The 57,671-nt window shown below is 63.5% G+C and carries 50 protein-coding genes and 2 tRNA genes (1 of these 52 running past the window's edge); 22 read left to right on the forward strand and 30 right to left on the reverse strand.

The features are described from left to right. Positions 1–170: 170 nt before the first annotated feature. The 3 genes from FQ746_RS17430 to FQ746_RS17440 all read right to left on the reverse strand — a co-directional run bounded on the left by FQ746_RS17430 (position 171) and on the right by FQ746_RS17440 (position 3,846). Entirely contained in the window at positions 171–1,799 is a 1,629-nt protein-coding gene (locus FQ746_RS17430) for an acyl-CoA synthetase (RefSeq protein WP_144110650.1), read from the reverse strand. 66 nt (positions 1,800–1,865) lie between these two features. After that, entirely contained in the window at positions 1,866–2,786 is a 921-nt protein-coding gene (locus FQ746_RS17435; protein ID WP_144110651.1) for an SDR family oxidoreductase, read from the reverse strand. A 103-nt stretch (positions 2,787–2,889) separates the two neighbouring features. Continuing rightward, entirely contained in the window at positions 2,890–3,846 is a 957-nt protein-coding gene (locus FQ746_RS17440) for a LysR family transcriptional regulator (protein ID WP_144110653.1), read from the reverse strand. A gap of 144 nt (positions 3,847–3,990) precedes the next feature. On the opposite strand from FQ746_RS17440, the gene FQ746_RS17445 reads away from it, so the two are divergent. The 3 genes from FQ746_RS17445 (at position 3,991) to FQ746_RS17455 (ending at position 8,575) form a co-directional block, all read left to right on the forward strand. Further along, on the forward strand, positions 3,991–6,111 hold the full coding sequence (locus tag FQ746_RS17445) for a 3-hydroxyacyl-CoA dehydrogenase NAD-binding domain-containing protein (protein ID WP_144110656.1): 2,121 nt from the start codon (positions 3,991–3,993) through the stop codon (positions 6,109–6,111). A gap of 87 nt (positions 6,112–6,198) precedes the next feature. Further along, the gene (locus FQ746_RS17450) at positions 6,199–7,410 is read left to right on the forward strand and encodes an acyl-CoA dehydrogenase family protein (RefSeq protein ID WP_144110658.1); all 1,212 of its coding nucleotides are present in this window, start codon (positions 6,199–6,201) and stop codon (positions 7,408–7,410) included. Positions 7,411–7,423: 13 nt separating this feature from the next. Continuing rightward, positions 7,424–8,575, forward strand: coding sequence for an acyl-CoA dehydrogenase family protein (locus FQ746_RS17455; RefSeq protein ID WP_144110660.1), 1,152 nt, complete (start codon positions 7,424–7,426; stop codon positions 8,573–8,575). A 22-nt stretch (positions 8,576–8,597) separates the two neighbouring features. Here the strand turns inward: FQ746_RS17455 and FQ746_RS17460 are convergent, their stop codons facing one another. Beyond that, complete coding sequence (locus FQ746_RS17460; protein WP_144110661.1) at positions 8,598–9,506, reverse strand: LysR family transcriptional regulator; 909 nt, start codon at positions 9,504–9,506, stop codon at positions 8,598–8,600. Positions 9,507–9,616: 110 nt separating this feature from the next. On the opposite strand from FQ746_RS17460, the gene FQ746_RS17465 reads away from it, so the two are divergent. The 5 genes from FQ746_RS17465 (at position 9,617) to FQ746_RS17485 (ending at position 16,652) form a co-directional block, all read left to right on the forward strand. Further along, entirely contained in the window at positions 9,617–12,988 is a 3,372-nt protein-coding gene (locus FQ746_RS17465) for a molybdopterin-dependent oxidoreductase (RefSeq protein ID WP_144110663.1), read from the forward strand. A gap of 7 nt (positions 12,989–12,995) precedes the next feature. Further along, on the forward strand, positions 12,996–13,931 hold the full coding sequence (locus tag FQ746_RS17470) for an ornithine cyclodeaminase family protein (RefSeq protein WP_144110665.1): 936 nt from the start codon (positions 12,996–12,998) through the stop codon (positions 13,929–13,931). Positions 13,932–13,984: 53 nt separating this feature from the next. Beyond that, complete coding sequence (locus FQ746_RS17475) at positions 13,985–15,430, forward strand: short-chain fatty acid transporter (protein ID WP_144110667.1); 1,446 nt, start codon at positions 13,985–13,987, stop codon at positions 15,428–15,430. A gap of 240 nt (positions 15,431–15,670) precedes the next feature. After that, a complete protein-coding gene (locus tag FQ746_RS17480; RefSeq protein ID WP_144110669.1) occupies positions 15,671–16,390 on the forward strand; it encodes a YrzE family protein in 720 nt (239 codons plus the stop codon). Positions 16,391–16,457: 67 nt separating this feature from the next. Continuing rightward, positions 16,458–16,652, forward strand: a complete 195-nt coding sequence (locus FQ746_RS17485) for a hypothetical protein (RefSeq protein WP_260854089.1) — start codon at positions 16,458–16,460, stop codon at positions 16,650–16,652. A gap of 27 nt (positions 16,653–16,679) precedes the next feature. On the opposite strand, the gene FQ746_RS17490 is transcribed toward FQ746_RS17485, so the two are convergent. From FQ746_RS17490 to FQ746_RS17565, 16 genes are all read right to left on the reverse strand, one after another. Next, entirely contained in the window at positions 16,680–16,991 is a 312-nt protein-coding gene (locus FQ746_RS17490) for a hypothetical protein (RefSeq protein ID WP_144110683.1), read from the reverse strand. Between the two features lie 184 nt (positions 16,992–17,175). Next, positions 17,176–17,252 (reverse strand) — tRNA-Pro (locus FQ746_RS17495). 68 nt (positions 17,253–17,320) lie between these two features. Next, entirely contained in the window at positions 17,321–17,752 is a 432-nt protein-coding gene (locus FQ746_RS17500; RefSeq protein WP_144110684.1) for a MerR family transcriptional regulator, read from the reverse strand. A 46-nt stretch (positions 17,753–17,798) separates the two neighbouring features. Next, positions 17,799–18,209: an integration host factor subunit alpha gene (locus tag FQ746_RS17505; protein ID WP_144110766.1), complete on the reverse strand. Its 411-nt coding sequence runs from the start codon at positions 18,207–18,209 to the stop codon at positions 17,799–17,801. Positions 18,210–18,278: 69 nt separating this feature from the next. Continuing rightward, entirely contained in the window at positions 18,279–20,714 is a 2,436-nt protein-coding gene (gene pheT, locus FQ746_RS17510) for a phenylalanine--tRNA ligase subunit beta (RefSeq protein ID WP_144110686.1), read from the reverse strand. 131 nt (positions 20,715–20,845) lie between these two features. Continuing rightward, positions 20,846–21,859 (reverse strand): phenylalanine--tRNA ligase subunit alpha, encoded by a 1,014-nt coding sequence (gene pheS, locus FQ746_RS17515; protein WP_186310765.1) that lies wholly within the window; start codon positions 21,857–21,859, stop codon positions 20,846–20,848. Between the two features lie 156 nt (positions 21,860–22,015). Then, positions 22,016–22,375 carry a 50S ribosomal protein L20 gene (rplT, locus tag FQ746_RS17520; protein WP_006052502.1) on the reverse strand — a complete coding sequence of 120 codons (360 nt, stop codon included), beginning with the start codon at positions 22,373–22,375 and terminating at the stop codon, positions 22,016–22,018. 29 nt (positions 22,376–22,404) lie between these two features. After that, positions 22,405–22,602, reverse strand: coding sequence for a 50S ribosomal protein L35 (rpmI, locus tag FQ746_RS17525; protein ID WP_006052501.1), 198 nt, complete (start codon positions 22,600–22,602; stop codon positions 22,405–22,407). A gap of 284 nt (positions 22,603–22,886) precedes the next feature. Next, the gene (infC, locus tag FQ746_RS17530; RefSeq protein ID WP_075643546.1) at positions 22,887–23,411 is read right to left on the reverse strand and encodes a translation initiation factor IF-3; all 525 of its coding nucleotides are present in this window, start codon (positions 23,409–23,411) and stop codon (positions 22,887–22,889) included. Between the two features lie 48 nt (positions 23,412–23,459). Further along, positions 23,460–25,367 carry a threonine--tRNA ligase gene (thrS, locus tag FQ746_RS17535; protein ID WP_186310766.1) on the reverse strand — a complete coding sequence of 636 codons (1,908 nt, stop codon included), beginning with the start codon at positions 25,365–25,367 and terminating at the stop codon, positions 23,460–23,462. A 383-nt stretch (positions 25,368–25,750) separates the two neighbouring features. Further along, positions 25,751–25,827 (reverse strand) — tRNA-Val (locus FQ746_RS17540). 99 nt (positions 25,828–25,926) lie between these two features. Further along, positions 25,927–28,170 carry a RelA/SpoT family protein gene (locus tag FQ746_RS17545; protein WP_144110690.1) on the reverse strand — a complete coding sequence of 748 codons (2,244 nt, stop codon included), beginning with the start codon at positions 28,168–28,170 and terminating at the stop codon, positions 25,927–25,929. Between the two features lie 69 nt (positions 28,171–28,239). Further along, positions 28,240–28,593, reverse strand: a complete 354-nt coding sequence (locus FQ746_RS17550; RefSeq protein WP_144110692.1) for a RidA family protein — start codon at positions 28,591–28,593, stop codon at positions 28,240–28,242. Positions 28,594–28,691: 98 nt separating this feature from the next. After that, the gene (locus FQ746_RS17555) at positions 28,692–29,603 is read right to left on the reverse strand and encodes an alpha/beta fold hydrolase (RefSeq protein ID WP_144110694.1); all 912 of its coding nucleotides are present in this window, start codon (positions 29,601–29,603) and stop codon (positions 28,692–28,694) included. A gap of 335 nt (positions 29,604–29,938) precedes the next feature. Continuing rightward, entirely contained in the window at positions 29,939–30,580 is a 642-nt protein-coding gene (locus tag FQ746_RS17560; RefSeq protein WP_144110696.1) for a CoA transferase subunit B, read from the reverse strand. Between the two features lie 2 nt (positions 30,581–30,582). Continuing rightward, entirely contained in the window at positions 30,583–31,287 is a 705-nt protein-coding gene (locus tag FQ746_RS17565; RefSeq protein ID WP_144110698.1) for a CoA transferase subunit A, read from the reverse strand. 274 nt (positions 31,288–31,561) lie between these two features. On the opposite strand from FQ746_RS17565, the gene FQ746_RS17570 reads away from it, so the two are divergent. Further along, entirely contained in the window at positions 31,562–32,107 is a 546-nt protein-coding gene (locus FQ746_RS17570; protein ID WP_144110700.1) for a LuxR C-terminal-related transcriptional regulator, read from the forward strand. A 22-nt stretch (positions 32,108–32,129) separates the two neighbouring features. Here FQ746_RS17570 and FQ746_RS17575 read toward each other — a convergent pair whose 3' ends face one another. After that, the gene (locus FQ746_RS17575) at positions 32,130–32,561 is read right to left on the reverse strand and encodes an acyl-CoA thioesterase (protein WP_144110702.1); all 432 of its coding nucleotides are present in this window, start codon (positions 32,559–32,561) and stop codon (positions 32,130–32,132) included. 43 nt (positions 32,562–32,604) lie between these two features. Beyond that, positions 32,605–33,381 carry an SDR family oxidoreductase gene (locus FQ746_RS17580; RefSeq protein WP_144110704.1) on the reverse strand — a complete coding sequence of 259 codons (777 nt, stop codon included), beginning with the start codon at positions 33,379–33,381 and terminating at the stop codon, positions 32,605–32,607. A 202-nt stretch (positions 33,382–33,583) separates the two neighbouring features. Here FQ746_RS17580 and FQ746_RS17585 point away from each other — a divergent pair, with 202 nt between their 5' ends. Next, complete coding sequence (locus FQ746_RS17585) at positions 33,584–35,257, forward strand: electron transfer flavoprotein-ubiquinone oxidoreductase (protein ID WP_144110706.1); 1,674 nt, start codon at positions 33,584–33,586, stop codon at positions 35,255–35,257. 62 nt (positions 35,258–35,319) lie between these two features. Here the strand turns inward: FQ746_RS17585 and FQ746_RS17590 are convergent, their stop codons facing one another. The 4 genes from FQ746_RS17590 to FQ746_RS17605 all read right to left on the reverse strand — a co-directional run bounded on the left by FQ746_RS17590 (position 35,320) and on the right by FQ746_RS17605 (position 40,701). Continuing rightward, positions 35,320–36,819, reverse strand: coding sequence for a glycosyltransferase family 9 protein (locus FQ746_RS17590; protein ID WP_144110708.1), 1,500 nt, complete (start codon positions 36,817–36,819; stop codon positions 35,320–35,322). Between the two features lie 57 nt (positions 36,820–36,876). Beyond that, entirely contained in the window at positions 36,877–37,977 is a 1,101-nt protein-coding gene (gene aroC, locus FQ746_RS17595) for a chorismate synthase (protein WP_144110710.1), read from the reverse strand. A 149-nt stretch (positions 37,978–38,126) separates the two neighbouring features. Beyond that, positions 38,127–40,064, reverse strand: coding sequence for an MFS transporter (locus FQ746_RS17600; protein WP_144110712.1), 1,938 nt, complete (start codon positions 40,062–40,064; stop codon positions 38,127–38,129). A gap of 163 nt (positions 40,065–40,227) precedes the next feature. Next, positions 40,228–40,701, reverse strand: coding sequence for a CBS domain-containing protein (locus tag FQ746_RS17605; protein WP_144110714.1), 474 nt, complete (start codon positions 40,699–40,701; stop codon positions 40,228–40,230). Positions 40,702–41,031: 330 nt separating this feature from the next. On the opposite strand from FQ746_RS17605, the gene FQ746_RS17610 reads away from it, so the two are divergent. The 3 genes from FQ746_RS17610 to FQ746_RS17620 all read left to right on the forward strand — a co-directional run bounded on the left by FQ746_RS17610 (position 41,032) and on the right by FQ746_RS17620 (position 43,713). After that, on the forward strand, positions 41,032–42,390 hold the full coding sequence (locus tag FQ746_RS17610; RefSeq protein WP_144110716.1) for an O-acetylhomoserine aminocarboxypropyltransferase: 1,359 nt from the start codon (positions 41,032–41,034) through the stop codon (positions 42,388–42,390). Beyond that, positions 42,387–43,232 carry an alpha/beta fold hydrolase gene (locus FQ746_RS17615; RefSeq protein WP_144110718.1) on the forward strand — a complete coding sequence of 282 codons (846 nt, stop codon included), beginning with the start codon at positions 42,387–42,389 and terminating at the stop codon, positions 43,230–43,232. The genes FQ746_RS17610 and FQ746_RS17615 overlap by 4 nt, the downstream gene beginning before the upstream one ends. Before the next feature lie 160 nt (positions 43,233–43,392). Beyond that, positions 43,393–43,713, forward strand: a complete 321-nt coding sequence (locus FQ746_RS17620) for an Mpo1-like protein (RefSeq protein WP_144110720.1) — start codon at positions 43,393–43,395, stop codon at positions 43,711–43,713. 40 nt (positions 43,714–43,753) lie between these two features. On the opposite strand, the gene FQ746_RS17625 is transcribed toward FQ746_RS17620, so the two are convergent. Beyond that, positions 43,754–45,067: a YihY family inner membrane protein gene (locus FQ746_RS17625; RefSeq protein ID WP_186310767.1), complete on the reverse strand. Its 1,314-nt coding sequence runs from the start codon at positions 45,065–45,067 to the stop codon at positions 43,754–43,756. 179 nt (positions 45,068–45,246) lie between these two features. On the opposite strand from FQ746_RS17625, the gene wrbA reads away from it, so the two are divergent. The 4 genes from wrbA to FQ746_RS17645 all read left to right on the forward strand — a co-directional run bounded on the left by wrbA (position 45,247) and on the right by FQ746_RS17645 (position 48,682). Beyond that, the gene (gene wrbA, locus FQ746_RS17630; RefSeq protein WP_144110724.1) at positions 45,247–45,849 is read left to right on the forward strand and encodes an NAD(P)H:quinone oxidoreductase; all 603 of its coding nucleotides are present in this window, start codon (positions 45,247–45,249) and stop codon (positions 45,847–45,849) included. Between the two features lie 66 nt (positions 45,850–45,915). After that, positions 45,916–46,353, forward strand: a complete 438-nt coding sequence (locus tag FQ746_RS17635) for a DUF2069 domain-containing protein (RefSeq protein ID WP_144110726.1) — start codon at positions 45,916–45,918, stop codon at positions 46,351–46,353. Positions 46,354–46,397: 44 nt separating this feature from the next. Then, positions 46,398–47,816, forward strand: a complete 1,419-nt coding sequence (locus tag FQ746_RS17640; protein ID WP_144110728.1) for an FAD-binding oxidoreductase — start codon at positions 46,398–46,400, stop codon at positions 47,814–47,816. 59 nt (positions 47,817–47,875) lie between these two features. After that, positions 47,876–48,682, forward strand: coding sequence for a metallophosphoesterase (locus FQ746_RS17645; RefSeq protein WP_144110730.1), 807 nt, complete (start codon positions 47,876–47,878; stop codon positions 48,680–48,682). 134 nt (positions 48,683–48,816) lie between these two features. On the opposite strand, the gene FQ746_RS34830 is transcribed toward FQ746_RS17645, so the two are convergent. After that, the gene (locus tag FQ746_RS34830; protein ID WP_186310768.1) at positions 48,817–48,978 is read right to left on the reverse strand and encodes a hypothetical protein; all 162 of its coding nucleotides are present in this window, start codon (positions 48,976–48,978) and stop codon (positions 48,817–48,819) included. A gap of 226 nt (positions 48,979–49,204) precedes the next feature. Further along, a complete protein-coding gene (locus tag FQ746_RS17650) occupies positions 49,205–50,143 on the reverse strand; it encodes a LysR family transcriptional regulator (RefSeq protein WP_144110732.1) in 939 nt (312 codons plus the stop codon). Between the two features lie 155 nt (positions 50,144–50,298). Between FQ746_RS17650 and FQ746_RS17655 the strand changes: the two genes are divergently transcribed. From FQ746_RS17655 to FQ746_RS17670, 4 genes are read left to right on the forward strand one after another with little or no spacing between them, the layout of a single operon-like run. Further along, positions 50,299–51,861, forward strand: coding sequence for an efflux transporter outer membrane subunit (locus FQ746_RS17655; protein WP_144110734.1), 1,563 nt, complete (start codon positions 50,299–50,301; stop codon positions 51,859–51,861). Positions 51,862–51,869: 8 nt separating this feature from the next. After that, positions 51,870–54,110: an FUSC family protein gene (locus FQ746_RS17660; RefSeq protein WP_144110736.1), complete on the forward strand. Its 2,241-nt coding sequence runs from the start codon at positions 51,870–51,872 to the stop codon at positions 54,108–54,110. Continuing rightward, positions 54,100–54,300 carry a DUF1656 domain-containing protein gene (locus FQ746_RS17665; protein WP_144110737.1) on the forward strand — a complete coding sequence of 67 codons (201 nt, stop codon included), beginning with the start codon at positions 54,100–54,102 and terminating at the stop codon, positions 54,298–54,300. The genes FQ746_RS17660 and FQ746_RS17665 overlap by 11 nt, the downstream gene beginning before the upstream one ends. Positions 54,301–54,313: 13 nt before the next feature. Beyond that, on the forward strand, positions 54,314–55,174 hold the full coding sequence (locus tag FQ746_RS17670) for an HlyD family secretion protein (RefSeq protein ID WP_144110740.1): 861 nt from the start codon (positions 54,314–54,316) through the stop codon (positions 55,172–55,174). Positions 55,175–55,235: 61 nt separating this feature from the next. On the opposite strand, the gene FQ746_RS17675 is transcribed toward FQ746_RS17670, so the two are convergent. Further along, complete coding sequence (locus FQ746_RS17675) at positions 55,236–56,909, reverse strand: methyl-accepting chemotaxis protein (protein WP_144110742.1); 1,674 nt, start codon at positions 56,907–56,909, stop codon at positions 55,236–55,238. Positions 56,910–57,372: 463 nt separating this feature from the next. Here FQ746_RS17675 and FQ746_RS17680 point away from each other — a divergent pair, with 463 nt between their 5' ends. Then, on the forward strand, positions 57,373–57,671 hold the 5' end (the start) of the coding sequence (locus FQ746_RS17680) for an MFS transporter (protein WP_144110744.1). It continues 937 nt past the right edge of the window; only the first 299 of its 1,236 coding nucleotides appear in the window; it begins with the start codon at positions 57,373–57,375; the stop codon falls past the right edge of the window.

Raw genomic sequence — 57,671 nt, forward strand, 5'->3', positions numbered from 1 at the left:
TTGCATTTCCGGAGTGTTACCCATGTCCCGGTACACCTGTTACCCATGTCTCCAGTCCATACACGGCGGCAAAGAAAAGTAGGTGCCCCCCCGCACAGGGGGAACGCTAATAGACCACTAACAAAACAAGGAAAGGCCAAAGACAAAAATCAAAGACCAAAGACAAAAAATCAAAACCCTTCCCGCAAAACCTTGCGAATAACCTTCCCAGTAGCCGTCATCGGCAAACTCTCCACAAACCGAATCTCCCTCGGATACTCATGCGCCGCGAGGCGCGTCTTAACGTGCATCTGTATCTCGCGCACCAGCTCCTCATCCCCCACGAACCCGGCCTTCAACACCACAAACGCCACGACAATCTCAGTCCGCGCCGCATCAGGCGCCCCCACCACCGCAGCCATCGACACCGCCGGATGCCGCAACAACGAATCCTCGATCGAGGCCGGCCCGATCCTATACCCCGCGCTCGTAATCACATCGTCGCCACGCCCCACGAAGCGGATAAAACCCTCCGCATCGCATACCCCCAGATCGCCCGTCACCAGATACCGCCCACGGTACTTCTCGCGCGTCGCCGCCTCATTGCCCCAGTACCCCAGAAACATCACCGGATCCGGCGCCTCCACCGCAATGTCCCCTATCGCCCCCGCCGGCAACTCCTGCCCGGCATCGTCGATGATCGCCACACGATGCCCCGGCACCGCACGACCAATCGCGCCAATGCAAGGTTCGAACAACGCGGCACACGACGACACCACCACATTGCACTCGGTCTGCCCATAAAACTCGTTGATCGTCACGCCCAGCGCGCGACGCCCCCACTCGATCAACTCGGCACCCAGCGACTCACCCCCGCTCGCCACCGACCGCAATGCAAGCGGCCAACGCTCGGGCCCGGCAACGCCACGCATCATCTTCAACGCGGTCGGCGGCAAAAACGTATGCGACACAGCATGCCGCGCCATCAGATCGAATGCCGCCTCACCGTCGAACTTCGCAAAGCGGCGCGCCAGCACCGCGACGCCGTGATGCCACGACGGCAGCAACACGTCGAACAACCCGCCAATCCACGCCCAATCGGCCGGCGTCCACATCAACGTCGCGTCCACCGGAAAACCCTGCTGCGACATCTCCACGCCCGGCAGATGCCCAAGCAACACCCGGTGACCATGCAACGCGCCTTTCGGTTTGCCCGTCGTGCCCGAGGTATAAATGATGACCGCCGGATCGTCTGCGCCCGTGTCCACTGGATCGAACGCGGCAGCCGCACCGTTCAGCGCCTGCCAGAAAGACCGCACGGGCGCCCGCTCGTCAGGCTCGTCCGACGCGAGATCCACGCTGAAGACGCTACGCAATGCCGGCAACGCCGCGCGAATTTCGTCTACCTTGTGCACGCCCGCCGTGTCCGTAATCAGCGCGACGGCGCCGCTGTCGCCGAGACGATGCTCGATGGCATCCACCCCGAACAGCGCGAACAACGGCACCGCGACCATGCCGGCCTTATAGGCGGCAAGATGCGCGATGGCCGTTTCGATCGACTGCGACAGAAAGATGCCAATGCGATCGCCTCGCTGCGCACCCGATGCGAGCAACGCATTCGCGAAACGGGCGGACAGTTGCTTCAGATCGTCGAACGTATAGCGCGTGACGCATCCCTCGTGATCCTCGTAGATCAGCGCAAGACGGCCCGAGCCGTCGGCCCATTTATCGCACACGTCCACGCCCATGTTGTAGCGCGCGGGAATCTGCCAGGCGAACTGGCGGCTCAGCGATTCGTAGGTCTGACCTTCGAGGTTCATCGTGTCTCCTTCATGCCGCTGCGACGGCGTTCTCGTGTTTGCTGTGGGGAAGGCCGCCAGTTGCCCTCAATCCGCCGGTTCCTGCAAGCCGGTCGGCGGCTGATAACGCGGAAAGCCGTTGTATTCGAACGTGCGCTCCGCAGCGGGGAGCGGCCACGAATGGCGAGCGTTCGGTACGCCGCCATCGACGCGAATCACACTGCCGTTGATAAACGCGGACGCCTCCGACAACAAAAACACCACGGCGCCCGCCAGTTCGGACTCGGTGCCGAAGCGTTGCAGCGGCACGTTGTGCTTCAACTTGCGTAGCAGCGCCCGGTAGTGCTCGTCGTAACTGTCCATCCCCGCGGAAGCGATCCAGCCAGGCGCGACCGCGTTCACTCTCACGCCCGCGTGGCCCCACTCGCAGGCCGCCGTCTCGGTGAAATTCCAGACGCCGGCGCGTGCGGCGCCGGAATGTCCCATGCCCGGCATGCCGCCCCAGATGTCGGCCAGCATGTTGACGATCGCGCCGCCGTGATGCTGCAGCCATTGCGTATAGCACTCGCGCGACATCAAAAACGTGCCGTGCAGATTGTTGCGCACCACGGCGTCCCAACCGTTCAACGAAATTTTTTCGAGCGGCGCGGGGAATTGTCCGCCCGCGCAGTTGAACAGACCGTCGATGCGGCCCAAATCGCGAATCACCGCCGCAACGGTGTCGCGCACCTGCTGCTCGTTACGGATATCGCAAGGGTAAATACGGTGCGCCGTGGCGGGCGCCGGATGGTCCGCCGTCAGTTCGGCCTGGACGGTGGCGAGTTTGTCCGCGCTGCGGCCCAGCAACGCGACCGTCGCGCCGAGCGCGGCGAGTTCGTGCACGGTGCAACGGCCGAGTCCGCTACCCGCACCGGTCACGACGATAACCTGGCCGGCGAAAAGCCCTTCCCTGAACACCGATCGGTAGCCTTGGGAAATGTTCGATTGACTATGCGACGCGTCGGTCATGCGGGTGTCTCCTTCATGGTCTGCGCTTCGAATTTTTTTGAGTTTAGCTCAGGTCATGAAAAAGCACAGTGCTCGTTTGCAGCGATAAGACGATTTTGTCAGGCTATTCGTCAGATACAGCGCGTCGCCCAATACTTGAGCCCGACTCAAATTTTTCTCCCGCACCGCGGCCGCTGCCGCGCGCCTGCTCCAGCATGAATTCGATGAAGCTCGCCGCCGCCAGCGTGTGATGACGGTTCGGCATGTACAGCATGTACATGTGCGTGCCGAAGATGCTCAGACGCCATTCGTCCAGCGTCGTCACCACGTCGCCGCGCAGCAGGTCGTCCTGCACCACGTAATCGGGCACGAGGCCGACGCCGAGGCCGGCGCGCACGGCCTGACGCAAAAACAGAAAGTTCTCGGAGATGAGCGTCGGTTCGAGCAGCACTTCGTGCCGCTCGTCGCGCAGGTAGGCGGCCACGCGTAATTGCCGGCCGATCACGGCGGCGGTGATCAACGGCGCGGTGCGCAGATCGTCGAGGCGGGTCGGCAAGCCGTGCTCGCGGACGTACGCGGGCGACGCGCAGGCCACGTAACGCACCGGACCCATATCGCGCGCGACGAGGTTTTGCGGCGGCTCGGACATCACCCGCACGGCGATATCGACTTCGTCGCGCATCAGATCTTCGACGCGATTCTCGAACATCACGTCGAGCACGATGCCGGGATAGAGCCGCTTGAAAGCAATCAGCCAGTCCGACATGACGAGCTGGCCATAGCCGCTCGGCACGCTCAACCGCACGCGCCCCTGCAGACTCTGGCCGAGCGTGCTGACCGATTCGCGCGCGGCGAGCAGCGCGTTCTGGATCGTGCGGCCGTGTTCGTAGAGTTGCAGGCCGATTTCGGTGGGCTCGACGCGGCGCGTGGTGCGCCGAACCAGTTGCAGGCCGATCGACCGCTCCAGCTGGTTCAGGTGGTAGCTCACGTTCGCGCGGCTCATCTTGAGGCGGCGGGCGGCGCCGCTCAGGTTGCCGGCGTCGAGTATTTCGACCAGCAAGGTCAGGGAGTTGACGTCCATCGCGGCGCCTTTGTTCAAATCGGCTTGACAGTCTGTCAACGGGAGATGGGATTGTCAATAAACCTTGACGAACCCACAATCGTGCGACATTTGCCGAACCGGCTCGAGCATTCGCCTTAATCCCACATTCAGGAGACGACACCCATGACCGCCCTTCCTTCGGCCGACGTAGTCACGCGCGAGCTGCGCGGCAAAGTCCTGCTGGTCACGCTCGACCATCCGCCCGTCAACGCCCTGTCCGCCGATGTGCGGCGCGGCCTGCTCGACGCGATCGAGGCCGCCGACGCCGATCCGGCCGTCGAAGCGGTGCTGATAGTCGGGGCAGGACGCAACTTCATCGCCGGTGCGGATATTCGCGAGTTCGGCAAACCGCCGGTGCCGCCTTCGCTGCCCGACGTCTGCAACCGGATCGAAGCGTGCGGCAAGCTGGTGGTCGCGGCCATTCACGGCGCGGCGCTCGGCGGCGGCCTCGAAATCGCGCTGTCGGCGCACTACCGGCTCGCGGTCGACGGCGCCAAACTCGGCCTGCCCGAAGTCCAGCTCGGCCTGTTGCCCGGCGCCGGCGGCACGCAGCGTACGCCGCGTCTGATCGGCGCTCAAGCCGCGCTCGACCTGATTCTGAGCGGCCGTCACGCGAGCGCCAAAGAAGCGCTGTCGCTCGGCCTCGTCGACCGGCTGGGCGCGAGTGGCGACACGCTCGCCGAAGGGCTCGCCTACGTGCACGAACTGCTCGCCGGCCGCGCGCCGGTGCGCCGCACGCGCGACGCGACGGCCTTGAGCGACCGCGCGGCCAGCCACGCGGCAGTCGCCGCGGCACGCACTGAAACCGCGAAGAAATCGCGCGGCCTGTTCTCTCCGCTGAAAATCGTCGATGCGGTGGAAGCCGCGATCGACCAGCCTTTCGAAGACGGCTTGCGTCTCGAACGCACGCTGTTCCTGCAATGCCTCGACAGTCCGCAACGCGCCGGTCTGGTCCACGCGTTCTTCGCCGAACGCGAGGTGCTGAAGGCGCCGGAAACACGCGACGCGACACCTCGCGCATTGACAACGCTCGGCGTGGTGGGCGGCGGCACGATGGGCGCCGGCATCGCGGTCGCGGCACTCGACGCGGGCCTGCCGGTGACGATGATCGAACGCGACGACGCGTCGCTCGCTCGCGGGCGCGCGCACATCGAAAAGGTCTACGACGGGCTGATCGCAAAAGGTCGCCTGACCGCCGAGAAGAAAGCCGCCATCATGGCGCGCTGGAGCGGCAGCACGTCTTACGACGCGCTCGCCGACACCGATCTGGTGATCGAAGCCGTGTTCGAAGACATGGCGGTCAAGCAGGCCGTGTTCGCCGAACTCGATCGCGTCTGCAAGCCCGGCGCGGTGCTCGCCACCAACACGTCGTATCTCGACATCGACGGGATCGCGGCGAGCATCTCGCGTCCGGCGGACGTGATCGGCCTGCACTTCTTTTCGCCGGCCAACATCATGAAGCTGCTCGAAGTGGTGGTGCCGAAGCAGGTCAGCGCGGACGTCGTCGCCACGGCGTTCGAGCTCGCCAAGAAGCTGCGCAAGACGCCGGTGCGCGCGGGCGTGTGCGACGGCTTCATCGGCAACCGGGTGCTCGCGGTGTACCGCAGCGCCGCCGACGCGATGATGGAGGACGGCGCGTCGCCGTATCAGATCGACGCGGCCGTGCGCGCGTTCGGCTTCGCGATGGGGCCGTTCCAGGTGGTCGATCTGGCCGGCGGCGACATCGGCTGGGCCTCGCGCAAACGACGCGCGGCCACGCGCAATCCGGCCGCGCGTTATGTGCATATCGCCGACCGTCTGTGCGAGCGCGGCTGGTTCGGCCAGAAGACCGGCCGCGGCTTCTATCTGTACGAGCAAGGTTCGCGCAGCGGCACGCCCGACCCGGAAGTGGAAGCGATCATCGACGCCGAGCGCGAACGCGCCGGCATCACGCCGCGCAGCTTTAGCGACGAAGAGATCATCCGCCGCTACATGGCCGCGATGATCAACGAAGGCGCGAACGTCGTGCACGAAGGCATCGCACTGCGTCCGCTGGATGTGGACGTGACCTTCCTGTACGGCTACGGCTTTCCGCGCTATCGCGGCGGTCCGATGAAATACGCGGACACGGTGGGCTTGCCGACGGTGCTGGCCGACATCCGCGAGTTCGCCAAAGAAGACCCGCTGTTCTGGCAAGCGTCGCCGTTGCTGGTGGATCTCGTCGAGCGCGGCGCCGATTTCGCGAGCCTCAACCGGTCGGCCTGACGCGGCCTTCCGGATGCCGAAGCACACTCACCGGCGGCGGCATGAAACCATGCCGCCGTCTGGCCGACTCCTTACGGACACCCCGCCATGGATCTGAACTTCACCGCCGAAGAAGAAGCGTTCCGCACCGACGTACTCGACTTTCTGCGCGACAAACTCCCGCGACGCCTCGCCGACAAGGTGCAGGGCGGACGCCGTCTGACGCGCGACGACATGGCCGAATGGCATGCGATCCTGCATGCGCAAGGCTGGCTCGCGAATCACTGGCCGCAGCAGTACGGCGGCCCGGGCTGGAACGCCGTGCAGAAATTCATCTTCGAAAACGAATGCGCGCTGGCCGGCGCGCCGCGCGTGGTGCCGTTCGGCGTCAACATGCTCGGCCCGGTGCTGATCAAATACGGCAGCGAGGTGCAGAAACGCCACTGGCTGCCGCGCATTCTCGACGGCTCGGACTGGTGGTGCCAGGGCTATTCGGAACCGGGCGCGGGCTCAGACCTCGCCGCGGTGAATACCACCGCCGTACGCGGCAGCGACGCACAGGGCGAGTACTACCTCGTCAACGGGCAGAAGACGTGGACCACGCTCGGCCACTTCGCGAACATGATCTTTTGCCTCGTGCGCAGCGCAACCGACGTGCGCAAGCAGGAAGGCATCAGCTTCCTGCTCATCGATATGAACACGCCGGGCGTCGAAGTGCGCCCCATCGTCACGCTCGACGGCGAACACGAAGTCAACGAAGTGTTCTTCACGGACGTGCGCGTTCCGGTCGAGAACCTCGTCGGCGAAGAAAACAAAGGCTGGACGTACGCGAAATATCTGCTCACGTATGAGCGCACCAATATCGCGGGCGTCGGTTTCTCGGTGGCCGCTTTCAGGCGGCTCGGCAAGATCGCCGCGCAACAGCAGCGCAACGGCCGGCCGCTCGCGGACGATCCGTCGTTCGCGGCGCGCATGGCGCGCGTCGAGATCGATCTGGAGAACATGCAGACCACCAATCTGCGCGTCATCGCGGCAGTGGCCGGCGGCGGCGTGCCCGGCGCGGAGAGTTCGATGCTGAAAATTCGCGGCACGGAAATCCGTCAGGAGATCTCTTCGCTGACGCGCCGTGCGATGGGCCCGTACGCGCAGCCTTTTATCGAAGCCGCGCTGCACGACGAGCACTATGCGGGCGAACCGATCGGCCCCGACGAAGCGGCGAGCGCTGCTTCGCAATACTTCAACAATCGCAAGCTGTCGATCTTCGGCGGCTCCAACGAAATCCAGAAGAACATCATTTCCAAAATGATCCTGGGACTGTGAAGGAGCGCACGTCATGAATTTCCAGCACACCGAAGACCGCCGCATGCTGGCGGATACGCTGAACCGTTTCGTCAGCGAACAATACGGCTTTGCGACGCGCGAGAGCATCGCGCGCTCGCCCGAAGGTTTTAGCGCAGAACTGTGGGACCGTTTCGCGGAGCTCGGCATCATCGGCGCGTTGTTCGACGAAGCCGACGGCGGTTTTGGCGGCGGCGGTTTCGATATCGCGGTCGTGTTCGAGAGCCTTGGACGCGGACTCGTGGTCGAGCCGTTTCTCGACACGTTGATGGTCGGCCAGGCGCTCGCGCAAAGCGGCAACGCAGAGCAGAAGGCGTCGCTTGCTGGGTTGATCGACGGAACGCGGCGGGTTGCATTCGCTCACGCCGAGCCGGGTGGGCATTACGAACTCGCGCAGGTCGCCACGCGTGCGCAACGCAGCAGCGGGCATGGCGACAAGCATGGCGATTCATGGGTGCTGAACGGCGCGAAGGCCGTGGTCCAGCAAGGCGAAAGCGCGTCGCTGTTTCTGGTGTCGGCGCGCACCGCCGGCGCGGACGACGCCGACACCGGTATCACGCTCTTTCTGGTGCCGGCCGACGCCGCCGGCGTGAGCCTGCGCGGCTATCGAAAGATCGACGGCGGACGCGCCGCGGAACTGAGCCTCGAGAACGTGACGCTCGGCGCGGACGCCCTACTCGGCACGCCGGACACCGGCTTTGCCACGCTCGAATACGCGGTCTGCTGCGGCGTGCTGGCGTTGTGCGCGGAAGCCGTCGGCGCGATGGATATCGCCCGCGACCACACGCTCGAATATCTGCGCACGCGCAAGCAGTTCGGCGTGCCGATCGGCAGCTTCCAGGCGTTGCAACACCGCATGGCGACCTTGCTGCTCGAAATCGAACAGGCCCGCTCGTCGGTCATCAACGCGGCCGCGGCGCTAGGCGGCGAGCGGCGCTCGCGGGAACGCGCGGTATCGGCGGCGAAATACAGCATCGGCAGGATCGGCGCACTGGTCGCGGAGGAATGTATCCAGTTGCACGGCGGAATCGGCATGACGTGGGAATTGCCAATGTCGCACTACGCGAAGCGCCTCGTGATGATCGACCACCAGCTAGGCGACGAAGACCATCATCTCGAACGGTTCATCGCGTTAGGGCACGACTGAGCGAGTGCGCGAAGCCCGCGTTTCACTCACGCGGCTCGCGTAACGTCACCCGCAGGAAGTCGCGCAACGATTGACCATTGTGCGGAAAGCCCGCGCTTTTCAGCCAGATCACCCCGACGTCCATGGTCGGCACCGCATTCACGACCGGGCGCCGCACGATGCGCCCGCCCTCCAGCGACCAAGGCCGGTACACCAGGTCCGACAGAATGGTCACGCCAATGCCCAGCGCCACCATGCTGCGGATACCCTCGATCGATTTGCTCTGGAACGTCACCGACGGCACGAGCCCCCACTGCTCCCAGTAGCGCTGCGCGGTCTGCACGTGTTCGTCCATGTCGAGCATCAGGAATTCCTGGCGCGAGACGTCTTCGAGCGTGACGTTGGCCGTCGCGGCGAGCGGGTGGTCGGGCGCGACCCACAATTGCCGGGCCGAGCGCAGCAGCGTCTCGCCTTCGATATCGTCACGCAGCGCGGCGTTGGAAACGAGCACGATGCCGAGGTCCAGTTCGCCGTCGGCGATCGCCTGCTCGACGTCGACGCGCTCGCGTTCGCTCAGGATCAGTTCCAGGTCGGGAAAGCGCCGCTTCAAACCAAGCCGCAGTGACGGCATCAGATAGGCGGAGATGGTGTCGGTCACGCCGACGCGCAGCGTGCCGGTCAGCGGCACGGGACGCTCGCGCATGTCCTCGCCGGCCTGCCGGGCGGCGGCGTCGATCTGCTGGGCGTGACGCAGAAAGCGCTCACCCGCGTCGCTCAGCCGCAAACCCTTCGCATGGCGGCTGAACAAGGTCGTGCCGAGCGCTTCTTCAAGGCCTTTCAGCGCGATCGTCATCGACGACTGCGAGATATTGCAGCGTAGCGCGGCCTTGGATATCTGCCCCGTCTCGGCTACCGCAATGAAATAGCGCACCTGCCGCAGCGTGAATTCCATTGATTTTCCCAATATCGCGAGTTCTGAATTTTGAATTACCAATAATAATTTGGCCACCCTACGATCGGCTTCAGGCTGGTTTTCAAAGCTATCGAGGATAGTCCGACCCCATGAACCAAAGGGAAATTCCGGCGTATTGCACGCTGTGCCGCTCACGCTGCGGCACGCTCAACACCGTCCGCGACGGCCAGTTGGTCAGCGTGCGGCCGGACACGGCGCATCCCACCGGCACGGCGATGTGCATGAAGGGACGCGCCGCGCCCGAACTCGTTCATAGCCCGCACCGTCTGCGCTATCCGATGCGCCGCACTAACCCCAAAGGTGCGGCCGATCCGGGCTGGCAACGCATTTCGTGGGACGAAGCACTGAACGAGATTGCCGCGCGCCTCGGCGCGATTCGCGTCGAAAGCGGCGCGGAGGCGGTGGCCTTCGCGGTGACGACGCCGAGCGGCACGCCGCTGTCGGACAGCATCGACTGGATCGAGCGCTTCGTCCGCTATTTCGGCAGCCCGAATATCTGCTACGCCACCGAGATCTGCAACTGGCACAAGGACTTCGCACACGCGTTCACGTTCGGTTGCGGGATGCCCACGCCCGACGTCGGGCACGCCGATCTGATCATGCTGTGGGGCCACAATCCGGCCGCCGTGTGGCTTGCGCAGGCCAATGCGGTGGGTGACGGACGCAACCAGGGCGCAAAGCTGCTGGTGGTCGATCCGCGCCCTACCGCACTCGCCAGTCAGGCGGATTGCTGGCTATGCGTGCGGCCCGGCACCGATGCCGCGCTCGCGCTCGGACTCATCCATTTGCTGATCCGCGATGGCCGGTTCGACGAAGCGTTCGTGCGCCGCTGGACCAATGGCGCGGTACTGGTGCGCGAGGACAACGGGCACTTCCTGCGCGAACGCGATCTCGATCCGGCTGCGTGCGAGAACCGCGTGCTCGGTTGGGACGAGGAATCCCAGACCCCGCGAGCGCTGGTCGGAGGCGCACTGCGCGGCGCTTATGACGTTGCGACCGCGCAAGGGCCGGTACGCTGCCATCCCGCATTCGAACTGCTCGCACGCGAAGCCGAGCGCTATACCCCCGACCATGTGTCCACGCTCACCAGCGTCGACCCGGCAAGCCTGCTCGAAGCAGCGCGATTGATCGGCACGTCGCCCCGCATTGCGTATCACGCATGGTCGGGTGTCGCGCAGCACACCAACGCCACGCAGACCGAGCGCGCCATCGCGGTGCTGTACGCGCTCACCGGCTGCTTCGACCAGACCGGCGGCAATCGTCTATACCCGAAGCATCCGGTCAACGCGATCAGCGAGCTGGCGCAACTCGCGCCCGAACAACGGCAGAAAGCACTCGGTCTCGCCGAACGCCCGCTCGGTCCGCCCGCCTATGGCTGGGTGACCGCACGCGACACCTACACTGCGATTCTCGACGGCGAGCCGTACAAGGTGCGCGCGCTATTCGGCTTTGGTGCGAACCCACTGTCGTCGCAGGCGGATACGGCGCTCGCGCGTCGCGCGTTCGAAGCGCTCGAATTCCACGTGCATTGCGATCTGTTCGAAACGCCCACCGCGCGTTATGCCGACATTCTGTTGCCGGTCGGTACGCCGTGGGAACGCGAGGGTTTGCGAGTCGGTTTCGAACTGAACGCGGCGTCGCAGCAACGCGTGCAATTGCGCTCGCGTCTGGTCGAACCGCAGGGGGAAGCGCGCTCGGACAACCAGATCGTATTCGACCTGGCAATGCGCCTCGGAATGCAGGAACAGTTTTTCGGCGGCAGTCTCGAAGCCGGCTGGAATCACATGCTCGCACCGCTCGGCGTCACCGTCGAACAGTTGCGCGCACGCCCCGCCGGCATCGACCTGCCGTTGCCCGTGCGCGAAAAGCGCTACGAGGCCGACGGCTTCGCGACGGAAACAGGTCGCGTCGAACTGTATTCGGAACTGCTGCTGCGGCACGGCCAGCCCGCGTTGCCCAGCTTCGTGGCGCCCGCCGAGGAGCGGCATGGCGGCAGGCGCTTTCCGCTGCTGCTGTCGTCGGCGAAGAATGGGCACTTCTGCCATAGCCAGCATCGCGGCCTCGTCTCGCTGCGCAAGCGCTCGACGCAACCCATGCTCGACATCGCCAGGGCGCTCGGCGAGGCACGCGGCATCGAAGACGGCGATCCGGTGATCGTCACCACGCGCAACGGCTCGGCGCGCTTTACCGCGAGACTCGTCGCGGCCTTGCAGGCCGACACGGTGATCGGCGAGTTCGGCTGGTGGCAGGCGTGTCCGGAAATCGGCGCGCCGGGCTTTCCGCTGGAAGGACCGGGCAATAGTCATTACAACGGATTGATCAGCTCCGAGTACGCCGATCCGACCAGCGGCTCCGTGCCGTTGCGCTCGTTCCGTTGCGAGATCGCGCGCGACCCGTTGTTTCAGATCGCCCGGCGCGCGTGGTCGGGCTGGCGGCCCTTCGTTGTCAGCGAAACGAAACAGCTTGCGGATGGCGTGCTCGGCATTCATTTCACACCCGTCGATGGCGGGGGACTGCCCGATTTTCTGCCCGGCCAGCATGTGTCGATCGAAGTCGAGACCGGGCATGGCGCCGAACCGCTCGCGCGCGCTTACTCGTTGACCGGTTCGGCGCGAGTGGAGAACCGCCGCGAGTACAGCATCGCGGTGCGACATCAGCGTGGCGTGGATGCCGCCGGTGTCGAATGGCAGGGTGCGCTGTCTTCGCATCTGCACCAACGTATCGTCGTGGGCGCACGGGTCGCGTTGCGGGCGCCGGCAGGGCGCTTCACGTTGCCGCTCGAATCGCCGCAGCCGCTCGTGTTCATTGCCGGCGGGATCGGCATTACGCCGTTCATCTGTCAGTTGGAGACGCTCGCGCGCGTCGGTGGCAAGCTGCCGGATATCACGCTGCATTACGCGAACCGCAATGGCGCGAGTCATGCGTTCAGCGAGCGCCTGCAAGCACTGGCCGCGGCACTGCCGGGTCTGAACATCGTCGATTACTACAGCGAACCGCGTGCAGGCGACGCCTGCTATCGCATGGAACGCATCACCGATGCCGTCGTGACCGACACGCAGATCAAACGGCGCGCGCGCGTCTATATGTGCGGCCCCGAACCGATGATGAACGCCGTGCGTGCCGGACTCGTCGCGCGCGGCATGCCGAATTTCGATATTTTTCACGAGGCGTTCCGCTCGCCGGGCACCACGATGCCGGCCGGCGAGCGCAGTCATGCGGTCGTGTTTCGCCGCAGCGGGCGAACCGAACAATGGCATTCTTCGTCTGGCACGCTGCTGGAGTTCGCCGAGCACCTCGGCATCGCGATGCCGAGCGGGTGCCGCGTCGGTCAATGCGAAAGCTGCGCCGTACGCGTGATCGCCGGCAGTGCGATGCATCTGCACGGCGAAGCACCCGACGACCCCGACGTGTTGCTCGGCTGCCAGGCCATCCCCACTTCCGATCTCGAACTCGACGCATAAATCCATCATGAAAATCTACGACGCCGCCACGACCCGCCATGCCCTGCCCTTCGATGCGCTGATCGACGCGCTCGACGCGATGTTCATCACCGGTTGCGAAGTGCCGTTGCGGCACACGCACCATGTCGAGGTCGCAGAGCAGCCCGCGGGCACCGTGCTGATCATGCCGGCCTGGCAACCGGACGGATTCCTCGGCATCAAGACGGTCAATATTTTTGCGGGCAATGCGAGCCGCGGTCTGCCGGGGCTCTTTTCGACCTATGTGCTGTACGACGCCAGCACCGGCGAACCGCTCGCGCAGATCGACGGCAACGAGATCACCTCGCGCCGCACCGCCGCGGCTTCCGCGCTGGCCGCGCGTTATCTGGCGCGCGCCGATGCGAGCCGGCTGCTGGTGGTCGGCAGCGGCCGCGTCGCGCAATTGCTGCCGCATGCGTATCGCGCGGTCCGGCCGATCGGTCCGGTCAGCGTCTGGAGCCGCCGCGCCGAAACGGCCGAAGCGCTCGCGCGGCAATGGCGCGAAGAAGGCTTCGACGCGCAGGCCACGACGGATCTGGCGGGCGCGGCCGGTGAGGCCGATATCGTCACCTGCGCGACGCTGGCCACCGAGCCGATCGTGCGCGGCGAATGGTTGCGCGCGGGCACGCATCTGGATCTGATCGGCGGCTTTACGCCGTCGATGCGCGAAGCCGACGATGCGTGCTTCGTGGATAGCGATCTGTATGTCGACACCGGCGAAGCGCTGAAAAAATCGGGCGATCTGCTCGGCCCGCTGTCGCGCGGCGTGTTTTCCGCCGACGACGTGAAGGGCACGCTCGAAGCGCTGTGCCGCCGCGAGGTTTCGCCGGGCCACGATCCGTCGCGCCGTACGGTGTTCAAGTCGGTCGGCAGCGCGCTCGAAGACCTTGCCGCGGCGATTCTCGTTCATCGGCAAGCCGGCTGAGCCCGGTCCCCGTCTTTCTACTTTGACTTCCCCCACGCCACGCGAGACCTCCAATGAAAAATTCCACCACGCTAGACTCCGCCGTCCCGCCTTCCGGTAGCGGATTTCTCGAACGCATCGCGATCGGTGTCGCGCGCTGGTCGGAACGCTGGTTTCCCGATGCTTATGTGTTCGCCGCAATCGCGGTGGCCGCGGTCGCGCTCGGCGCGCTGGCCATCGGCGCGCCGGCGACGCAGGTCGCGCAGACCTTCGGCGATGGTTTCTGGAGCCTGATTCCATTCACGATGCAGATGGCGATGATCGCCATCACCGGCTACGTGGTGGCGGTCTCGACGCCGGCGTCGAAGCTGATCGCGATGCTGGCCCGCGTGCCGCGTTCGAGCCGCGCGGCCATCACCTTCGTCGCGTTGATCAGCATCGGCCTGTCGATGTTCAACTGGGCGATCAGTCTCGTGTTCAGCGGATTGCTGGTCCGTGCGCTCGCGCGCCGCGACGATCTGCGGATGGACTACCGCGCCGCCGGCGCCGCCGCGTATCTCGGCATGGGCGCGACGTGGGCGCTGGGGCTAAGCTCGGCCGCCGCGCAATTGCAGGCGAACCCCGCGAGCCTGCCCAAATCGATCAGCGATATCACCGGCGTGCTGCCGTTCTCGCAGACGATTTTTCTGCCGCAGTCGTTGATCATGGCTGCGGCACTCGCCGTCGTGTCGCTGGCGATCGCGTGGTTTTCGACGCCGCGCGAATCGCGCGTCGTGAGCGCCGCCGACCTCGGCGTGGATCTGTCGGAAGCGACGCTGCCCGCCTCGCGCGCACAACGCCCTGGCGACTGGCTCGAACATAGTCCGCTGCTGACTATCGTGCTGGTGGCGTTAGGCGCCGGCTGGCTCGTGCATGAGTTCACGACCAAAGATCCGTTGCTCGCGATTTCGAATCTGAATACCTACAACTTTCTGTTCCTGATGCTCGGCATGCTGTTGCACTGGCGACCGTACCGCTTCCTGCAAGCGGTGAAGGCGTCGGTGCCGTCGGTGTCGGGCGTGCTGATTCAATTCCCGCTGTACGGTGGCATCGCGTTCATGTTGACGAAAGCCGCGGCACCTGGCGACGAAGCGCTCTCGCATGTGCTGGCGGCGTTTTTCGTGTCCGCGTCTTCGCATGTGTCGTTTCCCGCGGTGATGGGCGCGTACTCCGCGATCCTCGGCTTTTTCGTGCCGTCGGGCGGCGGCAAGTGGATTATCGAAGCGCCGTATGTGATGCAGGCGGCCAGCGATCTGCGTGTGCATCTCGGCTGGGCCGTGCAGGTGTATAACGCGGCGGAAGCGCTGCCAAATCTCATCAATCCGTTCTGGATGTTGCCGCTGCTCGGCGTGCTGGGTTTGCGTGCGCGGGATATCGTCGGCTTCACGTTCACGCAGCTGATCGTGCATCTTCCGCTGGTGCTGATCCTGTTGACGGTGTTGGCAGGCACGTTGGAGTTCGTGCCGGCCTCGATGCATTGAGATTACCGGCGGAGTTGTAAGCGGTCGCAAGAGGGCAATCGCTCTCGACGCCCACTCGTTACCGTCGAGTGGGCTTTTTTTTGGGCGGCGAGATTTTCGCGGCACTTGATCAGGATGGCGAATCAGGCGAGGTGGGTCGGGAGCGACGTGTAGGGGCATACCCGTTTCTGATGGGCACGGCATACGCCTTGCGCGCTAACGTTGGTCTCTCCCCTGTTGCCCACCCCTCAAGGAAATACCATGCGACTGCTTACTACCCAGGACGGGCTTCCCCGTCTCTCGTGGGGTTCCGTCATTGCCGGCGTCATCCTGTCACTTATCGTCTATCTCGTCATGAGCGTGCTCGGCACGGCCATCGGCGCCTCGCTTCTTTCTCCGATGACACAGCCCGATCCACTACACGGCTTCGGGTTCGGTTCGGGTGTGTGGATGATCGTCACGACGGTGCTTGCCGTGTTCGTCGGCTCGTACTTTGCCGGCCGTTGCGCGCCCGTGCTCGGCTGGCTTCATGGGCTGCTGGCATGGGCCGTCATGATCCTGCTGGTCGCTTACGGGATGACTTCGCTGGTGGGTAGCGCGGCCAGCACGGCCGGCAGGATGGCGGCGACGGGTGCGCAGATCGGCGCAAGTGCCGCTGCGAATGGCGGCAACAGTAGCGGGGCTAGCGGTACCGCGATTCCTTCGGTGCAGCAATTGCAAGGTGCCCTCGCTTCCGCTGCTTCAGCAGCGTCGAGTCCGCAAGCGGAACAGGACGCTCGCCAGACCGCGGATACGGCGGCCCGGGTGCTCGCCCGCGCCAGCTGGTTCTCATTTGCCGCGCTGGTGGTCGGCGCAATTATTTCGATCGTGTCGGGCGCGGCTGGATTCCGTCATCAACCGCCTGCGGAAGACGTGGGGGGAACCGGGCTACGTTCGGCTCCGGGTGACCGGACGATACGTGCTGGTCAGCCGATTCGTTAAGTCATCGCAGTTTCGATTCAATGGGAGCAGAGGAGCGCTCCCTCATCCTTTCTCCTGGAGCATGACGATGTCCAATGCAACGAACAACACTGATGTCTCGGATGAAGACGCCCGCAAGGCGTTGAACGAGGGCGATAACGAGAAGATCGACAAGGCGCTCGACGACCTCGATGTGTCGACCACATCGTCAGGGGAAGATCAGCGTACGAAGCCCGATACCGAAGGCTCGAACTCGTCGAGTAAGAATCTCGACGAGCAGTAAGGCCGATCGGTATGACGGGTTACCGGTTCAAGGCGCGTCGTGTAGACCACGGTTGACGTCGCTGTTTGCACCGCTGTTGGTGCCTTTGTTCAAGCCGTTGAGTTTGCCGCCCTTTGAAAGATTGGCGGTACTGTTGGCTCGAAAACTGGAGCCGGCGCCGGCTTGGGCGCCGGTTGTTCCCGGTGAGCCGTAGCCTTGCTGGGTCAGGGAATTCGGTGTTCCGCTCCCCGCGCCGGGGGTGGCGGTCATCGCAGCGCCGGTGGCGTCTCGTGCGTGTGCTGCCGATGTCGATAGCACGGCAACGGCCGCGACTAACAGTGTTCTGGTTACGTGGTTCATGGCATACCTCGCTTGCAAGCTCGATGGGTAAGCAAGCGTCGCTTACATGCCTGAATGCGCGCAAGGGGTATGCCTTCTCTCTTTCTCAGCTGCTCAGGCGTCTTTTATTTTTTGGTTCCGCCAACGAAAAAAGGCCTAAAGAAAAAGGCCTTACAAGCGATGCTTGTAAGGCCTTGATTTCTTGTGGTCGGGGCGAGAGGATTTGAACCTCCGACCACACGCCCCCCAGGCGTGTGCGCTACCAGGCTGCGCTACGCCCCGAACAGCTGCAAAGTATAACAGACACTTTAATCGAATTGAACTGCCCGCCATCAACAAAAGTACGCGAGCTAGTGACCTAACAGATCGATGACGTTGAGCAACGCTTTGCGCAACTGTTCGACATCGACAGCCGGTGCATTCGCAGTAGCGGCTATCTCGCCAGTCGAAGCCGACGGCGGCATGAAGCCCTCGCTACCATCGGCCGCCTCCGCATGCGCGGCATGAGCGCCGCCATGCGAATCGAGCCGGTTACGCGCACCGTTGATCGTAAAGCCCTGCTCGTACAACAGCTCGCGAATCCGCCGGATCAACAGGACTTCATGATGCTGGTAATAACGACGGTTGCCGCGCCGCTTGACCGGGCGCAACTGCGTGAACTCCTGCTCCCAATACCGCAGCACATGCGGCTTTACTCCGCACAGTTCGCTAACCTCACCGATGGTGAAGTAGCGCTTCGCCGGAATCGGAGGCAAGACGACTTTTTCGATCGTCGATGTCATCGTCAGTTAGCCGTCGTGGTGGGTTGCGCAGGAGCGCGCCAGTCGCTCAGCGCGCGAAGCTCGCTTCAGCGCCGTTCTCGACTAGCGCTTTCAGCTTTTGACTTGCATGGAACGTCACAACGCGGCGTGCGGCGATAGGAATCGCCTCGCCGGTTTTCGGATTTCTGCCGGGACGCTGGGGTTTGTCGCGCAACTGGAAATTGCCGAACCCGGACAGCTTCACGCTATCCCCACTCTCCAGCGCATCGCGGATCACCTCGAAAAACGCCTCGACCATGTCTTTCGCTTCGCGCTTGTTGAGCCCGACATTGTCGAACAGCAACTCGGCAAGTTCCGCTTTAGTGAGCGTCGGTGTTTCCGTAGAAACAGAGGCGGGTGATGTCGGAATATCGCGAATCATGGCGCTGCGTTGCGCCGTAAGAAGAGCTTCGAAATCACTCGAGTTCATTTCATTCATATCTATCAAATGGCGCGCCAAGCAGAAACGAAAGTTGCGAGAAAATGCCGTGCAAATGTTAAATGCGGGTTATCCACGCAACCGTGCGCCATAGACTCGAGCCAGACGTTCCACGAGGGTTTGAATGGCCAGATCGACCGTTTCATCCTGAAGGGTCCCGCCAGTATCTTGCAAGGTCACACGGAACGCAAGGCTTTTCTCATGCGCTGCCAGGCCGCCGGAAGTGTTTGATTTTGGACGGAATTCGTCAAAAAGCACGACCTTCTGAACGGACTTGCAAGCCGGTTCCGACTGCGCGTTCTGCAGCTCGTCGAGCAGTGCCTGAACCTCGATTTTCTGGTCGACCACGACTGCGATATCGCGACGAACCGGCTGGAATTTAGACACGTCACCCGGAGTCGGCAATACTCGCTGCATTAATGCTTCTGCTTCGATTTCGAACAGAATCGGCGCATGCGGCAGATCGTATTTCTGCATCCAGCGCGGATGTAATTCACCAATCCAGCCCACTGCGCGACCATTCAGTTCGATACGCGCGCTGCGTCCCGGATGCAATGCCGGATGCTCACCTTTCACGAATCGTGCGACCGCGGGAGCGAGCACCGCTTCGAGATCGCCCTTCACGTCGAAGTAGTCGACGGTGCGCGTCGGCGCGCCCCATTGTTCGTCGAGCGCGGCGCCGTACGCGAGGCCGCCGATCATCTTCGGTTGCGCGAAACCTTCGACGGTCAGCTCGCCGGCTTTGATCGACGGATCGTGCAGGAACACGCGGCCCGCTTCGAACACCCGCACGCGGTCGGCGGCGCGACGGTTCAGGTTGGTCCGCAGCACGTTGATCAGGCTGCCGAACAGCGTCGTGCGCATGACCGAGAGCTGGCTGGCGATCGGGTTGAGCAGACGCACGGGCTTGTCGTTGCCCGCGAAGTCCTGCTCCCACTCGGCATCGACGAAACTGAAGTTGACGGTTTCCGCGTAATCGCGCGCGGCGATGGCGTGACGGATGACGTGGATGGAGCGCTGCGTTTCGTTGGTCGCGCGCATTTCGCTGGTCGCGACCGGCGGGCGGGCGGGAATCTTTTCGAAGCCGTAGATGCGCGCGACTTCTTCGATCAGGTCCTCTTCGATCTCGATGTCGAAGCGGTACGACGGCGGCATGACCGAGAAGGTATCGCCATCGTGTTCGAACGAAAGGCCGAGCCGCGTGAAGATTTGCGCGATCTCGTCCGCGCCGATCTTCACACCGATGATGCGGTTCGCGCGCGAGACCCGCATCTCGACCGGCGTGCGCGTGGGCAGGTTGACGATCTGATCGTCCACCGGACCGGCCGCGCCGCCGCAGATGTCGAGAATCAGTTGCGTAATGCGCTCGATGTGCTCGACGGTCGTCGCATAGTCGACGCCGCGTTCGAAACGGTGACCCGCATCCGTCGAAAAGTTGTATTTGCGCGAACGGCCGCGAATGCTGTCCGGCCACCAGAATGCGGCTTCCAGATAGATGTTGGCGGTGTCGAGCGTGACGGCCGTGCTGTCGCCGCCCATGATGCCGGCGAGACTTTCGATGTGCTGCTCGTCGGCAATCACGCCGACCGTTTCATCCAGTTCGACGGTGTTGCCGTTGAGCAGCTTGAGCGTTTCGCCCTTGCGGCCCCAGCGCACGTCCATGCCGCCGTGAATCTTGTCCAGATCGAACACGTGCGACGGACGGCCGAGTTCGAGCATCACGTAGTTGGAGATGTCGACCAGCGCCGAGATGCTGCGCTGGCCCGAACGCTCGAGACGCTGCACCATCCATTGCGGCGATTTCGCGCGCGCATTGACGCCGCGAATGACGCGGCCCGAGAAGCGGCCGCACAGATCGGGCGCCGAGATTTTTACGGGCAGCGTTTCGTCGAGCTTCACTTCGGCCGGCTTGATCTCGAGGGGACGCAACGGTGCGCCGGTGATGGCCGACGTTTCGCGCGCGACGCCGAACACCGACAGGCAGTCCGCCTTGTTCGGCGTGAGCTTGACTTCGAAAACGGTGTCGTCGAGCTCGAGCGTGTCGCGAATGTCCTGGCCGATCGGCGTATCGTCCGGCAGGATCAGCAGACCGCTATGGTCTTCGGAGAGTTTCAGTTCGCGTGCCGAGCAGAGCATGCCCTGGCTTTCGACACCGCGCAGTTTGGAGAGCTTGATCGCGAATGGCGCGCCGCCCTCTTCGGCCGGCGGCAATTCCGCGCCGACCAGCGCGACCGGCACCTTGATGCCCGGCGCCACGTTCGGCGCTCCGCACACGATGTTCAAGGTCGCGCCCGTTCCGGCGTTCACCTGACAGACGTTGAGCTTGTCCGCGTCCGGGTGCTTGACGACTTCGAGCACCTGACCCACGACGATCTTCGTGGTCGGCGGCGCAGCCGGGCGCAGGTCTTCGACTTCGAGACCCGCCATGGTCAACGCGTGCGACAGCTCATCGGTCGTCAGTTGCGGATCGACAAAAGTTCTCAGCCAGGATTCCGGGAATTGCATGGTTCTGTGTACGTTCTGATCAGGTTAGGTCCACGTCCGGCGGCGCTTCGATACTCGTCTTTTACGAGCACTGCCGGGGACGCTGGCTTGACGCTTATAGCGCGTTCGGCGTGGCGGCTCGATGCGCCGTCTTAGGCGAACTGGCGCAGGAAACGCAGGTCGTTTTCGAAAAACAGACGCAGGTCCTGCACGCCATAGCGCAGCATGGTGAGACGTTCGAGTCCGCTACCGAAAGCAAAACCGATATAGCGTTCCGGGTCCAGACCCATGTTGCGGATGACCGTGGGATGAACCTGGCCGGAGCCGGAAATTTCGAGCCACTTGCCGGCGTTCTTGCCCGTTTCGAACTTCATGTCGATTTCGGCCGACGGTTCGGTGAACGGGAAATACGACGGACGGAAGCGCACGAGAATGTCGTCGCGCTCGAAGAATTTTTTCAGGAAGTCGGTGTAGACGCCTTTCAGATCGGCGAAGCTGATGTTCTCATCGATCCACAGGCCTTCGACCTGGTTGAACATCGGCGAGTGCGTCGCGTCGCTGTCCACCCGGTAGGTGCGGCCCGGCACGATCACCTTGATCGGCGGCGTGTTGGTGCGGGCGTAACGAACCTGCATCGGGCTCGTGTGCGTGCGCAGCAGCAACTGGCGGCCGTCGGCGTCTTTACCGTCGACGTAGAACGTGTCCTGCATCGAACGCGCCGGATGGTTTTCCGGGCTGTTCAGCGAGGTGAAGTTGTACCAGTCGGTTTCGATTTCGGGGCCGTCGGCCACGTCGAAACCGATCGTGCGGAAAATCTGCTCGACGCGTTCCCACGTGCGCATGACCGGGTGCAGGCTGCCGGCGCCGGTACCACGACCGGGCAACGTCACGTCGATGGCTTCGGCGGCAAGGCGCTGATTCAACAGCGCGTCGGCCAGCGCCTGGCGGCGCGCCGTCAATGCGGCTTCCACTTGTTGCTTGACGAGGTTGATCCGTGCGCCTTCGGTCTTGCGCGTGTCAGGATCGAGCTTGCCAAGACCCTTCAGCAGCTCGGTCAGCGCACCCGATTTGCCGAGAAAGCGGGCTTTCTCGTTCTCGAGGGTGGTGATGTCGGAGGCTTCTGCGAAGGCTTTTTGCGCGTCGGCGACAATCTGGTCCAGATCCATTGATCCCATCTTTCAACGTCAGTGTTCAATCGAAGCAAAACTGGTTCTACCAACAAAAACGGGGCTCGGTGAGGAGCCCCGTTTTTGTTGCAGCGTCACCGAGACTACCGGATATTCGCTGCAACGAACCACGCAGTTTAATTGCCCAAAGCGCAATCAGGCTGCAACGGCGGCTTTCACCTGCTGAACGATCGCAGCAAAAGCAGCCTTGTCGAACACAGCCATGTCGGCCAGCACCTTGCGGTCGAGTTCGATCGAGGCCTTCTTCAGGCCGTTGATGAACACGCTGTACGTCATGTCGTGCTGACGCACCGCCGCGTTGATACGCGTGATCCACAAAGCACGGAACACACGCTTCTTGTTGCGGCGATCGCGGTAGGCGTATTGGCCTGCGCGCATGACCGCCTGCTTGGCGATGCGATAGACGTTATTGCGACGGCCGCGGTAACCCTTGGCCAGCTTGATGATCTTCTTGTGACGGGCCCGTGCGGTAACCCCACGTTTTACTCGAGGCATGTCTTGCTCCTATGAGTGTCGGTTAAGGGTTAAGCGAACGGCAGCATTGCGCGCACGGAGTTCAGATCGGAATCATGAACTGCCGTCGAACCGCGCAAATGGCGTTTGTTCTTGGTGGTCTTCTTGGTAAGAATGTGGCGCTTGAAGGCTTGACCGCGCTTGACGGTACCGCCCGGACGCACCACGAAGCGCTTTGCAGCACTCTTCTTGGTCTTCATCTTCGGCATGACAACTCCATTATTAGATGGATATGGGTGTGCGGTCGGCCTGCTGGCCACGACCCGCCCTTCGAAACCCATTCCACTTGGTATGCAGACCGCCGATACCGCCGGCAGCCGCTTTCCAGATACGTTGCCCATTTGCGTGGGCACCGCTCCGAAACCTTGCCGATTCCGCGCCGGACACCCGACGTGGATCGCTTGAATCTGGTTGAGACTTGCTGAACCGGCTTGCTGAATCGTTCAGACACAACCCGAGTGCGCGCCACATGGCGCGCCGCCACTCAGGTTGCTTACTTCTTTTTCTTCGGAGCGAGCACCATGATCATCTGGCGCCCTTCCATTTTCGGCATTTGCTCGACCTGACCGACTTCGTCGAGGTCCGTGCGCAAGCGCTCGAGCATGCGCATACCAATTTCCTGGTGAGCCATTTCACGGCCACGGAAACGCAACGTGATTTTCGTCTTGTCGCCGTCGTCGAGGAAGCGAATGAGGTTGCGCAGTTTGACGTTGTAGTCGCCGTCGTCGGTACCCGGGCGGAATTTGACTTCCTTGACCTGGACGACCTTCTGCTTGAGCTTGGCCTCGTGCTGCTTTTTCGCTTCCGAGTACTTGAACTTGCCGTAGTCCATCAATCGGCAAACCGGCGGGACCGCTTGCGGAGCGATTTCGACCAGATCCACGTCTTGCTGTTCCGACATGCGGAACGCATCAGCGAGTTTCACGATGCCGAGCGGTTCGTTCTCGACTCCGACCAGACGCACCTCGGGTGCCGTAATTTCACCGTTGATGCGGTGCGCAGACTTATCAGTAGCGATGTTACGTTTCCTTTAAAAATTAAAAAAACGAGCCGGGCTGCAAGTGGCTTAGTTGAACGACTGCACGTCCTGACGCAGACGCTCAATGAAGGTATCGAGAGGCATCACACCCAGATCGACACCACCACGGGCACGCACGGCTACCGTTTGGGCTTCACGCTCTTTGTCGCCGACCACCAGCAGGTACGGGACCTTCTCCAGCGTGTGCTCGCGTATTTTATAGCTAATCTTCTCGTTGCGCAAATCGGCCTCTACTCTAACCCCTTGTTTTTGCAACGATTGGGCTAGCGACTGCGCATATTCAGTCTGACTTTCTGCGATATTCATGACCACAACCTGCATGGGCGCGAGCCACGACGGCATTGCACCAGCATGGTGCTCGATCAGAATGCCGAGAAAACGCTCCATGGATCCGACGATTGCACGGTGCAGCATGATGGGTCGGCGACGGCTATTGTCCTCGGCGACATACTCGGCGCCGAGGCGCTCCGGCAGCACCATGTCGAGCTGCAACGTGCCGCATTGCCACGACCGGCCCAGTGCATCCTTGATGTGATACTCGACCTTCGGGCCGTAGAAAGCGCCCTCGCCCGGCAGCTCTTCCCACGTCACGCCGCAGGCCGTCAACGCTTCACGCAGACCCTGTTCCGCCCGATCCCACGTCTCGTCGGTGCCAGCGCGCGCATCCGGGCGCAGCGACAGCTTGATCTCGACGTTGTCGAAGCCGAAGTCTTTATAGACGCTCATCGCGAGCGTATTGAAGGCAATGGATTCGCTGATGAACTGGCTTTCGGTACAGAAGATATGCGCGTCGTCCTGCACGAAACCACGCACTCGCATCAGGCCGTGCAACGCACCCGACGATTCGTTGCGATGGCACGAGCCAAACTCGGCGTAACGCAGCGGCAAATCGCGATACGAGCGCAGACCATGGTTGAACACCTGTACGTGGCCCGGGCAGTTCATCGGCTTGATCGCGTAATCGCGCTTTTCCGATTCCGTCGTGAACATGTTTTCACGATAGTTCTGCCAGTGTCCCGACGCTTCCCACAGCGAGCGGTCCATGATCATCGGCGTCTTGATTTCAAGGTAACCGGCGTCGTTCACGCGGCGACGCATGTACTGCTCGACCTGTTGCCACAGCGTCCAGCCACGCGGATGCCAGAACACCATGCCCGGCGACTCGTCCTGCATATGGAACAGGTCCAGTTGCTTGCCGAGCTTGCGGTGATCGCGCTTCTCCGCTTCCTCGAGCATGTGCAGGTACGCTTCCTGGTCTTCCTTCTTCGTCCAGGCCGTGCCGTAAATACGCTGCAACTGCTCGTTCTTCGAGTCGCCGCGCCAGTAGGCGCCCGCGACCTTCATCAGCTTGAACACCTTGAGCTTGCCGGTGGAGGGCACGTGCGGGCCGCGGCACAGATCGGTGAAACCGCCATGCGAGTACAGCTTGATATCGTCGCTGGACGGAATCGATTCGATGATCTCGGCCTTGTACTTTTCGCCGATGCTCTTGAAGTAGTCGACCGCCTCGTCGCGTGACACGACACGACGCGAAACCGGCTCGTCTTTCTTCGCGAGTTCCTGCATGCGCTTTTCGATCTTTTCCAGATCTTCCGGCGTGAAGGGGCGGCTATAGGCGAAGTCGTAGTAGAAGCCGTTGTCGATGACCGGGCCGATCGTCACCTGCGCTTCCGGAAACAGGCTCTTCACCGCATATGCCAGCAAGTGAGCGGCGGAGTGGCGAATGATATCGAGACCGTCGGCGTCTTTCTCGGTGACGATAGCGAGCGCCACGTCGTGATCGATCAGCGCGGACGTGTCGACCAGCTCGCCGTCGATCTTGCCGCCGAGCGCCGCTTTCGCGAGGCCGGGGCCAATCGACGCGGCCACTTCGGCAACGGTCACCGGATGCTCGTATTGTCGAACAGAACCGTCAGGCAGACGTATCGAAACCATTGCACTCTCTCCGTGATGCCGACCGGCGGCGGCACATACGACCCGGCTCGAACGAGCGGGTCAAAAAAGCCAAGAAACCTATTAAACCAACAGCCACGACCCTACAGCCACGCAACATCGATCCAGCACCGCCCAGCAACGCACGAACATCGCGACACAGGCTCAGAAGCAAAAAAAATGCGGCCCCGCTTTCGAGGGGCCGCATTCACATTTCCTGCAAACTACATCGGCGAAAGTGGTCCTCGACTAGCGTCGCTCCGAAGTGATTTCGGTCAACGTTCGCGGTGTCCGCGGTGCCATTTCCCACTCGCTTTTTGCGCCTGAGCGCTTGCTGCAGTTTGCGAAACCCCGGCACAACCTGCCAACCGGGATCTCGTTTTCGTTGGTAGGCTCGATTGGACTCGAACCAACGACCCCCACCATGTCAAGGTGGTGCTCTAACCAGCTGAGCTACGAGCCTAATGAAGAAACGAGATTATATGGAGCCCCAGAGCACTTGGCAAGCCCTTTTAGGTACTGACTTGAAAAGTTCTTCGCATTTTCCACGCATGCACATCCGTCAACTACTTTTACGCGATGCGCGCACCACGCCCGTCACTTCGCCGAGCAGCGCACACGCGCGTTGAATCTGCGCGGCGCTCGATACCTCGACGGTAAATTGCATGAACGCGGCATTGCGGCGCGACTGCGTCTTCACGCCGATCACGTTCATCTTCTCGCGCGCGAATACTTCGGAGATATCGCGCAGCAGTCCCTGACGATCGGTCGCCTCGATGCTGAGATCGACCGGATAGACCGACTGCCCGCGCCCGTTCATCACGTCGGCGGACCACGCTGTTTGCAACACGCGTTCCGGCGCCCGATCGGCCATGCGCATGAACGTCACGCAGTCGCTGCGGTGAATCGACATGCCTTTGCCGCGCGTGACGAATCCACAAATTGCATCGGGCGGCGCCGGGCGGCAGCAACGCGCGAGTTGCGTCAGCAACGCATCGACACCGACGACCAGCACCCCGGTGGAAGCACCGCGCGCGACGCTTGCGCCACTGCTGCGCTTCTCGAACTGCTCCGGCGCTTCGACTACTGGCTCAGGCGGCGGCGCATCGTGCAGAGCCTGCTCGACTAGTCGCAGACTGAACTCTTCCTTGCCGACTACCGAGAACAGATCGTCGGTCGTCTTGAAGCCGAGCTTGGCCGCCAGCTGATCCAGATTGACCGAAGTCTTGCCCTCGCGCTGCAACGTCTTTTCGACCATTGCGCGGCCGCTCGCGATGTGCTCCTGCACCTCGACGCCGTTGAACCACGCGCGCACTTTCTGCCGCGCCCGATGACTCTGCAGATAACCCAGTTGCGGGTTGATCCAGTCGCGCGAAGGACCGCCCTCTTTCACCGCGACGATCTCGACCGTCTGACCGTTCTGCAACGGCGTGTTGAGCGGCACCATCGCGCCGTCGACGCGCGCGCCGCGGCAACGATGCCCGAGTTCGCTATGCAGGTGATACGCGAAATCCACCGGCGTCGCGCCGTGCGGTAATGGAATCACCCTTGCTTGCGGTGTGAGCACGTAGATGTGATCGTCGTCGAGCGTGGCCTGGCGCAACTGTTCCCACGGCTGCGCGGCTTTCTCGCCGTGCTCGCCTTCGGACACATCGTCTTTCCAGGCGAGCAGTTGACGCAACCACGCAATCTTCTCGTCGTACTTCTCGTTGGCGCTGAACTGCCCGCCATAACCGCGCACGCCCGCTTCCTTATAGCGCCAATGCGCGGCCACCCCGTATTCGGCGAACTGGTGCATCTCCTGCGTGCGGATCTGTACTTCGAACGCCCGGCCGTCGTCGCCGACCACCACCGTATGCAGCGACTTGTAGCCATTCGGCTTGGGCCGCGAAATGTAGTCGTCGAACTCTCTCGGCACCGGCTGCCACAGGTTGTGCACGATACCGAGCACGGTGTAGCAATCCTTGATGTCCTGCACGATTACGCGAAACGCGCGCACGTCGTACAGCTCGCCGAAGTCGAGTTCCTTGCCGCGCATCTTGCGCCAGATGCTGTAGATGTGCTTTGGCCGCCCGCTGACCTCGGCCTGCACGTGCGCGGCGGCGAGCTCCTGTTGCAGCCGGGCAATGGCTTGCGCAACATAGCTCTCACGCTCGACGCGTTTCTCGTCGAGCAGTTTGGCAATGCGCTTGTAGGTGACGGGCTCTTCGAAACGCAGCGCGAGATCTTCGAGCTCCCATTTCAATTGCCAGATACCCAGGCGGTTGGCGAGCGGCGCGTAGATATCGAGCGTTTCGCGTGCCACGTCGGGTGACGGCGTGAGCTTCGCCGCCGCGTAATAGCGCAGCGACTGCAAACGGGAAGCGAGGCGGATCAGCACCACGCGAATGTCCTGCGCGAACGCCAGCAACATCTTGCGCAATGCTTCCACCTGCGCGCGACGAGCGGCCTGCGCGTCGCGTCCCGCTTCGGGCATCGCGTTCTGCGCGGCGCGCATGCTGACCGTACCGAGCCGCAGCAACTTGCGCACGTCGCCTACCAGCTTCGCGACCTCTTCCCCGAAGCGCTCGGTAATGACGCGTTCCGGGTCCTGCAGATGCGGCGTCAGCGCGAATAGCGCCGCTGCGAGCACGGCCGGTGGATCGACGTTCAGCGTGCGCATGATCGACGCCGTGCCCGCCGCATGATCCGCCAGCAACTCGCCCGACGAGAGCCGCACCTCGCCGGCATGCTCGCGCACGAACGCCATCGCTTCGTCGAAAGAAGGGGCGGGAGTGGGCGGGCTGGTAACGGTTTCGGTATTCATGGTGCGACGACCCGACGGGTCAGACTTGGCAACGGAATTTCAACAGCGGCGATGCTTTGGGAACCGGGCTCAGCTACGCTGAGCCGCGACCACGACGATTTCCACCAGGCACTTCGGGTTCGCGAGTTTCGCTTCCACGGTCGCGCGCGGCGGCGTCGCGCCCTGCGTGACCCATTCGTCCCACACGGCGTTCATGGCGGGGAAATTCACGAGGTCCGAGATGAAGATCTGCACCGACAGCAGAAGCGACTTGTCGCTGTTCACTTCGCCCAGCAGACGGTCGATATGACCCAGCACTTCGCGCGTTTGACCCGTGATGTCCTGATCGGCGTCTTCAGCGATCTGGCCCGCGAGGTACACGGTACCGTTGTGCACGGCGATCTCGGAGAGGCGTTTGTCCACGTGGTGACGAATGACTGCCATGAAAATTCCTGTGATGGGTTGAAGGTTGATAGAAGACGTAATCCAAACGCGGCGGCGCTCCTAGGAGACGGTCACGCGAAACTCTCTATTATGAGGCTTCACGGCGAGCCGGCCGCCGCCTCGATGAAGAACTGCCTGGCCAGCCCGATCTGATCGGCCGACAGAAATGCCGGCGCATGTCCGACGCCAGCGACTTCGGCGCTGGAAACAGCGCGCCCAGTCTCGATCATCTTCGTGACGGTTTCGCGCGAGAGCAGGTCCGAGTGCTCGCCGCGCACGACCAGCACCGGCCCCTGGAATACTGCAAGCGAGTGCCACAGCGCCGCCTCGCCGAGTTTGGCGGCTTCTTCCGTGATCGCCGCGAAGGGCTGCGCGATACGCGGGTCGTAGCGCAGCACCCAGCCGCCGTCCTGTTCATGCAGCAACGGCGTATTGATTTCGCGCCATTCGTCCGGCGTGAGCGGCCCGAACGATTGGGCGAGCAACGCGGCGTAATCGACTCCCTGTTGCAGCGTGTCGAACCGCACCGGCTTGCCGAGATAGTCGCCGATGCGCTGCACGGCGGACGGTTCAAGATGCGGGCCGACGTCGTTGAGAAGCAGCTTGCGGATCGGCGTTTCGGGCAGACCGGCTAGCGCCATGCCGATCAGACCGCCCATCGAAGTCCCGAACCAGTCGACCGTTTCCACGTTCAGACGCGCGATGAGCGTGACCATGTCGGCGACGTACTGCGGCACGGTGTAGAAGTTGGGGTTGGCCAGCCACGACGACAAGCCCCGGCCTGCCACGTCCGGGCACACGACGCGGTAGGTGCCGGCAAACTCCGCGGCAAGGCGGTCGAAATCGCGCCCCGAACGCGTCAAACCATGCACGCAAAGCAGCACACGCGGATTGGTCGGGTCGCCCCATTCGGTGTACGCAATGCGGTGCAGACCGCCGCCGCTCGCGCATTGCACATAGCGTTGGCGCGGTGCGGGTTGCCCGGCGGCGGAAGCGAATGTTGCGGTCATCTGGGGTTCCTTGCAAAAGCGCCGCGGCGTGGCCCGTTGCGCATCGGCGGGATAAGGGCGTCGGATTGCGGACGATTGTAAACCGCTTTGCCACGCGACAAGGATCGGCCGGACGGCATAGGACGCTTAGGGAAACCGCGCGAACCGGTGTGAACCGCTGGGCCAAGCCCATATGGGCCAGCCCACATGGGCCGGCCCAAAACGAGCCGACCCCAAACGGGCCGGCCCAAACGGGCCGGCCCAAAACAAAGCGGGCGAGACTCACGTCTCGCCCGCTTCTCACCACTCGACGCCACAGTCCCAGCCCAAAGAGCCCTGGCGAGGCGCATCGAAACTCACCTGACCGCACTCACATCGAGCGGCGCGCCCGTCTTCGTCTGAATTTCCTCGACGCTGACACCGGACGCCAACTCCGTCACCTTCAACCCCTGCGGCGTCACCTCGATCACGCCGAGGTCGGTAATGATCTGATCGACCACGCCCACACCCGTCAGCGGCAACGAACATTCTTTCAGGATCTTGTGCTGGTCGCCCTTCGCGACGTGCTCCATCAGCACGACCACGCGCTTGACGCCCGCCACCAGATCCATCGCGCCGCCCATGCCCTTGATCATCTTGCCTGGGATCATCCAGTTGGCCAGATCGCCCTTCTCGCTGATCTGCATCGCGCCCAGAATCGCCAGATTGATGTGGCCGCCGCGAATCATCGCGAACGAGTCCGCCGACGAGAAAATCGACGAACCCGGCAACGTCGTCACCGTCTGCTTGCCTGCGTTGATCAGGTCGGCGTCCACCTCTTCTTCGGTCGGCGACGGGCCGATACCGAGCAAGCCGTTTTCCGACTGCAGCCACACCTCGACGCCCGCCGGCACGTGATTGGCCACCAGCGTTGGCAAGCCGATACCCAGGTTCACGTAAAAACCGTCCTGCAGTTCCTTCGCCGCGCGCGCGGCCATTTCGTCACGAGTCCATGCCATGATCAGTCTCCCTTCGCGCGAACGATGCGTTGTTCAATACGTTTTTCCGGATGCGCATTGAGCACGATGCGCTGCACGAAAATGCCCGGCGTATGGATGGCGTCCGGATCGAGTTCGCCCGTTTCGACGATCTCTTCCACTTCGACCACGGTGATCTTGCCCGCCATCGCGCACATCGGATTGAAGTTGCGCGCGGTACGGCGATAGATGAGGTTGCCCGATTTGTCCGCCTTCCACGCTTTGACCAGCGCAACGTCGGCGGTCAGCGAATGTTCCAGCACGTAGTGGTTCTCGCCGAACTGACGGGTTTCCTTGCCTTCGGCGATCAGCGTGCCGTAACCCGTGTTGGTGAAAAAGGCCGGAATGCCCGAGCCGCCTGCGCGCAGCTTTTCGGCCAGCGTGCCTTGCGGCGTGAATTCGAGTTCGAGTTCGCCGGCCAGATATTGCCGCTCGAACTCCTTGTTTTCGCCCACGTAGGACGAAATCATTTTCTTGACCTGACGTGTTTCGAGCAGCAGACCGAGGCCGAAACCATCGACGCCCGCGTTGTTGCTGATGCAGGTAATGCCCTGCACTTTCGAATCGCGCAGCGCCAGAATCAGCGCTTCGGGAATGCCGCACAGCCCAAAGCCGCCGACGGCAAATGTCTGCCCGTCCTTGACGATGTCCGCGAGCGCCTCGGCGGCGCCTGGATAGACCTTGTTCATCAGTTTGTCCCTTCCTTTATGGAAATCCGGAACCGCTGCGCCGGCGGGCTTCGAACGACGGCCGTCCGCGCATTGCGATTACTATGACGTTCCGCGGGCGTCGGCCCGACACGCCATTCTAGTCATGCCCGGCTCAGCGTGCGCCCAGATAAACAGTGGCCGCGCGCCTTGCCGGTCACGCACGGCCATGCCGTGTCGTGATTTGCCCGAAAGAGTACGCTGCGCGCCCCATACGGCACAATACGCAAAAATACATAAGTACTTGCCGCCGCCCATGCCCGCACTGGATTACCAAACCGCTTTTCAGCTTGCTCCGATCGGACTCGTGCTGTCGCGCGAACGGATCATCGAAGACTGCAACCACGAACTCGCGTCCATTTTCGGTTGCCCGCGCGAAGCGTTGCTCGGCCAGTCGTTCCAGGTGCTGTATCCGTCGACGGACGAGTTCGAGCGGATCGGCGCGCGCATTCCGCCGATCATGACCGCGCACGGCAGTTACGCGGACGACCGCATCATGAAACGCGCCAACGGCGAACTGTTCTGGTGCCACGTGACGGGCCGCGCGCAGCAGCGTGGGCAGGCGCATGCCGCCGGCGTCTGGACTTTCGAGGACCTGAGTGCGACGCGGCGAGTCGCGGTCGAGTTGACGCCTCGCGAGCGGGAAATCGCCGCGCAACTCGTGACGGGAAAAACCAGCAAGCAGATTGGCCGCGCGCTCGACATCAGTCCACGTACGGTCGATGTCTACCGCGCGCGGCTGATGCGCAAATACGATACGGGTAACGCCACGGAGCTATTGCAGCGACTGCTCGGGCATTGAAGATTCGATCGGCGGGAGCCTGTCAGTCCGTCTTGACCAGCGCCGCGCGCTCGATGGTATCGCGCAGCAATTGCGGCACCGGCACCGACTTGCCCGCCGCGTAGTCGATCCACACACAACGGGCCGCGCCGCGTGCATAGACGGTATGCGGATCGTCGGCGCGCACCAGCTCGAAGCCCGTGTCGAAACTGCTGCGACCGGGCGTCGCGACGGTCATCCTGCCGATCACATCGCCGGGATAGTGCAGTTGCCGCAGAAATTCCATGGACGCGTTGACGATCACCGGACCTTGCCCGTCGGCATGACTGCCGGTCAGGCCAACCTGCTCGAACCACGAAATCCGCACCTGCTCCATGTAACGAAAGTACACAGTGTTGTTGACATGGCCGAACGCATCCATGTCGCCCCAACGAATGGGCATAGACATCTCGAAAACTGCGTGAAAATCGCTCATCGTACTTCTTTGAAAGTGGAGAATTCTGCTCGACCGGCCTCGTTCAAGCCAGCCCGAAACCGTCGTCGGCCGCGATAACGGAGCCGTTGATGAACTGCGATTCGTCCGCCGCGAGCAGAAGCAGCAGTCCATCCAGGTCTTCCGGCTTGCCGACCCGATGCCGCGGCAGCATCGACACCAGCTTCTGCCCCTGCTCGGTCGACCAGTGATGGTGATTGATTTCCGTGTCGATATACCCCGGACAGATGGCATTCACATTGATGCCGTGCCGACCCCATTCCTGCGCCATGGCCTTGGTCATGTGAACGACGGCGGCCTTGCTCATCGAGTACAGACCGATTTGCGGCAACACGCGCAAACCAGCGACCGACGCGATATTGATGATCCGGTAAGACGGTTTTTGCGCACCGTTGCCGCGCATGATCATGCGCTTGGCGACTTCCTGGGCCACGAAGAACGCCCCGCGCGTGTTCGTGTCGAACACATATTCGAAGTCGGCCGGTGTGACTTCAGACAGTTTTTGCGTGGTCGAGACGCCGGAGTTGTTCACCAGAATGTCGATGGTGCCCGCCTCGGTTTCCGCATGTGCCACCGCCGACTTGATGCTCTGGTAATCCGTCACGTCGAGCGACACCACGTGCGCCGCGCCGCCGGACGCTTCGATCTCGGCGCGCAACTCCTTCAGACGTTCGGTGCGCCGGCTGGCCAGCACGACCTTGGCGCCCGCCTGCGACAGCACCTGAGCAAAGCGTTTTCCCAACCCGCTCGAAGCGCCGGTGATGAGCGCGACCTTACCTTCCAGATTGATCGAACGGCCCATTGTCGTTCCTTGTTCGGTTGATGTTACTGACGCGTTGAAGGCTTCGGTAAGAAGCCACCGTGGGTCCGTACCGTATCACATAAAATAGAACGGCCGTGCTAATGTTGGTGAGGCGGGTTGCAGTGCAAGAAGCCATCACCCACAATACGTTCCCGAAAAAAGCATTCTCGAAAAAAGCATTTTAACGGTAAGAGGAGCATCAATGACCCCCACAAGTCTCATTGAGCAGTACGGGCCGCGCGAGTCGATGGAATACGACGTCGTGATCGTCGGCGGCGGCCCCGCAGGCCTGTCCGCAGCGATCCGCCTGAAACAGCTGGCGGCTGTAAAAGGCGTCGAGATCGGCGTGTGCGTGCTGGAAAAAGGCTCGGAGATCGGGGCTCATATCCTGTCGGGCGCGGTCATGGACCCACGCGCCATCAACGAACTGATTCCCGACTGGAAAGAAAAAGGCGCACCGCTCACGGTCGACGTGACCGAAGACCGCTTTCTGTTCCTCACCGAAACCGGCTCGAAAAGCGTACCGACCTGGGCGCTGCCGGATAACTTCAAGAATCACGGCAACTACGTCATCAGCCTCGCCAACGTCACGCGCTGGCTCGGTCAGCAGGCCGAGGCGCTCGGCGTCGAAATCTTCCCGGGCTTCCCGGCGGCGGAGATTCTGTACAACGACGACGGCTCGGTCAAAGGCGTGGTCACCGGCAATCTCGGCATCGGCAAGGATGGTCAGCCGACCGAGAACTTCCAGCTCGGCATGGAACTGCACGCGAAGTACACGCTGTTCTGCGAAGGCGCGCGCGGGCATCTCGGCCGTCAGCTGAACGATAAATTCAAGCTGCGCGAAGGCGTCGATCCGCAGGTCTACGGTATCGGCATCAAGGAATTGTGGGAGATCGATCCGGCGAAGCATAAGCCGGGTCTGGTCATGCACACCGCCGGCTGGCCGCTGAATACGGACACCTACGGCGGCTCGTTCCTCTATCACATGGACAACAACCAGGTGGTGGTGGGCTTCGTAGTGGGTCTGGGCTACTCGAATCCGTATCTGTCGCCGTTCGAGGAATTCCAGCGCTACAAAACCCATCCGTCGATCCGCGCGTTTCTCGAAGGCGGCAAGCGCGTCTCGTACGGCGCGCGCGCAATTACCGCAGGCGGCCTGATGTCGCTGCCGAAGCTGGTGTTTCCGGGCGGCGCGCTGGTCGGCGACGACGCGGGCTTCCTGAACGCCTCGCGCATCAAGGGTTCGCATGCGGCGATCAAGACCGGCATGCTGGCCGCGGACGCGGCGTTCGAAGCCGTGCAGGCCGGCCGCACCGGCGACGAACTGAGCGCCTACCCGGAGTCGTTCAAGACCTCGTGGCTGCACACGGAGTTGTATCGCGCACGCAACTTCAAGCAGTGGATGAGCAAGGGCCTGTACCTCGGCACACTGATGGTGGGCATCGAGCAGAAGCTGCTGGGCGGCAACGTGCCGTGGACGCTGCATCACCAGCATTCCGATCACGAGATGCTCAAGCCCGCTTCGCAATGCACGCCGATCACGTACCCGAAGCCGGATGGCAAGCTGACGTTCGACCGGCTCTCGTCGGTGTTCATTTCCAACACCAATCACGAAGAGAATCAGCCGGCTCACCTGACGCTGAAAGACCCATCCGTGCCGGTGAACGTGAACTGGCAGACCTACGCGGGCCCGGAAGCGCGCTACTGCCCCGCCGCGGTGTACGAGTTCGTGAAGAACGACGACGGCAGCGAGCGCCTCGTCATCAACGCGCAGAACTGCGTGCACTGCAAGACCTGCGACATCAAGGACCCGACGCAGAACATCGTGTGGGTCACACCGGAAGGCGGCGGCGGGCCGAACTATCCGAATATGTAAGGGCCGTCCGGTTGCGCCTTCGCGGCGCTTTGCTTCGGCAAAGCTCGCGTCGTGAAGGCGAACTACTTCGCGCCAAGCATCGCTTCGATCCGCTTGCGCACTTGCGCCACCACCGGCGCCCAGTCGCCGACCCGCGGCTGCCGATATAACTCGATCGAGTCGTACCAGGCCGTGCGCGGCGTCTCATCGCCCCAGAACCACGCGGACACGCGGTCGATCATCAGACAGGTCGGCACGCCGAGCGCACCGGCCAGATGCGCCGGCCCGCTATCGATCGTCACGACCAGGTCCAGATTCGCCAGCAACGCGGCAACATCGTCGAAACCCGACTGAAAATGATGTGTCAGGTCGATCACCGGCAGCCCTTGGGCGCGCCATTGCGCGACCGTTTCGGCGCGTCCCGGCGACAGCGCGAACCAGGTCACGCCTGCCACATGCAATAACGGCTCGAACTGATCGACCGGCACCGAGCGCCGCATGTCGCGAATGTGCTCGGGATTGCCGTTCCACACCAGCCCGACATTGAGCGTCCGCGCCTGACCCGCATGGCCGGCCGTGTGCGCAAAGGTGCGCTCACGCCATGCCTCGACAAGCGCAGGCTCGGCGCTCAGATACGGCCCACCCCACCCCGCCGAATCGAAAATGCCGAGTCGCAGCGGCAAGCTCATCAATCCGCAATGAAAATCGGGTTGCGTCTCGAGACTCGTTTCGAGCGGCAGATCGGGCGGCAACACGCGTTCGAACAGATGGCGCAGCGGCCCGTCGTGTCCGAATACCACGCGGCCGCCTTCGTTGCGCGCACGCTCGGCCAGTAGCGGCAGGAACCGCACGGCCCACAGACAATCGCCATTGCCCTGCTCGCCGTACACGACCAGCGTCTTGCCGGCCAGCGACTCGCCCAGCCACGGTGCGCTGATTGCCGCCAGCGCCTGCTGGGCGTTGTTCAGATCGTCGGCGAAAGCGAGGCGCGATTCGTAATGCGCCCAACCATCGGCGAAACGGCCCGTGCGGATTTCGATTTCGGACAGATCGAACCACGCATGCGCGTTGCCCGGCTCGGCAGTCAGGACTTGCCGAAGCAAGCACTCCGCCTCGGCGAACCGGGCCTGTTCCTTAATGCACAGCGCCAGCTTGTGGAGCACCACGGCATTACCCGGCACGGCGCGCAAAGCCTCGCGCAGCAGCGCCTCGGCGGCGGCGAAATCGTCGCGCTGCTGGACGGCGGCCGCGCGCCATATCAGCGCATTGGCGTCTTGCGGGTTCTGCCCGAGCAGAAGCGCGGTCGCGTCGTCCACCAGACCCCAGTCGCGCACGATGAAAGCCGTCTGCGCAATCGTGTGAAGCAGCGCAGCGTCGCAATCGGGCTCCAGTCGATACGCGCGCACCAGCGCGGCGAGCGCTTCGCGCTGCTTGTCTTTATCGCGACTGGCTTGCTGCAGCAGCCAATGACCATAGGCGAGGCAGTCTGCGGCATTGGCATCGGGCGCGGCGGCTCGCGAGCGCAGCGCGTCGAGTGAGTTCTGGGCCGGATCCGAGTCCGGCCCGGTGTGCGGATCGTTCATGAGCGTGATGCGGCGAGCGCTTTCCGTGGGCCGGGTTGCTAAGGCGCGGCCTCGCCCTCAGGGCGCGCTTGCTGCGATTTTCGGCGTGCTCACCGCGACATCGCCGCATTGCGCGCGGTGACGCAGCGCGTGATCGATCAGCACCAGAGCGAGCATCGATTCGGCGACCGGCGTCGCGCGAATGCCGACACACGGGTCGTGTCGTCCGAACGTTTCGACGGTGGCCGGCTGGCCCGCCTTGTCGATCGAGCGGCGCGGCGTGCGAATGCTGGAGGTCGGTTTGATCGCGATGGAAACGGTGATGTCCTGTCCCGTCGAAATTCCGCCGAGCACGCCGCCCGCGTGATTGCCGACGAAACCTTCCGGCGTCAGTTCGTCGCCATGCACCGAGCCGCGTTGCGCGACGCTGGCAAAGCCCGCGCCGATCTCGACTCCCTTGACCGCATTGATGCCCATCATGGCGTGCGCGATGTCCGCATCGAGCCGGTCGAAGAGCGGCTCGCCGAGCCCGACCGGCACGCCCGACGCCACCACGTTGATGCGCGCGCCGATCGAGTCGCCGTCCTTGCGCAGCGCGTCCATATACGTTTCCAGCTGCGGCACGACGGCCGCATTCGGCACGAAAAAGGGATTCTCGCGAACCTCTGCCCAATCGACGAACGGCACGTCGATCTCACCGAGCGCTGCCATATAGCCGCGAATCTCGGTGCCGAATTTCTCGCGCAGCCATTTCTTCGCGACCGCGCCGGCCGCCACCGTGGGCGCCGTGAGACGCGCCGACGACCGCCCGCCGCCCCGATAGTCGCGGATGCCGTATTTTTGCCAGTAGGTGTAGTCAGCGTGACCGGGACGGAAAGTCTCGGCGATGTTGCCGTAGTCCTTGCTGCGCTGGTCCGTATTGCGGATGAGCAGCGCAATGGGCGCGCCGGTGGTCTCGCCTTCGAACACGCCCGAGAGAATCTCGACCTTGTCTTCTTCCTGACGCTGCGTAACGTGGCGCGAGGTGCCGGGCTTGCGGCGATCGAGTTCGAACTGGATGTCGGCTTCCGTCAACGCCATGCCCGGCGGGCAGCCGTCGATCACACAGCCGATAGCCGGGCCATGAGATTCGCCGAAAGTCGTGACAGTGAAAAGCGTACCGAGCGTGTTGCCGGACATGAGCGTGGTCCAAAAGGAATGCAGGGAAGGCCGTATTATGCCAGCCCGTCCATCGCCCGGACCCGCTTCGGCACCACGCATGCACCGTGTTGGCCATCCGGATAAGGCAAGCCCGGCCGTCTGGACAAAAGCGCGCGTCGCCTCCAGCCCTACTTGCGCGCTCCACGCAATTCGTTGACGGTCTTCTGCAACAGTTCCGGCGTCGCGAGCGCCGGGTCGATCGGCTCGCCCACCGCCAGCGTCAGGCGGCTCATCACCCCCTTTTGCACAGGCCGCGGCCAGTGCGCGTCGCCGGCGCGCGAAAACACGCTGCCCCACAATCCGCGCAGCGCCATCGGAATCACCGGCGCCGGCGTGCGGCGGACGATCTCGGTCACGCCATGGCGAAACGGATTCATCTCGCCCGTGCGGGTCAGCTTGCCCTCCGGAAAGATGCACACGAGATCGCCCTCGGCCAGCGCTCTCGCGCAGCGCTCGTAGGCCTGCGTCAACATGTGTGCGTCCTGATGGGCCGGCGCGATCGGAATCGCCTTCGCATGACGGAACACCCAGCCCGCGAACGGCGCCTTGAAAATCTGATGATCCATCACGAAGCGGATCGGCCGCGGGCTCTCGGCCATGATGACGATCGCATCGACGAAACTCACGTGGTTGCACACCAGCACCGCGGCGCCTTCTTCGGGAATGCGCTCGGCATGCACGAGACGGATCCGGTAGAACGTGTGCACCAGCACCCACGCTATGAAGCGCAACAGAAACTCCGGCACGAGCGAGTAGATGTAGGTCGCCACCACGATGTTGAGCAGCGCGGTGACGAGAAAAATGGCCGGGATGCTAAAGCCCGCCGCGGTCAGTCCCATTGCCATCAGCGACGAGACGATCATGAACAGCGAATTCAGAATGTTGTTCGCGGCGATGATGCGGGCGCGATGGCTCGGCTGGCTGCGACTCTGGATTAACGCGTAGAGCGGTACGCTGTACAGACCGCCGAACAGCGCGAGCAGGAACAGATCGGCCAGCACGCGCCAATCGGTCGCACGCAGGAGGAATTCACCGACACCCAGCAGATGTCCCGCGCCCGGCAGCGCATGGCTCGCGAAAAACAGGTCGATGCCGAACACGCTCATACCAATCGAGCCGAGCGGCACGAGACCGATTTCGATGCGCCGCTTCGAGAGTTTTTCGCACAGCAGCGACCCCAGCCCGATACCAACCGAGAACGTGCCGAGCAGAACCGTCACGACATCCGGGTCGGCCGACAGAACGTTCTTCGCAAAGCTGAAAAACGACGACAGGAACGTCGCGCCGATAAACCACAGCCACGAAATACCCAGCAGGCTCAAAAACACCGTGCGGTTTTCGCGGGCGAGTTTCAGATTGCGCCAGGTCTCGGTGAACGGGTTCCAGTTGATCCGCAGATCGGGTTGCGGCGCAGGCGTCTGCGGCACCCTGCCCGACACCACGCGCCCGACCAGCGCGATGGCCACGCAGGCGACGGCAAGCACGATCGCGCCGTGCTCGACGAGACCCGCCCCCACCCCGCCGACGATCGTGCCGATCAGGATCGCCACGAAGGTACCCATCTCGACCATCCCGTTACCGCCGACCAGTTCGCGTGGCGACAGATGCTGTGGCAGATACGAATACTTGACCGGGCCGAACGCGGTCGAATGCACACCCATCAGGAACGTGCACAAATACAGCAATGGCGCGCTATGCAACAGGAAACCCGCGCCGCCTATCAGCATCACCACGATTTCGAAGCTCTTGACGAGGCGCGTGAGCAGGGCCTTGTCGTACTTGTCCGCGATCTGGCCGGCCGTGGCCGACAACAGCACGAAAGGCAGGATGAAGATAGCCGAGATCAGGAACGCGGCGGTCGCCGGGTCGACGCCGGAAAAACGCGCCGCCTGAAACGTGACGAGCGACGTAAAGCCGATCTTGAACACGTTGTCGTTCATCGCGCCGAGGAACTGCGTCCAGAAGAACGGCGCGAAGCGGCGCTGGCCGAGCAACTGGAACTGGGACTCGTGGTTCGCGTGAGGACGGGCGGCGCGGCGGCCGGCTGGCAGAGGACGATCGCTCATGAAGTTCGCAGAACCGGCAGACAGCGCCGCTCAAGAAGAAAGGGAAGCCAACAGGCGGACCGGACACAAAAAAGCGCGCTTGCGCGCGCATTCCGACTGCTTCTTTGCTTTGACGGCGAAGCTTGGCGAATCACGCGCCGCACTCGACCGTCCTGGTTTTCTGTCACCGCGCCGGTTGCTGTTCCTGCTGCTGGCCCTGCTGTTCTTCCGGCCAGTCGCGGATATAGGCTTTGAGCATGCGGTTTTCGAAACCCTGCTCTTCGACCACCGCTCTTGCGACGTCGTAAAAAGAGATCACACCCATGAGCGTACGGCTTTCCAGCACCGGCAAATACCGCACGTGATGTTCGAGCATCATGCGGCGCACTTCGTTGACGTCGGTTTCCGGGGTACAGGTGAGAGGATGGTCGTCCATGACCTTGCGGATGGTCGAGGTGCCGACGCTGCCGTCGTTCTCGCGCAAGGTCAGGATAATTTCGCGGAAGGTCAGCATGCCGACCAGATCGCCGTATTCCATGACGACCAGCGAGCCGATATCGTGCTCGGCCATGGTATTGACTGCATCGTGCAGCGTGGCGTCCGGGGTGACCGTAAACAGGGTGTTGCCTTTGACCTTGAGAATGTCGATGACTCGCATGAGGTGTCTCCCGTAATACCCGCTAGGCATTGCAATGCATGAATGATTTTCGATCCTAGCGGAAAGGCTCATAAAAGGAAAGCGGGCCGCCCACCGGGGCGCGGCGGCCGCTCGCCGTGAGACGGCAGGTGCGCCGGACGCTTGCCGGACCTTTACCGGAGGCTTGCGACAGCGCCGCGGGCAAGCTCGCGACCGCCCCGTGAGGCAGCCCCGAACGACCCGCCGCAAGCCCGCACTTCGGGAAAACCGCGCTTGAAGCGGCGTACCCCGGTGATAGGATGGCCGCCACTTTCACCTTTCGCGAGGCCGTTCGTGGCCTTGCCGCCCAGGATGTCCGCCAACCGTTTCGATACGCTTGCGCTGCACGCGGGCGCCGCCCCCGATCCAACCACCGGTGCGCGCGCCACGCCGATTTACCAGACCACCTCGTTTTCGTTCCGCGATTCGGACCATGCCGCCGCGCTCTTCAATATGGAACGCGCAGGCCATGTGTATTCGCGCATCTCGAACCCGACCGTGGCGGTGTTCGAGGAACGCGTCGCCGCGCTGGAAAACGGCGCTGGCGCGATCGGCACCGCCAGCGGTCAGGCCGCCCTCCATCTGGCGATTGCCACGCTGATGGGCGCCGGCTCGCATATCGTCGCGTCGAGCGCGCTCTATGGCGGCTCGCACAACCTGCTGCATTACACGTTGCGGCGCTTCGGTATCGAAACGACGTTCGTCAAGCCGGGCGATCTCGACGCGTGGCGCGCGGCACTGCGCCCGACGACCCGCCTGCTGTTCGGCGAAACGCTCGGCAATCCGGGGCTCGACGTGCTCGACATCGGCGCGGTGGCGGAACTGGCCCATGCGCACGGCGTGCCGCTGCTGGTCGACTCGACCTTCACCACGCCTTATCTGCTCAAGCCGTTCGAGCACGGCGCGGACTTCGTTTATCACTCGGCCACCAAATTCCTCGGCGGGCACGGGACAACCATCGGCGGCGTGCTGGTGGACGGCGGCACCTTCGATTTCGAGGCCTCGGGACGCTTCCCCGAATTCACCGAGCCCTACGATGGCTTTCACAAAATGGTCTTCACCGAGGAGAGCACCGTCGCGCCCTTCCTGCTGCGCGCGCGCCGCGAAGGTCTGCGCGATTTCGGCGCGTGCCTGCATCCCCAGGCGGCGTGGCAACTGTTGCAGGGCATCGAGACATTGCCGCTGCGCATGGAGCGGCACGTGGCCAACGCACGGCGCATCGTCGAATTTCTCGCGGCTCACGCAGCGGTCGAAAGCGTCGCCTATCCCGAACTGCCGTCGCATCCCGATCACGCACTGGCAAGACGCCTGCTGCCGCGCGGCGTGGGCGCCGTGTTCAGCTTCAATCTGCGCGGCGACCGTGCCGCCGGCCGCCGCTTCATCGAAGCACTCTCGCTGTTCTCGCATCTCGCGAACGTGGGCGATGCACGCTCGCTGGTCATTCACCCCGCCTCGACCACGCACTTCCGGATGGATGCCGACGCCCTCGCCGCGGCCGGCATTGCCGAAGGGACGATTCGCCTGTCGATCGGACTCGAAGACCCGGACGACCTGATCGACGATCTCAAACGCGCGCTGAAGGCGGCGCAAAAGCCTGCACTAAAGCCTGCGCAGAAAGCGGCCGCACCCACCGCACCCGCAGCCAATCCCTCGCGCCCGGAGTCCGCATGAAGCTCACCGTGCAGGGCAAACCCGCCTATGCGTACACCGGCGGCAAACCGTTCGACGCTGGGCTGCCGACCGCCGTGTTCATTCACGGCGCAGAACACGATCACAGTGTCTGGGCGCTGCAAACCCGTTACTTCGCGCATCACGGGTTCGGCGTGCTGGCGGTCGATCTGCCCGGTCATTGCCGCAGCGCCGGCCCGGCCCTCACGACGGTAGCCGCGCTGGCCGACTGGCTCGCCGACCTGCTCGACGCTGCGGGCGTCGCACGCGCGTTCGTCGCCGGCCACAGCATGGGCTCGCTGATCGCACTCGACTTCGCGGGCCGCTATCCCGAACGTGCGACGCATCTAGCGTTGCTGGCGACGGCCCTGCCCATGGCCGTCTCCGACGCGCTGCTCGACGCCGCCTTGCACCGCGAACCGGAGGCGATCGGCATGGTGAACGTCTGGTCGCACTCCACGTCCGCCGCCAAACCCTCGTGCCCCGGCCCGGGATTCTGGCTGCATGGGATGAACCAGCGGCTGATGGAACGCGTATCGTCGAACGGCGAGCCGCAGTTGTTCCACACCGATTTCACCGCTTGCAACACCTATGCGGATGGACTTGCGCGCGCCGCGCAGGTGCGCTGCGCAACGCGGCTGATAGTCGGCCGACGCGATGCGATGACGCCGCCGCGCGCCGCCCAGACGCTCGCCGACGCATTGACGCAGTCGGGCGGCAAGGTCGACACCATCACGCTCGACGCCGGTCACGCACTCATGAGCGAGCAGCCCGACGCCACTCTGGATGCGCTCTTTGCGTTCGCCTCGACGCCGTCGACACTGTCGTCCCATACGGCCGGATAAGCGCTGCGAACCGTCACGATAGCGGCTTCGACAGCGTCGCGCCATCGGCCGAATGGCCAGGTTGCGCGCGTCGACGGCTAGCCGCACAATGGCCCACGCCTGTCCCGCTTCGGCGCCGCAGGCAGGGGAAATCGAAAAGCGTCGACCTTGGGAGACGAAGATGGCTCAAACCGCGCATACCGACCACTTCGCGAGTTTCGCGGAGTTCTATCCGTACTACCTCAGCGAACATCGCAATACCGTGTCGCGCAGGCTGCATTTCGTGGGCTCGCTCGCCGTAATAGGATGCCTCGCGATGGCGCTCGCGACGGGCGACTGGCTTTGGTTACCGGCAGCCGTCGTCTGCGGATACGGGTTCGCATGGGTCGGGCACTTCTTCTTCGAGAAAAACCGTCCCGCCACTTTCCGTCATCCGTTCTATAGCCTGATGGGCGACTGGGTGATGTTCAAGGACATCTGCATCGGCAGAATCGCGTTGTAGCGCCGCGCAATGGCTTCGACTTTCGGCCCGGCGCGAAGCATCAAACGGTTTGGGTCGGCATCGGCGAATTGCCGCTTTCGGTTTCGCCGGCCATCGCGGCACGAGCGGCGGCGCGTTCAGTGAGCAGCGTGGCCAGCGTGACCTTGAGGCCGTCGTTTTCCAGAGCGGTGAGCAGCGTAGGACCGTCGACCCGCGTGGAATTCAGATCGAGCTGATATTCGAGTTCCGCGCGGTCGATCACGAACAGGTCGAACAGTTGCTGCACGGTAATCTGCGCCGGATTTGCGAGCAGCAGAAACTTCGGCCGCTTGCCGTCTTCCTGCAAACGCGCAATCCACTCGATCTCTTCGAGCTTGAGCAGCAGGTTGATCGACGTGTCCATGTTGCGGCGGAGCATGCGCGAGATTTCCGGCATCGTATAGCCGGACTTGCCGGCGTCGCGCGCCTCGGAAAGCCGCGCGAGCAGTTCGAGCGAATCGAACAGATCGCTGCCCGCGAAGGTCGGCCGGTGGAACTGGCCGATGCGGATGGCGGGCAGCGCCGAGGCGATCATCGCGCCGGCCAGCGTGATGAACCAGCACAGGTACATCCACAACAGGAACAGCGGCACCGCGGCAAACGCGCCATACACGGCGGTGTAGGTCGGAATGCGGCGCACGTAGTAGCCGAAACCCCGCTTGGCGAGTTCGAACGCGATGGCGGCCGTCACCCCGCCGATCAACGCGTCGCGCCACTCCACGCGCGTGTTCGGCAGGTAGACGTAAAGGATCGTGAAAGCGACGGCCGTGAGCGGCAGTGCGGCACCGGCGAGCGCCCATTCGATCACCGGCGTCATGCGCTGCGCGGCGGTAAAGGTCATGGACTGCGTGAACAGATAGGAGGAAATCGAAAGACTCACGCCAATCAGGATCGGGCCCAGCGTGATGATCGCCCAGTACACCAGAATGCGCTGCGCGATCGGCCTTGCCTTGCGCACCCGCCAGATCACGTTAAAAGCGGATTCGACCGTCATCATGGTCATCACCGCCGTGACGAACAGCAGGATCATGCCGATCGTGGTCAGCCCTTTGGCTTTGGACGCGAACTGGTTCAGGTACTTGAAGATCTGGCTGTTCAGTTGCTCGGGCATCAGGTGGTCGGCGAGGAAGAACTGCAGCGACTCCTGGAACGAACTGAAAATCGGGAATGCGGTGAACAACGCGAAAGCGACCGTGGCGAGTGGCACGAGCGCGAGCATGGTGGTGAACGTGAGGCTGCCGGCCACCTGCGGAATGCGGTCTTCGCTGCTGCGCTTCGCAGCGAATTTCGCGAGCCGCTTGAGCGAGTCGAGATCGAAACGCACCTTGGACAACAAACCCACCTCCTTGCATCGCAATCCGTGTTTCGGGAGCCTGCTTTTCTACCTGCTCTTCGACCTGCTTTGGAATCTTTTTAGCGCCGGTTTGCGAGCGTCGCCGCGCACCTGGCCAGATAGCCACGAGCGGCCTGTGCCGCGGACCGAGCCCCTATAATACCCGTTCACCGTTGAGGCCTATGAAAGACATTCTCGTGCTTTATTACAGCCGTCACGGCGCTACGCGCGAGCTCGCGCTGGCCATCGCGCACGGCATCGACAGCATCCCCGGCATCCAGGCGCGCGTGCGTACGGTACCCGCGGTGTCCGCCGTTTGCGAAGCGACGCAACCGGACATTCCAGCCGAAGGTCCACCCTACGTCGAACTGCGCGATCTCGAAGAATGCGCCGGCCTCGCACTCGGCTCGCCCACCCGCTTCGGTAACATGGCCGCCGCGCTCAAATACTTTCTCGACGGCACGACGCCGCAGTGGCTGGCCGGTGCATTGGCCGGAAAGCCCGCGTGTGTGTTCACCTCCACCGGCAGTCTGCATGGCGGGCAGGAGTCGACGCTGCTCTCCATGATGTTGCCGCTGTTGCATCATGGCATGCTGATCGTCGGCATTCCGTACACCGAGAGCACGCTGAGCACCACGCAAACCGGTGGCACGCCCTATGGCGCCTCGCATTTCGCACGCGCAGGGGGCGCCGACCAGGGCATCTCCGCCGACGAAAAAACGCTCGCCATCGCGCTTGGCGCACGCGTGGCGCGCACGGCGGCAGCCATGACCGAGCGGCCGTGAATCCAGACGTGAATCCGGACTTGAAGCCAGACGAGAAGCCCGCCTAAGCCAATCGAGAACCCACCCGTGAACGAGCCGCGCCCTCTCCCCACCCCCCGCCGGCAGATCGCCGCGCACGGCGCCACCGCGACCTTGTGCGCGCTGATCGCGCTGTCGGTAGCCTGGGAATGGTGGCTCGCACCGTTGCGGCCCGGCGGTTCCGCGCTGGTCCTCAAAGCCGTGCCCTTGCTGCTCGCGCTGCCGGGCGTCTGGCGACACCGGCTCTATACGCTGCAGTGGGCGTCGATGCTGATCCTGCTGTATTTCACCGAAGGCGTCGTTCGCGGCTGGAGCGACCATGGCACGAGCGCGCTGCTGGCGTGGCTCGAAACCGCGCTCGCCGTGGTTTTCTTCGTGTGTTCGCTCGCCTATGTCGCGCCGTTCAAACGCGCGGCGAAACAAGCAGCAAAACAAGCAGCAAAGCTGGCTGCAAAGCAGACCGCCAACCCCGTCCCGCGACCCTAGACGCTGCCCGTGTAACCCATCCGCGCAACTTCCGACCGACCATCATGACTCAAGCCGCCTTTCTGACCGCCTGCCGCGACGCCATCGGCGCTGCCCAGGTGTTGACCGATCCGCACGACACCGCGCCCCATCTCACCGACTGGCGGCGCCGTTATACGGGCGCCGCGTGCGCGGTACTCTGCCCCGGCACGGCCACCGAAGTCGCAACGCTCGTCAAGCTCGCCGCCGGGCATCGCATCGCGCTGGTGCCGCAAGGCGGCAACACGGGTCTGGCCGGCGGCGCCACGCCGGACGCGAGCGGCACGCAGGCGGTCGTGAGCCTGCGGCGACTTAATCGCGTGCGCGATGTCGATCCGCATAACAACACGATCACCGTCGAAGCGGGCGTCATCCTCGCCGAGGTTCAGAAGCACGCGCAGGCAGCGGACCGTCTTTTCCCGCTGAGTCTCGCAGCCGAAGGCAGTTGCACGATCGGCGGCAATCTGGCGACCAATGCCGGCGGCACGGGCGTGCTGCGCTACGGCAACACGCGCGAACTGTGTCTCGGTCTCGAAGTGGTCACGCCGCAAGGCGAACTGTGGGACGGTCTGCGCGGACTGCGTAAGGACAACACCGGCTACGATCTGCGCGACCTGTTCATCGGCGCGGAAGGCACGCTCGGCATCATCACCGCGGCTGTGCTCAAGCTGCACCCGCAACCGGCCGCGCGCGTCACCGCGCTCGCCGCGCTGGCCTCGCCGCATGCGGCGCTCGACTTCCTGTCGCTCACGCAAAGCGTGGCCGGCCCGCTGTTGACCGGTTTCGAGCTGATGTCGGATTTCTGCGTGCGGCTGGTCGGCCGGCATTTCGAGCAGATGCGCTATCCGTTCGCAGAGCCGCACGCGCAAATCGTGTTGCTGGAACTGTCGGACAGTGAGAACGAGGAACACGCCCGCACGCTGTTCGAACGACTGATGGAAACCGCGCTCGAATCTGGTCTCGTGGAAGACGCGGTCGTGGCGGAGAACCTCTCACAGTCGCGGGCGTTCTGGAATCTGCGTGAGCATATTCCGCTCGCTCAGGCCGAAGAAGGCCTGAACATCAAGCACGATATCGCCGTGCCCATTTCGCGCATCGGTCACTTCATCGACGAAACCGACGCGGCGGTGGCCAGAACGGCGCCCGGCGCGCGCATGGTGACCTTCGGCCATCTCGGCGACGGCAATCTGCATTACAACGTGCAGGCGCCCGAAGGCGTCGATGCGAAGGCGTTTCTCGAGCAGTATCAGAGTCCGATCAATCAGGTCGTCTACGACAGCGTGCATCGCCATCGCGGCAGTATCAGCGCGGAACATGGCCTCGGCCAGTTGAAGGTCGACGAGGCGATGCACTACAAGCAGGACGTCGAGGTGCGGATGATGCAGGCCGTCAAACGCGCGCTCGACCCGTTGGGTCTGATGAACCCGGGCAAGGTCGTGCGCTGAACAACGAAGTCACCGGAAGCCGCTCAGGTCGACGGAGCGGCCCCATCGCAGGAGCCATCGTGAAAATTCGAGTGCTGTCCGATCTGCATCTGGAAAATGACGAACCCGAAGTGATTCCGCATGCGCAGGCCGATCTGATCGTGCTGGCCGGCGACATCCACAATCATGCGGCCGGTCCGCGCTGGGCCGCGCAAGCTTTCGACGGCGCCGCGCCGGTGGTCTACGTGCCGGGCAATCACGAGTATTACGACAGCGAGTTCGGCGCGATGGAAGCCGCGTTGCAAGACGCGGCCGCGCAGGTCGATCGCGTGCACGTGCTCAACAATGCGGCGCTGGTCGATCCGCAAGGCCGCTGGCGAGTGCTCGGCACCACGCTATGGACCGATTTCGCGCTATATGGCGCCGATCCCGATGCGCTGGCGGAGTCCATCGGGGCATCGCGCAAAGCGATGCTCGACTTCCACGGTGTGATCCAGACGAACTGGCCGCGCGGCCCGCTCGACTCGCCGCGCGACTTCACGCCGGAGGATTCGCTGGCACTGCATCGGCAGGCGCGAGCCTGGCTGGAAGCGGAACTGGCCCGGCCGTTCGACGGCAAGACGATCGTGGTGAGTCATCACGCGCCGCATCGGCTGAGTCTGGCCGAACGTTATGCCGAGGACCGTGTATCAGCGGGTTTCGTCACGCATCTGCCCGAACTCGTGCGCGCACCGGTATCGCTATGGATTCATGGTCACACGCATACGTCGTTCGATTACACCGTCGAGGGCACGCGCGTAGTCTGCAATCCGCGCGGTTATCGCGACCGGCGCACCGGCCGTTGGGAGAACCCGCAGTTCGCGTGGGACAAGGTCGTGGAGATTTAGGCGAGCAGCGTCGCCAGAGGCAACAGCAACGCGGCAGGAGAAACCGCCGCAAAAAATCAGGCCCGCCGGAAAAATAGCCAGAAATTCGACCGGGAATCCAGCGCAGCCATCAAAACAGAAACTTCACCCGGCAATCAACGCTCGCGTCGCTGGCCTTGCGCCTTACCCGGGCGTTCGATCCTGATCGGGATCAGTCGCGGCTGTTGCTCGCGCTGGCGGCGCAGCAGATCGCGCGATGCGGCGACCGCAATCAGTCCAAACATAACGGCCACGCCAATCATCAGATGCGTATCCATGAGTCCCTCGTCCTTCCAGTTGTAGCGATTCGCCGACCTGCCTGCGTAAAACGTGGCCGTTGATTCCCGGCGTTGATTCCCGGTTACCCAGGCACTCGGGCGGCGACGCGTGACCACACGTTAGCAAATCGACCGCGCTCAAGAAGTAAGAAAATGTTGCGACGCGGCAGGCATGTAACACCACACGGCGCGCACTCCGCCCCGCGCGCCACTCCCCGCCGCCCCGTCAGGTGCGGGCAAACTGCCGCAATTCCTCATGATCGGCGGCGAGCGTCGCCGGCAATACATCGCGCAAAAATTCGACCCACGTGCGTATTTTTGCGTCCAGATACTGGCGCGACGGATACAGCGCGTACAGATTCATTTCCTGCGACGTGTACTCGGGCAACAGCCAGACCAGCTTGCCGTTGCGCAAACCGCTGATCGCGGAATAGATGGGAATCAGGCCGACACCCATGCCCTGACTCACCGCGACGACCATCGCTTCCGCCACGTTCACCTGAAACGTGGTCGAGCCCAGTTCGATCGATTCTTCGCCGTTCGGGCCTTCGAAAGTCCATTTGTCGGTCGGAAACACCGGCGTGACCATCTGCATGCAACGATGCTGCGCGAGATCCGTCGGTGTCTGCGGCACGCCGTGCCGCTCCAGATAAGCCGGCGACGCGCAGGCAATGCTGAACGCGCTGCCCAGACGCTGCGACACCAGCCCGGAATCCGGCAATTCGGTCGCGAGCGTCAACGACACGTCGAAGCCTTCGTCCAGCAGATCAGGCATGCGCTGCGCCAGCGTCAGCTCGATCTGCACCTCCGGGTAACGCTCCTGATATTGCCCCACCGCCGGCACCACGTAGTGCTGGCCGAAGCTCGTCATTGCATGCACCTTCAGCTTGCCGGACGGCCGGGCGTGCGCGTCGCTCGCCTCGGCTTCGGCCTGATCGACGTACGCAAGAATCTGCTCGCAACGCTGAAGATAGCGCTCGCCGGCCTCGGTCAACGCGATACGGCGCGTAGTGCGATTCAGCAGGCGCGTTCTCAAATGCGCCTCCAGATCGGAAACCGCCCGCGAGGCGTACGCCGTGGTCGTATTCAGATGCTGCGCAGCACCCGTGAAGCTCCCGGCTTCGACCACGCGGACAAATACGCGCATGTTTTGAAGCGTATCCATACCCATCCCTAGTGAACGGTAGCGATTGTTACACGTTTCGCAAAGGCGATTGTCTCACAACACGTAAGAATGCCTTTCATCTTTACGGGTTATTCCCTAATCGGTCAAAAAATATAATGGCGCCCATGCCTCTATAGCCATTTTTGGAGAAAATCGTGCAGCATCCGGTACCGAAAGGGATCGCCGCCGCCGCGGTTCTTACGATTCTATTAACAATCGCCGGTTGTGCCAGCACCCGAACCATCGCGCCGCAAGCTCAGGCTATCGAGCCTGCTTCGCTCGACGCGGGCGCGGCCATCCGCGCCGCCAATGCCGATGCGCAATGGCCTACCGCCGACTGGTGGCGCGCCTATGGCGATCCGCAACTCGATCAGTGGATTGCCAACGCGCAAGCCGGCAACCCGAGCCTCGCACTGGCCCAGTCGCGCGTGCGCGAAGCCCTGTCGATGGCGGGCGTCGCCCGTTCCGCGCTGTCGCCGCAGGTGAACGGCAGCCTGTCGATCCAGCGCCAGAAATGGTCCGACAACCTGTATTACGGCCCAGGCCCGCTCGCGGGCGAGCAGTCGTGGAATAACACCGGCACCTTGGGCCTGTCCTATCACCTCGACCTGTGGGGCAAGGACAAAAACGCTGCCGAGCGCGCGCTGGACGCCGCCCACGCGAGCGCCGCCGATGCCCGCGCCGCGCAACTCGAACTTGAAAGCAACGTGGTGCGCACGTACATCGAGCTGTCGCTGAATTACGCGCTGCTCGATATCGCCCAAGCCACGCTGCAGCAACAGCAACAGATTGTCGATCTGGCGAACCGTCGTCTGAAAGGCGGCATCGGGACGCAGCTCGAAGTGAGCCAGGCCGACACGCCGATGCCGGAGTACGAGCGTCAGATCGACGAAATCGAAGAAAAGATTGCGCTCGGGCGCAATCAGATGGCGGCGCTGGCGGGCCAGGGGCCGGGCGCAGGCGACGCGATCCAGCGTCCGACGCTGTCGCTCGGCGCACCGGCCGGCCTGCCGGCCTCGTTGCCCGCGGAGCTGATCGGCCATCGGCCGGACGTGGTGGCGGCACGCTGGACGGTGGCGGCACAGGCACGCGGCATCGACGTCGCCAAGGCCGACTTCTATCCGGATATCAACCTGCTGGCGTCCATCGGCGGCTACGCGGCGATGGGGCCGCTCTTCCAGTTCCTGAAGAATCCGTCGCATAGCTGGAGCGCGGGACCCGCGCTGTCGCTGCCGATTCTCGACGGTGGACGTCTGCGCTCGCAACTCGGCGTAGCGTCGGCCGGCTACGACGAAGCGGTGGACCGGTATAACCAGTCGATCGTCGGCGCGCTGAAGGATATCTCCGATCAGGTCATCCGCATCCGCTCGCTGTCGACTCAAGCCGACGACGCCGACCGTTCGGTCGCGGCGGCCCGCAAGAATTATCAACTGGCGAGCGAAGGATATCGGCGCGGTCTGTCCGACTATGTGAACGTGCTGATCGCACAGAACCAGTTGCTGCGCGCGCAGGAAGGCGTCGCGAAAATTCACGCCGAGCGACTGGGCGCGCATGCGTCGCTGATGAGCGCGTTGGGCGGCGGCCTCGACGATCCGTCGAACGGCCCGCAAGCCGCCGACACGCTGCCGGCGCATGGCAAGGGACAATCGGCTCCGGCATCGGCATCGGCACCCGCCCCAGCCCCCGCCGCTGCCACGCATCCCGCCACGGCCGGTTGAGGCAAATCATGTCGAGTCCTTCCTCTCCCGCCTCACGCCCGTCCCGGTTTGCTGCCTGGTACGCAGCCGCCGCCGACTGGGCACGTGGCGACGGCCTGACCTGGCTGTATATGTTCAAGGCGCTCGCCGCCTGCTTTCTCGCGCTCGGCATCGCGATGAAGCTCGACCTGCCGCAACCGCGCACCGCGATGACCACCGTGTTCATCGTGATGCAGCCGCAAAGCGGGATGGTGTTCGCGAAGAGCTTCTACCGTATTTGCGGCACGCTGGTCGGCCTCGTCGTGATGCTCACGCTGATCAGCCTGTTTTCCCAGCAACCGGAACTGTTCATCGTCAGCACGGCGATCTGGGTCGGCATCTGCACGGCGGGCGCCGCGCGCAACCGCAACTTCAAGTCGTACGGTTTCGTGCTGGCGGGCTACACCGCCGCGCTGATCGGCATTCCCGCCGCGCAGCATCCCGACGGCGCGTTTCTGAGCGCACTCACGCGGGTCGCCGAGGTCGTGCTCGGCATCGTCTGTTCGGGCGCGGTCAGCGGGCTGGTGTTTCCGCGTTTCACGGGCTTGCAGATGCGCAGTACCGTGCGCGCCCGTTTCTCGGCGTTCGTCGACTACGTGTCGGCGTCGCTTGCCGGACGTAACGATCGCGCTCAACGGGAAGCCACCAACGCGCGCTTCGTCGCGGATATCGTCGGCTTCGAAGCGGCGCGCAGCGCGGCCGTGTTCGAAGGACCGGATTCGCGGATGCGCAGCGGTCGTCTCGCCCGGCTGAACAGCGAGTTCATGACCGCATCGACCCGCTTTCACGCGCTGCACCAGTTAATGAACCGCCTGCGCGATGCGGCAAACGCCGATGCGGCAAACGCCGACGTGCCAGGCGCCGGTGCCGCCATCGCCGTCGAAGCGCTCGAACCGTATTTCAAGGAAATCGCGCCGCTGCTTGCCAAATCCGGGGAGCCGGTGTTGAGCGCCGCCGATGCGGCCCATGCCGCCGCGCAACTCGACGCCTACAAGGCCGAGTTGCCCAAGCGGGTGCGCGCGACGCGAGCCGCGCTGGAAGTGCGGCCCGACGCGCCGCTGCTCGACTTCGACACCGGCGCGGAACTGCTGTACCGCTTCATCGACGATCTGCATGCCTATGCGGCCACCTACGCGTCGCTCGCCGTCGATACGCACGAGCGCGAGCGCTGGCTCGAGCGCTACGAGCCGAAGACCAATCCGATTGCAGCCGGTGTCGCCGGGCTGCGCGCGACGCTGGTGATCATCGTGCTCGGCGCCTTCTGGATCGCGACGGCGTGGCCGAGCGGCGCGACGCTGACGCTGACGGCCGCGGCCGTGTGCGCGCTGGCGTCGTCCTCGCCCAATCCGAAGCGCACCGCGTTCCAGATGGCGACCGGCACCCTGGCCGCCTCGGTGATGGGCATCTTCGTGATGTACGCCGTGTATCCGCGCATCGACGGTTTCCCGCTGATGTGCGTCGCGCTCACGCCGTTCCTGCTGCTCGGCGTCTTCATGACGACCCGCCCCGCGCTGATGGGCTACGGCCTCGGCTATTGCATCTTCTTCTGCTTTCTCGCCGGGCCGGACAACGTGATTCATTACGACCCGAGCAGCAGCATCAACGACGCGGTGGCTCTCGTCGCGGCGATGCTGGTGTCGTCGATCGCATTCGCGGTCCTGCTGCCGCCGTCCACACCGTGGCTGCGCAACCGCCTGCTCGTCGACCTGCGCCGCCAGGTCGTCCTGGCCGGCCGCGCGCGGCTGTCGAAGGTACGCGCGCGCTTTGAAAGCGGCGCGCGCGACCTGATGTTCCAGATCAACGCGCTCGCGGCCGACGAGCCCGAACTGCGGCGCGACACATTGCGCTGGCTGTTCGCGGTGCTCGAAGTGGGCAACGCGGTAATCGACCTGCGCCGCGAACTGGCCGGCTTGCCGCGCGATTCACGCTATGCGCCGGGCGCGCCGTGGCGGGTCGAACTGCGCACGATGCGCGATGCGATCGCCGTGCTGTTCGAACGGCCGCACAGCGCTCGCTTCGAACGCGCGATGCAGACCACCGTCGCGGCGATCGCCGCCGTCCAGCAACTGCTCGCCGGGTTCGACGCGCCGCGCGACGAGCGGCACCGGCTGCAACGCATATTGAGTCAGTTGCATTTCATCCGTACCGCGTTGCTCGATCCGCAATCGCCGCTCGAGGCGTCGGCGGGCGCTCGTGCCGACGCGTCAGAAGGAGTTCGTCATGCCACGTGATATCGCCGTTTTCGACGCCTACGTGCCGGCCATCGTGCTGCTGTGCATAGCGGGCGCCGTGCTTACCTGGATGCTGGATCGCGTGATCGCCTATACGGGCCTGTATCGCGTGGTGTGGCATCCGTCCTTGTTCCGGGCCAGTTTGCTCGTGTGTGTGTGCGGCGTGCTCGGTCTCGCCGTTTATCGTTGATCAGAGTCGAATCATGACCATCCGAAATTTTGTGGGTTTCATTGCGACGGCCGTTATTTTCGTCGTCGCCATCCTGATTGGCCGCGTGCTGTGGGTTCATTACATGGACGAGCCCTGGACGCGCGACGGGCGGGTGCGCGCCGAGATCGTCAACGTCGCGCCGGACGTGTCGGGCGCCGTGGTCGATCTGCCGGTGAAGGACAACCAGCTGGTCAAGCGCGGCGATCTGCTGATGCAGATCGATCCGTCGCATTACCAGATTGCCGTCGAACAGGCGCAGGCGGCGGTGGCCGCGAGCAAGGCCGAGTTGCAGATGAAGCGCGACGACGCGCAGAGGCGCGCCGACATGGATGCGCTGGTGGTGTCCAAGGAAAGCCGTGAGAATGCGTCGCACACGGCATCGGCCGCGGAAGCGTCGTATCAGCAGGCGCTGGCCACGCTCGATGCGGCCCGGCTGAATCTCGCCCGCACCCGCGTGGTCGCGCCGGTGGACGGCTACGTGACCAACCTGAACGTGTTCCGCGGCGACTATGCAACGGCGGGCGCCGCGAAGCTCGCGATCGTCGACAGTCACTCGTTCTGGGTGTACGGCTACTTCGAGGAAACCAAGCTGCCGCACGTGCAGGTCGGCAACAAGGCGCAAATCACGCTGATGAGCGGCGGCACGCTGCAAGGGCATGTCGAAAGCATTTCGCGCGGTATCTACGATCGCGACAATCCCGAAAGCCGCCAGCTGATCGCGGACGTGAATCCGACCTTCAACTGGGTCAGGCTGGCGCAGCGGGTGCCGGTGCGCATCGGGATCGACAGCGTGCCGAACGGCGTCGTGCTGGCGGCCGGGATCACTTGTACGGTGGTGGTGACGCCGGGTTAAAGAAGTTTCCGGACGAGGCGGCGGCTTATGCGGCCGCCTCGTCCAGCATCGCCGGCGTCGATCAAAGCCGGAACTTGCCCACCATCTGCTTCAAGCCGCGCGCCTGATCGTCCAGCGATTTCGCCGCCGCGCTCGCCTGCTCCACCAGCGCGGCATTCTGTTGCGTGCCCGAATCCATCTGCGTCACCGCGACGTTGATCTCTTCGATCCCGGCGCTCTGCTCGGACGACGCCGCGGAGATTTCGCCCATGATATCGGTCACGCGCTTCACGGCCTTCACGACTTCGTCCATGGTCTGGCCCGCGTCCTGAGCGAGCGTCGAACCGTTGCCCACCCGCTGCACCGAGGCGCTGATCAATGCCTTGATCTCCTTGGCCGCCGCCGCGCTGCGCTGCGCGAGATTGCGCACTTCGGCCGCTACCACCGAAAAGCCACGCCCCTCTTCGCCGGCTCGCGCGGCTTCCACCGCGGCGTTCAACGCGAGAATGTTGGTCTGGAACGCAATGCCTTCGATCACGCCGATGATGTCGCCGATGCTGCGCGCACTGTCGTTGATCTCGTTCATCGTCGCCACCACCCGGCCGACCACTTCGCCGCCCTTCTCCGCGATGTCCGACGCGTTATGCGCGAGCGAACTCGCCTGCTTCGCGTTGTCGGCGTTCTGCCGCACCGTCGAGGTCAACTGCTCCATGCTGCTGGCGGTACGCTCGAGCGCCATTGCCTGCTGCTCGGTGCGATGCGACAGATCCAGGTTGCCCATCGAGATCTGACTCGACGCGGTGGCAATGGCATCCGCGCTAGACGCGATATCGGCGACGGTCGTCGCCAGTCCGCTCTGCATGTCGTGCAGTGCGAACAGCATGCTCGACTTGTCCTTGCGACCAAGCGAGATGCGGCTCGACAGATCGCCCGCCGCGATCCGGCTGGCGATCTCCTTCGCGTACGCCGGTTCGCCGCCGAGCTGGCCGGCGAGCCGCCGCACCACCCATTCGCCGATGCCGAAGGCCAGCACGATCAGGCCGACCGTCATCACGGCGATCATCACGAACGACGCGTGAAAAACGAACGCGGCTGCTTCGATCGTCGCCTTCGCAGCACTCCCGCGCTGCGTGACGAGTTCGTCGACGAGCGTTTCTAGCTTGCCCGTTTCGACCAGCAACGAGATGTCCTGCGTGCCGACCTGCCAGTTCATCTGCGTGAGATCGAGCGGCTGCGCTTTGACGAGCGTCACGAAATCGCGCAGATGTCCGCTCCAGACGCCGACGCCGGCGTCGAAGCGCTTTTGCTGGGCTACCGCTTTGGCGTCCGTGGCATCGACGTATCGACGCAGTGTGGCCAGCGACGTGTCCAGCCCCTTGAGATCGCGGTCGATATCGGCGCCGAGATCGTCACGCTCCTTCGCGGTGGTCGCGGTGAGCAGCATCTTCTGGCCGCGGCTCGCGCGCAGCATGTAGCCGCGCGCTTCTTCCGCGGCCCGGCTGGCCACGTAGCCCTGGTCGTAAATGGATTGTGCGGAGGTATGCAGACGGCTGATCTGGGTCAGCGCGAATACGCCGATCAGGAGCGAGCCGATCAGCAGAACGGCAAACGCGAGACGCAGTGTGGCTTTGACCGACAGGCGCCCGAGGCTCCCGGCCCGGGCCTCGCCCGACGCTGACGACGACGGCAAGCCGGTCGCGCCTTCTTGCGGCACGAACGCCGCGTCGATAGGTCCGGCTGCGGATACTGCTTTCATTGGTCATGTCCCCACAAGTAGAGCCGCCGGAATCGGTTACCGGCATGCTGGCTATCACTCCGGGTCTACGGCAACGGCATCTGCAATCTTTAGGGTTTTGCACGATCCTCGCGTCGGCCTGCCGCCCGGTTGCGGGCGCGCGGCCTCGTAAGCCACGCACCCGCGCCGGCTTTATACCCAGCCAAAATTCGCACGATGCGTTTTCGTGTTTCGTGAGACACCCGATTAGCGGTGTCCGATTCGCGACAAAACTTGTCCTTACAATTCGCTCAAGCCACATTAAACTTCGAAACCTAGCGGATGACGCCCGATTCGCGTCGATATGTCGCAGCCCGCGCAAACCAGGCGGACGAGCGGCGAGGCGAACGGGTCAACAGGAGACAAGCCATCGGGCCACCCGCCCAGCAGTCGTGAGACCGACAGCCGCACCGATTCCCCACTTCACTTTTTCCTCATCTAGCGTATGGAAACGAGCCTCGATAAAAGCGCCCTTGCCGGCGCGCCAGTGGCCAAGCCGGCTACCGCGGTCCAGCGCACGGTCTACTCCGTGCTCGGCGCCATCAGCTTTTCGCACCTGCTCAACGACATGATCCAGTCGTTGATCCTCGCCATCTATCCGATGTTCAAAGCGAATTTTTCGCTGTCGTTCGGGCAGATCGGTCTGATCACCCTGACCTATCAGATCACCGCTTCGCTGCTGCAACCGCTGGTCGGCAGCTATACCGACAAGCATCCGAAACCGTATTCGCTGCCCGTCGGCAT

The organism is Paraburkholderia sp. BCC1886, assembly GCF_900996245.1.
In the GTDB taxonomy this organism is placed as follows: Bacteria; Pseudomonadota; Gammaproteobacteria; order Burkholderiales; family Burkholderiaceae; genus Paraburkholderia.

Coding starts and splice junctions, on each gene's coding strand:
- FQ746_RS17440 (WP_144110653.1), bottom strand. CDS start 3,846: ATGGACGTCAACTCCCTGACCTTGCTGGTCGAAATACTCGACGCCGGC.
- FQ746_RS17575 (WP_144110702.1), bottom strand. CDS start 32,561: ATGAGCGATTTTCACGCAGTTTTCGAGATGTCTATGCCCATTCGTTGG.
- FQ746_RS17580 (WP_144110704.1), bottom strand. CDS start 33,381: ATGGGCCGTTCGATCAATCTGGAAGGTAAGGTCGCGCTCATCACCGGC.
- FQ746_RS17555 (WP_144110694.1), bottom strand. CDS start 29,603: ATGACCGCAACATTCGCTTCCGCCGCCGGGCAACCCGCACCGCGCCAA.
- FQ746_RS17470 (WP_144110665.1), top strand. CDS start 12,996: ATGAAAATCTACGACGCCGCCACGACCCGCCATGCCCTGCCCTTCGAT.
- FQ746_RS17490 (WP_144110683.1), bottom strand. CDS start 16,991: ATGAACCACGTAACCAGAACACTGTTAGTCGCGGCCGTTGCCGTGCTA.
- FQ746_RS34830 (WP_186310768.1), bottom strand. CDS start 48,978: ATGGATACGCATCTGATGATTGGCGTGGCCGTTATGTTTGGACTGATT.
- FQ746_RS17570 (WP_144110700.1), top strand. CDS start 31,562: ATGCCCGCACTGGATTACCAAACCGCTTTTCAGCTTGCTCCGATCGGA.
- pheT (WP_144110686.1), bottom strand. CDS start 20,714: ATGCAATTCCCGGAATCCTGGCTGAGAACTTTTGTCGATCCGCAACTG.
- FQ746_RS17550 (WP_144110692.1), bottom strand. CDS start 28,593: ATGGCAGTCATTCGTCACCACGTGGACAAACGCCTCTCCGAGATCGCC.
- FQ746_RS17485 (WP_260854089.1), top strand. CDS start 16,458: ATGTCCAATGCAACGAACAACACTGATGTCTCGGATGAAGACGCCCGC.
- rplT (WP_006052502.1), bottom strand. CDS start 22,375: ATGCCTCGAGTAAAACGTGGGGTTACCGCACGGGCCCGTCACAAGAAG.
- FQ746_RS17640 (WP_144110728.1), top strand. CDS start 46,398: ATGACTCAAGCCGCCTTTCTGACCGCCTGCCGCGACGCCATCGGCGCT.
- FQ746_RS17480 (WP_144110669.1), top strand. CDS start 15,671: ATGCGACTGCTTACTACCCAGGACGGGCTTCCCCGTCTCTCGTGGGGT.
- FQ746_RS17615 (WP_144110718.1), top strand. CDS start 42,387: ATGAAGCTCACCGTGCAGGGCAAACCCGCCTATGCGTACACCGGCGGC.
- FQ746_RS17675 (WP_144110742.1), bottom strand. CDS start 56,909: ATGAAAGCAGTATCCGCAGCCGGACCTATCGACGCGGCGTTCGTGCCG.
- wrbA (WP_144110724.1), top strand. CDS start 45,247: ATGAAAGACATTCTCGTGCTTTATTACAGCCGTCACGGCGCTACGCGC.
- FQ746_RS17465 (WP_144110663.1), top strand. CDS start 9,617: ATGAACCAAAGGGAAATTCCGGCGTATTGCACGCTGTGCCGCTCACGC.
- rpmI (WP_006052501.1), bottom strand. CDS start 22,602: ATGCCGAAGATGAAGACCAAGAAGAGTGCTGCAAAGCGCTTCGTGGTG.
- FQ746_RS17665 (WP_144110737.1), top strand. CDS start 54,100: ATGCCACGTGATATCGCCGTTTTCGACGCCTACGTGCCGGCCATCGTG.
- FQ746_RS17450 (WP_144110658.1), top strand. CDS start 6,199: ATGGATCTGAACTTCACCGCCGAAGAAGAAGCGTTCCGCACCGACGTA.
- FQ746_RS17585 (WP_144110706.1), top strand. CDS start 33,584: ATGACCCCCACAAGTCTCATTGAGCAGTACGGGCCGCGCGAGTCGATG.
- aroC (WP_144110710.1), bottom strand. CDS start 37,977: ATGTCCGGCAACACGCTCGGTACGCTTTTCACTGTCACGACTTTCGGC.
- FQ746_RS17565 (WP_144110698.1), bottom strand. CDS start 31,287: ATGAACAAGGTCTATCCAGGCGCCGCCGAGGCGCTCGCGGACATCGTC.
- FQ746_RS17660 (WP_144110736.1), top strand. CDS start 51,870: ATGTCGAGTCCTTCCTCTCCCGCCTCACGCCCGTCCCGGTTTGCTGCC.
- FQ746_RS17475 (WP_144110667.1), top strand. CDS start 13,985: ATGAAAAATTCCACCACGCTAGACTCCGCCGTCCCGCCTTCCGGTAGC.
- FQ746_RS17435 (WP_144110651.1), bottom strand. CDS start 2,786: ATGACCGACGCGTCGCATAGTCAATCGAACATTTCCCAAGGCTACCGA.
- FQ746_RS17545 (WP_144110690.1), bottom strand. CDS start 28,170: ATGAATACCGAAACCGTTACCAGCCCGCCCACTCCCGCCCCTTCTTTC.
- FQ746_RS17445 (WP_144110656.1), top strand. CDS start 3,991: ATGACCGCCCTTCCTTCGGCCGACGTAGTCACGCGCGAGCTGCGCGGC.
- FQ746_RS17460 (WP_144110661.1), bottom strand. CDS start 9,506: ATGGAATTCACGCTGCGGCAGGTGCGCTATTTCATTGCGGTAGCCGAG.
- FQ746_RS17620 (WP_144110720.1), top strand. CDS start 43,393: ATGGCTCAAACCGCGCATACCGACCACTTCGCGAGTTTCGCGGAGTTC.
- FQ746_RS17505 (WP_144110766.1), bottom strand. CDS start 18,209: ATGAATGAAATGAACTCGAGTGATTTCGAAGCTCTTCTTACGGCGCAA.
- FQ746_RS17560 (WP_144110696.1), bottom strand. CDS start 30,580: ATGGCATGGACTCGTGACGAAATGGCCGCGCGCGCGGCGAAGGAACTG.
- FQ746_RS17590 (WP_144110708.1), bottom strand. CDS start 36,819: ATGAACGATCCGCACACCGGGCCGGACTCGGATCCGGCCCAGAACTCA.
- FQ746_RS17670 (WP_144110740.1), top strand. CDS start 54,314: ATGACCATCCGAAATTTTGTGGGTTTCATTGCGACGGCCGTTATTTTC.
- thrS (WP_186310766.1), bottom strand. CDS start 25,367: ATGGTTTCGATACGTCTGCCTGACGGTTCTGTTCGACAATACGAGCAT.
- FQ746_RS17610 (WP_144110716.1), top strand. CDS start 41,032: ATGTCCGCCAACCGTTTCGATACGCTTGCGCTGCACGCGGGCGCCGCC.
- FQ746_RS17500 (WP_144110684.1), bottom strand. CDS start 17,752: ATGACATCGACGATCGAAAAAGTCGTCTTGCCTCCGATTCCGGCGAAG.
- FQ746_RS17600 (WP_144110712.1), bottom strand. CDS start 40,064: ATGAGCGATCGTCCTCTGCCAGCCGGCCGCCGCGCCGCCCGTCCTCAC.
- pheS (WP_186310765.1), bottom strand. CDS start 21,859: ATGGATCTGGACCAGATTGTCGCCGACGCGCAAAAAGCCTTCGCAGAA.
- FQ746_RS17605 (WP_144110714.1), bottom strand. CDS start 40,701: ATGCGAGTCATCGACATTCTCAAGGTCAAAGGCAACACCCTGTTTACG.
- FQ746_RS17650 (WP_144110732.1), bottom strand. CDS start 50,143: ATGGATACGCTTCAAAACATGCGCGTATTTGTCCGCGTGGTCGAAGCC.
- FQ746_RS17430 (WP_144110650.1), bottom strand. CDS start 1,799: ATGAACCTCGAAGGTCAGACCTACGAATCGCTGAGCCGCCAGTTCGCC.
- FQ746_RS17455 (WP_144110660.1), top strand. CDS start 7,424: ATGAATTTCCAGCACACCGAAGACCGCCGCATGCTGGCGGATACGCTG.